Raw genomic sequence first — 57,671 nt, 5'->3', positions numbered from 1 at the left:
AGTCTGTAAGTAACATCGCTGTTCTGCTGGATCTCTATTAACTCCGAACCCGGACCTATCGCATGAACAATTCCTGCAGGCAATGCAAGAAGATCTCCACGCTTCAGAAGGATGTGATTAAGATCGTCTTCCCTTACGCTGTCAACGGGTTTGGTTTTATTCTTCATTCCAGCAAGAACCTGCCCTTCGTTTAAGAAATACCAGCATTCACTCTTTCCCCAGGGCTCTCCTTCATAGAGACGGGCAAACTTGTCATCAGGATGAACTTGAACTGAGAGCCATTCGCTGGCGCAGATGTGTTTCACCATGATTGGGAATCTAGGCAAAGATCTTCCCGATAACTTGTCTATAACTTCGTTTGGTGATAGTCTTGTTGATCCCGATTCAAGCCATGTTCTCATTCCTTCAATATCTGAAAGAAGCCATACTTCTCCAATTGGCTCCTCCGAATCAACTCCGTATATTCTATTTAGCTTCCGGTCACCCCAGGGCCTCGGTGAAAAGACAGGGCAACTTCTAAGTATCATCAGATGATCACCTCCAGGAAACGTTGAATTCTTTCCTGAGCAACAACCACTTTTTTTCTATTCTTCTCTCTCCTGTTTTTCATTCTGATTTCCGGCAGTAAACCAAAATTCGCATATACTGGCTTCAAAGGACTCCGACCGGATACCGTAATGTGGTTTATCAATCCTCCAATCATAGTTCCCACTGGAGGAATCACAGTCTGTTTACCTCTAGCATATCGATCAGCATTGATCGCGGCGAGCCTTCCAGAGACTATCGCTTCAACATAACCTTCGAGACCACTTATTTGCCCAGCAAAGAACAATCCCTTGTGATTCCTGGATTGCAAATCGGGATTCAGAAGCCTTGGCGAGTCCAAAAAGGTGTTTCGGTGCATTACTCCGTACCTAATTATGTCAACATTTCTCAAAGCAGGAATTAGGGAGAGAATTCTCTTCTGTTCCCGCCATTTGAGTCTTGTCTGAAAGCCAACTATTCCCAACAGCGAACCCGACAAGTTCTCCTTTCTAAGCTGTACAACTGCGTACGGCTCCTTCCCGGTAATCGGGTCAATCAGTCCAACAGGCTTCATCGGTCCGAAGCGAAGGGCATCAATTCCACTACGAGCTATCTCTTCAAAAGGCTGGCACCGTTCAAATAGAAAGCGATCCGAGAAGTTCTCGACCTCTAACACTTCTGCATGCACCAGTTCATTCCAGAAAAGCTCGTACTCCTCCCTGGAAAGCGAGCAGTTCACGTAGTCGCCATCGTCGGAGTATCTGTCAGCTATAAATGCTCTTTCAAGATCAACTGAATCTGCAGCTACTATTGGTGCAACTGCATCAAAGAAGAACAGGGCACCTCCGAAGAGTTCACCGAGAAAGGTTTCAAAACAGTTAGAAGTCAACGGACCGGTACACACAACATTCACCGCTCCATCGAAATCAATTGAGCACACCTCTTCTCTTCTGATATTTATCAGTGGATGCGTCTCCAACTTCATTGAAACCTCTTCAGAAAACGCCTTACGGTCAACGGCAAGGGCTTTACCGGCTGGCACTCTGTTATGATAGGCGATTTCAAGGAGCCTGGATCCTAGTCTCAAACCCTCTTCTTTCAGCAAACCGGAAGCGTTATCCAGTGACTCAGACTTAAAGGAATTGCTGCAAACGAGTTCTGCAAAGTCACCACTTTGATGGACATCGGTTTTCACATTTGGTCTCATCTCAAAAAGGTTAACTTCCTGCCCAAAATCGGCGAGACTGAGTGCGGCTTCAGATCCGGCAAGTCCTCCACCAATAATGTTGATGATCAATTCAGATTTCTCCCCAACTTGTGAGTTCTGTAATATCTAAACAGTGCTTCCTGATAGTATCCACCGTAAGGAAAAAAAGAGTTCATTCCAAACTGCATGATCTTCTTTGTCGAGCCTTCAATACCATATATGTCCTTCATGACTCTGCTGATCCAAATATCAACGGGGAATGCGTTAAGTTCGCCGTAAGCAAATAAGACAACGCAACTTCCCACTTTGTAGCCTATACCATCATGCCTTGTAAGCTCTTCCAGCTTTTCTTCAACAGTCAGTGGTATGAGCTGCGAAAAATAAGACTCCTGATCAATTCTTGAGAAAAGTTTCATTAGCCATGGCACTCTGAATCCAATTTTGAGATTAGTCAGCAATTCTTCCGAAATGAGCTTTGCTTGACCTAGAGTAGGGAACTTGTAAAACGTCTCTCCACAGAAGTCGACCCTGTTCTCGGGGAACGCGGCAGACAGGCTATCACTCATCCAGCGAATCATCGGGATGCTATTTCTAGTTGAAAGAATGTATTCTACTACCATTTCGAATGGGTCCTGTCTGAGTATGCGAAGACCATTGGCCTCAGATATTGCCTTCTCCGAAATGAATCTAGCTTCCTCATCGAATTTACTAAGCCTTCTCCTGAGAGTCGAATGAATTTCGTCAAGATCGTCTTCAAGACCAAGATAGTGTATTATACCCGTAGAAATCTCCCTTCCAAGAAGAGAATTGGAAGATGACTTTACCGTGATCTCGCCCAGACTTTTCTTTATGAAGAGGACAGTATCTCGGACTACACCCTTCCACCATTCCCCATCTTTAACCCATCTAAATGTTTGGCCGCAATCCAGTGTTGAATCCAGATCTATGGGCTTTTCAGGTCTGAAAGAGAATTCAATCATAGTTCTACCTCATAAGACTCTACAATCGTTTTCAAGAGCCTGTAAGAATTGTCTTCAAGAAACTCTCCGACTACTATTAAGTAGCACTTTTCTTTGAGATTATCCATATGCAAAGCAGTAATCTGAACCCCTTCAACCACTGTAGAGCTTCTTGAACCGGTCGCTCTTGATAGTGCAAGAATCAATGAAGGAATTTCAAAGTCAATATCCCCATCATAAGGGATCCCATTTTCGTCCACCAAACGAAAGGTCATTCCACACTCTTCGCCCAGTTCTTTTATTCTTTTAGCTAAGGCAATCATTGATCCTTCTCCTTAAGTATCCTGCAATTGTAGGTACCTGTCTTCAGCCATCTCTTGTTCTTCAGCTCGGCGTCTTCTAAATCGTCAAATAGAGTTGCTGGCTTTATGATTTCAATCAGTTTTTTCAGCTCGGAAATATCGTTTACAGGAATTTCGCTTCGAAGAACAACCTCTCCTCTGAATCTCCAAAGGTTGACCAAATCGCCAAAGTCTCGCTCGAGCCTCTCTCTGTCCCTAGTGTCTCTTATCTCTCTCTCTTTCTTCTTCTCGCTCAGACTGGCTTTACAACCGCAGTAGTCTTGTCTGTAAATGCCCCTGATCAAGGTATTCAGTTTCCCTCTGTCCACTCTGAAATTCCCAGAGATGAACTCAATACTTAGATCATTCGCAATCTTATCCCCGATAAGGGTTATGAGCTTAACAGACTTCCTGGGGCTCGCTAAAAGAGTAGTGCTAAAACTCTCAGCGCCAATTGACTTGGCCATTTCCGCAGTTTTCTTAAGCCTCAGCTCGATGCACTTAGAGCACCTAATTCCACCTTCCTTCTCATCAACATAAGAATCGAGAATTTTCGAAAAGTCTTCTGGGTAGTAACTTGGCTCGGGACACACAACTGACAAACTCTCACAGACCTCTTTAAAAGCTTTATATCTTCTGAAAAACTCCTCTTCGGGAAATATGTTCGGATTGTAAAAGAAAAGCTTTGAGTCTCTGAGCTCTTCCATCTTAAAAACTGTGCTTACCAGATCCGGCGCACAACAGACATGTAGCACATTCAAAACTCTATCAGCTCCTTCAGGTTCGCGACGGTTTTTTCCCCAATCCCGCTTACTCTCTCCAAATCCTCATATGAACGAAAGGGGCCGAATCGAGCTCGGAATTCGACTATTCTTTTGGCAATAACCGGTCCTACGCCTGGAAGCCCACAAAGAGCCTCCTCATCAGCAGTATTGACGTTCACCTTCAAGGAACCTGATTGCTTCTCGCTTCCAGCAAGAGGAACAATGCTAGCGAGAATCTCTGAGAGAATTGAGGGGCCGATACCCGGTACTTTCAGAAGGTCGTCCGAGGTCCTGAACGATCCGTTTTTTTCTCTAAACTCGACTATTGCCTTTGCTTTCGCCTCCCCAATACCCGGAATATCTTGCAGTGACAATACGTCTGCCTTGTTTATGTCGATTAGGGTGTTTACATCTGCAGGAGTGGTTGCGGAACCCGCAACAGTCACCATTTTCCTGAAACTGCTTAACGTCTTCTCTCCGATACCCCTAACCTGGAGAATATCTTCGACAGAGCCGAACTGACCCACCGAGGTTCTGTAATCGATAATAGCTCTTGCTTTTGCCGGACCAATTCCTGGGAGTAGCTCAAGCTCCCTCTCTGTACACGAATTCAAGTCGATCGGAAAACTAACAGACTCCGTATGATCGAAATTCTGTTCGGTGCTTTCCGTCCCGGTGTACCCAATGACTGCAACAAAACCCATCAAGACAAGAATTACAACCGAACCAATTATCTGAAGCTCTTTGACAGTTAACTTCCTCATCTAAGTTGCCTCGGAAATCTGTCTGTGATATTCCATCCCGTTATCCTCTGTAAAGACTGGACATCAACTTCTGAGGAATAATTCCGAGCCGCATTGGCATCCGGAAATACTCCCAGTATAGCTGCGTAGAAGGTTCTTCCATCAGTTGTTATTGATTTGTATACAAAGGCAGGATAACCGGCACTTCTGAGATCCATGACCTGAGGCGCTATGCCGTCAGATACTGTATGAGAAACAAGCTGAATTCCATAAGCGGTTTTTGAGTCATAAAGACCGGTAAGTGGGTTTTCACCAAGAAACATAACACCAAATTGATCATCCACACGGGTAATAAAATACTTACCTAAACCCTTTTCTACACAAAGTTTGAAGGCCGTTCCTTCTTCTACAACCACATAACCGAACTCAGAGCCTTCAGCCAAGAAATCGAAGGAATTTGTTATTAACCTTCGGTAATCGAAAGTCTCAAGGAAGAAGTTTTGAGTCTCGGGAACTGAGATCGCTTCCCTAATTATCTGTGTACCTGTCGGAATTTCAACGGAATTTTCTGATACTTCTGGTTGATCGGTTGAAGGGGTAAAAACCGAGCTTCGAATCTCTTCTATTACGAGCTTCGCTCTACGGTTTTCCTCTCGAAGCAGAATTGCATAGCCTCCTAAGATAAAAACAATGGCAGATAGTCCGAGAACAACTACAATCAATGTCTTCAAGACATAGTCATGTGATTCTTCGCTCATGCAAAACTCTCCAATCCTCTCCACGTTTTCTCTCTAATGAACCTTTCAAATGAAGAATACCCGACAAAATAAGTTCCGTCTAGACTACCGTCGGGCGTACTGATTTTTAGACCACCCTTTTGTTCAATCAGATCGACCAAGGACGATAAATCAATTCTCGAGGGCCAGTTTCTGTTCCACAGCTGCCTCACTAAACCGAAAAAAACCTCCGAGCTTTTAACGTCATTGTTACTGAATTCCCTGGCGAGCCGCAGTTCTACCATTGCGCCGAGAATCACCGCTGCCCTATTTCCGGTTCTGAGTCTCGAAGCAGTTTCAATGAGTCCTCCAGTTTCCGCTCCAACAAATGGTTTCTTGAGCTCTATTCCCTTCAAATAGGCTTTTACAGAAGAGAAAACAATATCATCCCATTGCTCTTCAGTAATCTCTTTTCCAGAAGCCACAAGGTTTGAAATGTATCTGAATAATCTCATATCGAAAGAAAGGGCAACTAGTAAAGGAAAGAGTAGATCACTTCTCGATGAGTCAAGATATTCTTTATAGCTTATCGAAGAATCAATAAACACTCTGTCAGGAATGCCATTTGCGCAGAGAAGATCCTTGACAAACTCGAAATTCAACTTGAATCCGTTAATAGCGGGCATAATCTGACCAACGGTGGTCGTTGGAAAAAGGAAGAGTTTTTCCACTTCTGTATGGCCCGCACACGCGTATCCTACCAGATCTATAATTGAACCTCCACCAATTGCAGTAACGGCTTTACATCTTGACACTCTAACCAGCTGATAAATCTCGAACACCCTGTCGATAGACTTAATATGCTCTCCGCCAGGCATTAAGTATTCAGGCTTCAAATTTCCCGCAAATGACTTCTTGAACCCTGAGTCTACTACTCTAATTGACTCAGGGAGCTTCTCAATCATATTCTTACCAAAGATGAGCTGACATCTTTCGGTCGATTCGCTCGTAAATGTAATTCTCTTCATTCCACTCCTTCTTCTGCAAGACCTTTAAGAAGACGAACCGCATTCAAGACATCGTCATAGTCGACCATTTCGTGAGGAGAGTGCACATATCTACATGGAATCGAGACGGTCCCCGATGCTATTCCTCTCCCAGTTGTCTGATAACCTCTTGCATCAGTACCTCCAAAAATCAGTACCTCATACTGGGTTGGAATTTCCTTCTTTTCAGCAACCTCTTTCAGTCTTGAGACAACCCTTGCAGAACTTACGCTTCCTCGATCCTTGATTTTTATCGTTGGACCTCCTCCAAGTTTGAAGCCCATTCTCTTAAAGGATTTGGGAGTGTCAGGGCCAGCTGTAACATCTATCGCAACAGCCATATCGGGCATAATATCGAATGCAGCGACACTGGCACCAACAATTCCGACTTCCTCCTGTACGGCAAAGACAAAATATACGTCATCTTTTGGTTTATCGAGCTCTTTCAATACCTGAATCATTATTGCGCATGCAATTCTATCGTCCATCGATTTGGAGACAATTCTCTTTCCAAGATCGACAAAGGTTGAATCATAGGTTCCGAAAGTACCAATCGGTGCCTTATTCTCTGCGTCCTTCTTGTCAATTGCACCAATATCTACAAAAACATGATCGTAGTCCAGGTTCTTTATAGTCTCTCCTAGTTCCTTTGCCGTCTCACCTTCAACATCCACTACTCCCGAAGCTCCTGTCTCAAAGATCAATCTCGAACCGAGAAGCATGTACGGAGACAGTCCTCCAACTGAATCGACTCTCAAGAACCCGCTTGAATCAATGTGAGTGACCACAACCCCAATCTCATCCATGTGCCCGTCAAACAGAAGCTTTTTTCCACTACTTCCTCTTTTCACTGCAATAAGATTTCCTAAAGGATCTATCTTCATCTCGTCAACATAAGGCTTTATCTCTTCGACAATCACTTCTCTGATGGCAGACTCTCTGCCACTTGGAGAACTAACAGTGACAAGCTTTTCGATAAGTTTCTTCATCTAGACAGCACCTTCCCTTCCTTAACCAGTATAGTTGCAAGTTCTACTACTTTAAGAAAATCGTTGACATTTATTACCGAAGTTGGTGAATGAATGTATCTTGAAGGCGTGGAAATGACTCCAGATGGCACACCGGCCATTACTTTCGCAAGCCTTGCTGCGTCAGTTCCTCCCGCTATTCTGCTCTTATATTGGAACTCTATCGAATTGCTTTTTGCTGTTTCGACAATCGTGTCAAGGATCTTCTTGTCAAGAACCAAACCGCTATGAGCAAAAGTCAGTACGGGACCTTTTCCGAGACTTGTGGCCCATCTGTACTCGGGCAGCTCTGGATTGTCACCGGCTGTCGTATTCTCAAAGACTAGCGCAACATCGGGCTTGATTTGCTTCGCGGCAACACCGCTACCTCTTAGACCCACCTCTTCTTGAACGACCCATGCGAAATAAACATCGAAATCAACCGTTTTTTCGTCAAGGCTTTCAAGAACCCTTATCAAAACTTCACAACCGGTTCTGTCGTCGAAAGCCTTTGCGACTGCATAGTCTCCTATCTCTTCGTACCGAGTATCGAAAGAAACTGGATCCCCTATTCTATGTTTTTTTGAAGCCTCTTCCTTCTTTGAATAGCCTAAGTAGATTTTCAGCTTGTTCATGCTAGGAGTTTTCAAAACAGAAGAAGGGTCTTGGGTATGAATTGCCTCGAATCCAATAACACCAGGTGTCAAATCTTCACCAACCAAAACCTTTTTTCCAATCAGCACTCGAGGATCGACTCCTCCAATGTTAGTGAAAGAGAGCGTACCATCTTCATTAATCTTTTTGACCATAAGGCCAACTTCATCTGTGTGGGCAAGGAGCATAAGTCTCTTTGAACTTTTTCCATTTCCTTTCCTGATAGCAATTAGATTTCCAACCGTATCTGTCCAGATAGAGTCCACCTTTGATTTGACAACTTCCATAATGTATGAAGACACTCTTTCCTCAAAACCGGAGATTCCCGGGAGTTCGCACAGTTCTTTCAACCGTTTGAGCTTCATATGTCCTCATCTCCTTTCAGCGAGACGAAGAAACCGGCAAGTAATCTTGCCGTACTTGCAATGTCACTAATCTGAACAACCTCAACTGGGGTATGCATATGCATTTCAGGAAGTGAAAGCAGAAGAGTCGGAATGCCGGTACCGGCTATCTGCACATTGTCAGCATCCGTCCCAGTTCGCCCAGACCCAAACTCATACTGAACCTTTATTTCGTTGTCCTTCGCGTAGTTGTTCAGTAACTCAAAATACTTCTTGTGGATGTTCGGACCTCCAACCGTCAAGGCCGGCCCCTTGCCAAGCTCTACATCATTCTCTTTATTATGATGAGTTACATCCATAGCAACTCCAAGATCTAATTCCAGAGCTTCTGCAGCTCCCTTTGCTCCAATAGCACCTACCTCTTCCCTCGTGGTAAAAACGAAGTAAACCGTGGGCGTTAAACTATACTTTGAAAGTTCTCTAGCAGTCTCTATACTTATAGCGGCACAAGCTCTATCATCCAACGCTTTGCCTGAAACCTTGCCATTCATCTCAAATGCAGAAAAATCTACTACCGCAAGATCTCCGACATCAATCTTCTCAAAATCTGGATTAATCGAAGCATCAATAAACAACTCGTCAAAAGAAGGGACCTCTCCTCTTGTCTCTTTGTTCTGAAGATGTGGAGCCAGCATGCCAATCACCCCGGCCCTTTCTTCTCCGTCTCTGCATTTAATCTTGACCTTCTGAGATATAAGAACTTTCGGATCTATTCCCCCCAGTTCTTCAAATCTCGCGAACCCTCTTTCGTCGATCTTTGAAATGACCAAAGACACCTCATCGACATGAGTGAATACTCCAATCCGCTTCTTGTCACCTTTCTTAACTGCGATTAGATTTCCAATCTCGTCAGTGTAGATTTCATCTACAAAGGGATCTATCGCCTCTTTAATTACTGAATGCACTTCACTTTCGTAGCCGACAGGTCCGAACGCATTGGAGAGATCTACTAACAATCTGGCTAGATTCAATTCGCCTCCCCCTTTACTTCAAACTTTACATTGTCTGCCTCTTCCACTATGATTCTTCCCGTTCTAACATGGGCAACGGCTGGACCATCAAAATGATCATATTCTTGAGTGATGAAGTTGCCTATTTGGATGAGCGACGGTTGTAAATCGATAGCCGCAATTACTCCAGTCTCGCCCTGGGAATAACCGGCTCTCAGAACTCCTTTCGCACTTCCGAATATCACTACGCTCCCTCCAGCTATTATTTCGGCGCCCGGATGAACGTTGCCAATAACAACTACATCAAAATTATGCACAACGATTTGACCAGATCTCAAATTTCGCCTAATAATCTGAGCTCCCCGAACTTCTGTGATCTTCTCTCTTACGAGATCATACTTCTGACCGACTTTGACGTCCTTTTGCTCCATGCTACCAACCAGGATGTCTTTAACATGAACGCCGAGATCACTGAGCAATGAGACGATTTTTACTATATCGTCGGGCTTACTTGTCTCTTGAGTAAGCATCAAAGAGATCTCATCTCCTTCAGAAAAAAAATCCTTTGCATCGGCGAACTTCTTCATGATGTCTTGCCTGAGTTCGTCAACGCTTCTGTAAGAATCAATTAGAAGTATCAGGCCCTTCTTAGTCATTCTGAAATCAATCGGCACAGTGATCACCCCTTTCTTCAAGATTCTATCACGAAAAAACTCTGTCCAAGGCGCACTGGAATTGAAAAAGTGGGCTGGATGAACTGTCAGAAATGCACATCGGCCTCTTGACCGCCGACGGTTTATAGTGTAATATAAAATACGTGCTTCGGCCCTCATCGTCTAGTGGCCTAGGACACTGGCCTTTCACGCCGGCGACCGGGGTTCAAATCCCCGTGAGGGCGCCAGTGGTGGAAGCGTAGCTCAGAGGAAGAGCGTCTGCCTTACAAGCAGAAGGCCACAGGTTCGATCCCTGTCGCTTCCACCAGATTGATGGCGAGGTAGCTCAGCAGGTAGAGCAGCGGACTGAAAATCCGTGTGTCGACGGTTCGATTCCGTCCCTTGCCACCAGGTAGTTTTATTCTTACGGATGTTTTTATGCTTGATATGTCCTCCGGGGCATATTTTTTTGAAGGTGTTTACTGTAAAGTAGCTGCTATAATGTAATTGTTTCCGGGGGTGAGAATGATAGAGAAGGTCGAGAGGCACAAATACATTATGAATCTACTTGAAGGTTCTTCTGTCCCTGTTAAGGGACAGTTTCTCGCCGACGAAACTGGTGTCAGCAGACAGATGATCGTGAAGGACATAGACGAACTGAGAAAAAATGGGTCGAGTATTGTCGCGACAACAAGGGGATACCTTCTCAGCAAAAGAAGGACCTTTAGAATGGTTGTATCGGTGAAACATGATGAAGAAGATATCTATGATGAACTCTCAGAAATCATTTCCGCCGGCGGCCATGTAGTTGATGTTAGCGTAATCCATGCAGTTTACGGAGAGCTAAAGGGCAAACTAGACCTTTCAACGATAGACGACCTTAACAGGTTCATAGCTGCTCTAAAAGCATCAAATGCAGTTCCTCTTCTCAGTCTTTCCAAAGATGGAGTTCATCTCCATACAATCGAGGCTGACTCTCAAGAGTCTTTAGAAAGAATTAGAAGCATTCTAAAAAGAAAGGGTTACTTGCTTACCTGAAGGAGGCTCTGATGAACATTGATGAAGTGATCCAAAAGTATATAACTAAGGGCAGGAGAACGCGCATGCTTCTACTGACTTCACTGGAGTGGATGTTGGTGGCCGGAGGAGTTATGATTACCTCTTTGACACTTCCTTCGATCGTGGAAGATCTTGCCGGTACTACAGGCAGTCAGAATATGATGGCAAGTTCGGTATTCGTGGGAATGCTGCTCGGTGCGTTGTTTTCCGGAATGATCTCCGATAGGTTCGGTAGGAAGTGGACAAATCTCATCTTGTTGCTAATTGCAGGTCTTTCAACCGGATTTACCGGCGCATCGGTTTCAATGAGAGCTTTTTCCATTGGAAGATTCGTAGCCGGAATCGGCTATGGTGGTCTGCTTCCTGTAGTCAACGCATATCTTACTGAATTCTCATCTATAAAGATCCGTGGTTTGTATCTCGCTCTTCTTGAATCAAGCTGGGCCATTGGAAGTATAATCACTGGTGGATTTACCATGTTGACTTTAAACAGCCTTGGATGGCGGTGGTCCTTCTACTTTCTTGCATTATTCAGTGTACCACTCTTGCTAATTTCCTTCTTTCTTCCTGAAAGCCCCAAGTATCAGTTCATGAAAAAGGGCAAAGTCGCACTAGAGAAAATACTGGGAAAAGAGATTGATGAAGAGATAGAGATGCACAAACAGTCTAAGCAACCAATTCTTGGACTGTTCAGAAATGATCTGGCAAGAAGGACAATAATGATCTGGATCAGCTGGTTTTCCGTAAGTTTTGTCTATTATGGAATCTACACGTGGGCGCCAAAGATCTTTATGTCTAAAGGTCTGACGCCCGTCTCTTCTCTCTGGTATACCTTTTTCATGTTGATCATGCAACTGCCTGGCTATCTGACCGCAGTGATCCTCATTGAAAGAATTGGGAGAAAACCATCACTAACGTTCTTTTTTGGAGGAATGGCGGTTTCGTCAATCGTCATGGCACTGGTGAATAGTTCAGCTCTTCTTCTCGTTGCGAGCGTTTTGATTTCGCTCTTTGTGCTTGGAGCATGGGGAATGGTATACGCATATACACCCGAATTATATCCAACTGAAATGCGTGCGCTTGGAAACGGTGCATCTGGAGTGATGGCAAGAGCAGCTGGAATTGTCGCTCCCTTCTTCACGAATTTGGTTATGGGAGGTACAGGCAGCGTGTTTGTAGTGATGATATTCATGGCTGCCCTGAGTTTGTTTGCTGCGATAATCGTATCCAAAATGGGCGTTGAAACAAAACAGGCGATCATCGAGTGATAAGCAAGGAGCTAATCGACAGGATCATCATTGTTGGGGAGTGAACCAATAGTTGTCTTCTCGAGAAGAAGAATCTGTCTCAAATAGTCAGGATTACTGCTATTTATGATTTCTGAGCACTCGCGGCAGTTCTCTCTACTCCGAAGCAACCTGCCCATCTTTCGACATCGAAAACTTGTAATGAAGTAAATAAGGATGGACAAGATTCATCCAATTACTGAAATCTGTATCCACTCTAGTTATTGTCGAGTTGAATTTATAGCATCAATAATTGATTTCATCAAACCACTGAGATTGGTCATGTTGGCTTGTCACTTCGTTTACTGCTTTTATTCTTTTCATTATCGCAGTTTATGATCTGTTGGAGGGGTTCCAAATGAAGAAACGACTCGACAAATGTCCAAGCTGCGGTACAGACTTGCAGATAACTGAGTATGCCTATCAGAACTGCAAGGCAAAGATAATCGGATCATTTTCGCAGGGAGAACTTTCATCTTTGCCAGAAGAGCTTCTTGCGTTTTTGAAGGCCTTCATCAAGAACAGAAGGAATCTCTCAGAGTTTCGAAAAGAGTTAAATATTCCGTACTCTACAGCTAGAAGCAAAACTGGAATAACTGGTAACCGGTCCCGGATCCGGAGTTGCCAACCGTCAAGTTCGCAAAGCATCCAAAATAATCAAGAAGCTCGAAGAGTTGAACTAACAATGAAGAGGTCGCTCAGCTTCTGAACAACATGAAAAAGGGAAGATAATAGCAGATGGATTCATGCCAACAGAATTTGTTGTCAAGATGCTTCACATAGCACCGGCAGATGATAATTCTTCTCAAATTTTAGACCATAAGAGAGTTTGAAGATCATTATGCGAAAAATGGTATATTATTGTTGCTCGACAACTTCTGTAAAGGGGTGTCGCGAATGAAAATAGTTAGGACGCTCTTTCTGGTTCTGCTTATTGTCATTGCGGTTGCAGTTGTCAACGGAATTTTCAGTGTGACAATGGCGAGGATTTTTTTGAACAGGATTGAAAGAGAAGGTAGGTACTTGAAGGTCGGTGAGGAAGAGCTTTTTCTGAAGGTTCTCGGCGAAGGAAAACCGATGCTTATGATTCACGGATTTCCCGGATCGCATCTTGATTTTTCAGAACTGGCCAAGCTTCTCTCTTCAAATAGAAAAGTCTACCTAGTAGACCTCCCTGGATCAGGCTTATCTGAAGCGTCAAGCAAAGGAGACTACTCAAGAAAAGGATACGCAGAGCTTCTTGTAGATTTGATGAATCTTCTGAACATTGAAAAAGCAGATATAATAGGGCACTCCCTCGGAGGAGAGATCGCGCTCAACATCGGCTACTACTATTCAGAAAGAGTAGAGAATCTCATCCTTATAGATTCTTATGCATTCACCGAACAGAAACTCGTGCCTGATTTCATTTCTAGTAGCAAAGTGTTGACATGGATTGCAATGCGATTCTATTATCAGACCTATCCTGTTCAGAGGTATCTCTATACTAAAAGACTGGGAGACAAAAGTTACTTCGTCCATGAGGAGTTCGGAAAGTATTTTGCTCTCGTAGATCGTATGTCTATACAATTCCTTAGTGAGTTCATTAAGGACAGCGATGGCGGTTCTCTTTCAGGAATGCTTGGAGAAATCGATCTGAATGTATTAATAATCTGGGGAGAAAGGGATGAAATACTTCCTTTAGATTATGCAAAAAAGATTTCTGAAGAGATTCCTGGAAGTACTCTCAAGATAATTGAGGGAAGAGGACACGCTCCCTTCATCGACAAACCCGAAAGGGTGGCTGAAGAAATTCTCTCTTTCCTCGAATAAAGAGGAGGACACGACTTTGATACACTCTAGACCGCAAGTCGTGGTCAGTAGATGTCTCGGATTCGATACCTGCAGATACAACGGCCAGATGATTCCAAGCAAATTCGTCAAAAGGCTGAAGAAATACGTCCAGTACTTTACCGTGTGTCCCGAATTCGATATCGGACTTGGGGCACCGCGAGCCCCTGTAAGAATGGTAAGAAAGTCAGATGGAATAAGGTTAATTCAACCTTTGACAGGTAACGATGTTACAGAGCGTCTTACAGATTACTCTCACAGGTTTCTCGATGGTTTGAGCGGAGTTGACGGTTTTATTCTCAAATCTGCATCGCCAACCTGTGGCATAAAAGATGTGAAAGTGTATCCCGGGGCAGGTAAGATAATGTCATCCGGTAGAGACTCTGGTTTTTTTGGAGGAATTGTTATTGAGAGGTTCAACTTCCTCCCAGTTGAAGACGATGGAAGGCTATCAAACTTCATAATAAGAGAACACTTCTTGACCAAACTTTTTACGGTCTCCCGATTCAGAGAACTCTCAAATAATCTTACCAGGAAAGGGCTGGTGGATTTTCAATCTGACAACAAGCTGTTATTCATGTCGTACAATCAAAAAGAAATGAGGATTATGGGTGCGATTGTGGGGAAGATGGATTCCAGAGATATTAGAGAAGTCTATGACGAGTATTCCTCTCATTTCTACAAAACGATGTCAACCCCACCAAGACACACCTCTCATATCAATGTCTTGATGCATGGACTGGGTTACTTTTCAAAGTACATATCGTCTTCGGAAAAGAGATTCTTTCTCGATACACTCGAAAGATATAGGGAGGGAAAGATTCCGCTGAGCGTCCCTCTATATATTTTACGTTCTTACGTCGTTGCATTTGAAAGCGAATATCTCGCGCGGCAGACTTTCTTCGAGCCTTATCCAGAAGACCTCGTCGAAATAACGGATTCTGGAAAGGGCAGATCAGGAAAATGAGAGCAGATAGGGCCCACAAGTTGAATAAGAGCAATGATCGACGCGGGAATTTTGTTTTATACTGGATGCAAGCTTCACAGAGAACTGAAGAGAATCATGCTCTTGAACTTGCTAAACAAGAAGCGAAAGAACTTGATGTTCCACTTGCTGTGCTTTTCGTTCTGAACGCTAATTACCCCTCAGGAAACCTGCGGAGTTTTTCCTTCATGTTCGACGGTTTGAGAGATGTGAAATCGGAGCTCGAAGAACAGGGAATCCGCTTCGTGATTTTTAAGGGAGATCCGGTCGATATAGTCCCCAAAGTATCTAAACGTTGTGCTCTGGTGGTAACAGACGTAGGTTATCTACGACACCAGATAGACTGGAGGAAGAGGATCGCTGAAAAACTAGAATGTCCGTTTCTTTCTGTTGAAAGTAACGTGGTAGTTCCTGTAAGAACGGCAAGCTGCAAAGAAGAATACAGCGCAGCGACTTTCAGGAAGAAGGTTATGAAGCATTTTGCTGAATTCGTAAATGATTTCGAAGCTGTGGAACTAAGATCCAGAGCTTCGCTTGCTGAATTTGAAGGCGCTACGGGTATTGAAGACGTTGATCTTTCCGACCTTGACCAGAGCGTTTCCGTTGTCTCCGATTTCCATGGGGGGCAGAAAGAAGCCAAGAGAAGACTTGAAGTATTTCTCTCGAAGAATTTAGACCGGTTTGAAGAAGAGAGAAATGATCCGAATTCCGGTTGCCTGTCAGAAATGAGCCCCTTTCTTCACTTTGGACACATTTCACCTTCTTACATCGCACGAAGAGTAATTGATTCCTGTTCAAAGGGAAAAAATGCATATATCGAAGAACTGGTGGTCAGGAGAGAACTGGGCGTTAACTTCGTCTTCTATAATTCCAAATACGATTCCTTTGAAGCACTGCCTCAGTGGGCTCAGAAGACTCTCAATGAACACCGGAAGGACAAGAGAGTTCGATCCTTCTCACTTTCCGAACTTGAAAGCGGTAAGACCGATGATCCTTACTGGAATGCAGCTCAAAAGGAAATGTCTCTTACCGGGAAAATGCATGGTTATATGAGAATGTACTGGGGAAAGAAGCTCCTTGAATGGAGCTCCGATCCCGAAAGCGCTATTTGCTCGGCAATATACCTTAACGACAAGTATGAACTGGACGGACGGGACCCAAACGGATACGCCGGTATCCTTTGGTGCTTTGGAAAACACGACAGAGCGTGGTCTGAACGCGAGATCTACGGTAAGGTCAGATATATGAACTCAAACGGTCTCAAAAGGAAATTCGATATCGATTCCTACGTCAAAAGAATCGATAATCTGTCATTCGACAGAAAGTGACGAACTGAAAACTTCAGTATCAGTTACTCTTTCATCTTTCATTACTTCCAGTTCAACTATTAAGTCATAAGTGCCTGGGACAAGGCCAAGAATCTTGATCGCCTTTCTTGGGTATGTGAAGGCCTGAGTAACAAATTCCCCGCTACCCGGTGAGTGGAGCGTGGCGTATACTTTTATGGTTCTAGTCTCAATAAGGAGAACGCTTGTCACTTCTATCTCATATCCTCCTGTAGGTTTTTCTCCAGCTTGTATTACCAGGACCGGTTCGCCTGATATTACTGAGGTTTCTCTGAACCCTTTTTCTTCCACAACACCAATCAAAATTCCTGCTTCAATGCTCCTCTCTATCTCCACTGCAAGGCATTCATACTCAAGCTTCTTCACCGCATCCTCCAAAACCGATTCATAGTCAAGTACTAATTCCATTACGGACAACGAATACCCTCTTTCAAATGATAACAAAAACGGCTTCATTACAAAATAAAGCCCCTGTCTAGCCAAGGAAACTATCTTCTCATAGCATTCACCATTTACTTTCAGCTGAATTGATGCCTCCCGTTCCTGCTCTTCGCTTTCAGGATCGAAGAGCCAACCTGAAGCAATAATCACAACTTTATTGGAATCACTTGCAGAAAGAACGGAGAAATCAACGCTCTTTGTTCTACTTCCTGTGCTTTCATCGAGTACGAGCGGCTCGTAACTTGAAAGCTCCGTGTAGTCTACCTGAAAAGCGACCAGAAAAGGGGAAAGAAGAACAATGGCAATGAACACAATAATCAACTTCTTCATATTTCACCTCCTTCTTGTAAGACATGCAATTTCGCAGATTTGTTTGCACAGGTTAATTCTGAGCCGCTATAATTCAAAGAATCGTCTTCAACGCCTCAAATAAGCCATGAGTATCCTTCTGTATTTACCTTCAGAGATGTATCTTTTTAATAGGAGCAATCGCTCCAATTAAATGGGGAGGTGTTTAGATGAACAGGCGTTTAGTTTTTGTTCTTTTAATGGTCCTTCTTTCCCTTTCGATTCTTGTTGCCAACACGATTGAATTGGAGTTCTGGACTCACGAAGACCCAAACAGAACTCCGCTTGAGGAACGTTTCATTGAGGAATTCCAGAAAATGTACCCAAACGTAGTTATCAAAAGGGTTACACAGTCTTCCTCCAAGATACAAGAGCTCATACTGACGGCTTTCGCCGCTAATCAGGGTCCAGATATCTTCAACATGTCAATTGAAGACGAATTTGCATACATTGCTAATGGAAGAGTCGCTCCCGTTGATTATGAAGCCGCAGGTTACAAAGACATGGAGGATTTACTGGCATCATTCCTTCCCGGAACTCTAGATCCTGTGAAGTATGAAGGCGAGATTTATGGGCTTCCTCTCGAAATTACCAACTGGTGCATCTTGCTTAATAAGAAAGTATTCAGAGATGCCGGTCTAGATCCGGAAATCGACTACCCAAAAACATGGGAAGAGATGATGGAAGTATCTGAAAAGCTCACAATAAGAGAGGGTGAGATAATTACCCGTAGGGGCTTTGATTTCAGGTACCCGTACTATCTCGTAGCATTCATGCCATTGGTCGAGCAAATGGGCGGAAAACTCGTAAGTGACGACGGAAAGACCGCGATTATAAATGACGAAGCTTGGCTAAACTTCCTTGACTATATGGCAGAATGGGGACCGAATGGAAGAAATCTCGGTTCTCCAACTTACAAGAATGCCCGCAGTTTGTTCAATATGGACAACAACGACATTGGTATGTGCACAACCGGTCTATATCAACTCGCGAGAATAAAGGCCGACAATCCGGAATTTTATGACAGTGGAGAATTCATGGTCGTTCCCTTCCCTCAGTTCGAAGATGCTGTAAATTACGTGCCAGCCCATTATTATGGACACTACTACATGGTGAACTCCCAGAAACCAAAGGAGAATCAGGAAATGGCCTGGAAGTTCATCTCTTACATGCTGAGTCATGCAGAGGAGTATCTTGAAAAGGTTGCAATCATAATACCGACAAACGAACTACTGGAGTCAGAGACGTTCAAGAATTATCCATATTCAGACGTCTTTATCTCCGATCTTGAAAAATCGACGGTTGTGTATTTCTCTGAAAGCTCAGCAAAGATTCAGTCTCTAATAAAGGAAGCTGTAGAATCTGTTATGCTTAGCGGAACAAGCTCTCGTGATGCACTCGATACACTGAGAAGAAAGGTTCAAGAGGTTTTGGACGATCAGTATTGATTAATTTGCCCGCCACGCGGCGGGCAAATTCCTTTCAGAAAGGAGTGAGCCTTACCTTTGAGACGTGTTTTTAACAGGGGCATAGAACACAAAAAAGCAAGGTGGGGCTGGTTATTTGTGATCCCATCGCTTGCCTTTTTTGCCGTCTTTTCTTTCTATCCAATAATTAATGCTTTTTACACCAGCCTTTTCAGAAAAAGACTCCTAGATCTGCGGCCCCCAAAGTTTATAGGCTTTGCAAACTATGAGTATCTTCTCAAATCGCCCGATTTCTGGAATTCAGTCAAGGCAACCTCTATCTTCACACTGGGAACGTTCATTCCAATTGTGGTATTCAGCCTTCTGCTCGCGGTCTTTATCATGTCAAGGCGAAGGTTCCAAAAGTTCTTCCAGATAGTGTACTACTCACCGGCCGTCCTTTCTTCAGTAGTTGCTGCAGCCATCTGGTTGTTGATATTCGATCCGCGAGGTCTGGCGAATACCACCATGAACACTTTGCTCGGAACCGTCGGCAAAGATTATAAGTGGTTGGCAACGGCGGGAATGGTAAGGTTGTCGACAATCCTGGTATATTTCTGGAAGTACATAGGTTACTTCACGATTATTTATATTACGGGATTGGCATCCATACCTCAGAGCCTACACGAAGCGGCACAAATCGATGGTGCAAACGGCTGGAAGGACTTTTGGCACATCACCCTCCCTTTGCTGAAACCGACAACCGTTCTGGTGTCGATCATGTCTATGCTTCAGTGTCTGAAAACATTCAGCACCCAGTATCTCTTCACGCAATCGGGAGCTCCCACCCAGCCAATAAACGTAATAACCCTTAACATATACAACACGGCGATCAGAGACCATGACATTGGCAGAGCAAGCGCCATGAGTATTATCCTCTTCGGCATAATGCTCTTCTTTACCTGGCTTCAATTCAGAGTAAGCAAATCAGGTGGAGAAGTCGACTATTAGGAGGTGTCTTGTGAAGACAATTCGAAAACAATCCGTGGTTGTTGATGTCTTGATATGGGCCTTCCTTATAGTGACAGCCATCGTGATTCTTGCACCCATAGTCTTTATGTTCACGGCCTCGCTTATGCCCTCGAAAGATATCCTGAAGATGCCGTATTCCTGGATCCCGAAGGATCTCTACATAGATAATTACTGGCAGGCAATAAGGGGGAATGATGGCAGTTTCATCTACCCCAGGAACATACTCAACTCATTCATAGTTGCGGGAGCTGTTTCACTTTCTACCGTATTCCTTTCCGCGTTAACGGGATATGGTCTGGCTAAGTTTCCCTTTAAAGGGAGAAATCTGGTGTTCCTTTTGATCATGGCTACCATGATGATCCCCTTCGAAGCCATTATGATTCCTCTGTATCTCGTTGCAACATCACTCAAGATCCAGGACTCATATGTCGGACTGATACTCCCCTTTATGGTTAATGCTTTTGGAATATTCCTGATGAGGCAGTATTTGATAACGTTTCCCGATGAAATAATTGATGCCGCCAGAATAGATGGTTCAGGCGAGTTTAGCATCTTCTGGAAGATAATACTGCCAAATAGTGCTCCGGCAGTTGCTACACTTGCTATCCTTACATTTCGAAGTCAGTGGGACAACCTGCTTTGGCCTCTCTTGATTTCACAGAGTGAAGAAATGAAGACAATCCCACTGTACATTGTGAAGTTTGCCATGGAGAAACACACTAACGAGGGAGCGATGATGGCGGCTGCAGCAATAGCGAGCATTCCCATGCTGATTCTCTTTCTTGCGCTCTCTAAGTATTTCGTCAGTGGAGCGTCTCTTCATTCATCGAGAAAGGGGTGACCTAGGAAGTACCTAGCCTCAACAAGTCCAAAAAAGCTGCCTTTAAGGGAAAAAATCTCCTGAGAGGTGTTTCTGTCAATTACGGCGACCGAATCATCAAGCCGACATACGAGGAGCTTATTGTGGTTTTGCCAGTCAACTATCGGCACTGCCTCTCTTAATTTGTCGTTTACGATGTGTCTTTCTTTAAGAGATAAGTCGTCTGTGTCAAAAACCAGTATTTCATCAACCCTCGAGTCGACCACAAACAAATCCCCATCACTAACTGAAACATCCATTGCGTAGCCAACCTTAATTTCGGCTTTCTTGACGAGCGCAGAGTCACCAATTTCAAAAGTCATTACTCCTCTTTCTCCTGCTGCAACATAAAACGAGTCTTCCCAGGCTGCAATGGCGTTTACTATTACTCCCTCTTCCAGATCACTCACATACCTGGGATAAATGTGATCGATTAGCTCGAATCCCTTCTCCCCTCTCCGAATCACGAAAAGCCCATCAAGCTCGCTTCCAACCAACAAGTAGTCATCCAGGTACGCTAGGGAGTTTACCCAGCCTTTCAGTGGTATTGTCTGAATGTGTTTATAAAAGGACGATCCATAGAACTTAAAGACTTCTACCCCGTGTGTCCCGTCGGCTACAAAGACTTCCAGTCTCTCAATATTAACTTCGATTGCTTCGCAATGAAAAGTATCAACCACCCTATAACCCTCCGGTTGAAGAGCGGGAATCACCGCAAAGCCTTTGTCTCTAAGGACATTGAAGATCAGTTTACCGGCAACTATTCCTCCACTCGATAACGAGGTGACAGGTATGACTCTCATATTCCACTCCTGATTCCCGGCAATGACTTCGACTAGACCGATAAATCCAGATCCAATGTAGAACCCACTAGCGAGTGAAATAGAAAAGAAAAAGAAAACGATCCCTAAGAGAATCACTCTTCTCATTTTTTCACCCCCAAGATTATTCTAATGCACCATCAAATAAACAAGGCTCCTATCTAACGACACAAGACTGACTTTTTGGTGGTCTCAAGATTGGAAATTAGATTTTTCCCCAGAAGAAACAAGTAATATAATTGAATAGAGAGGTGATCTTATGAGTAAGAAGGAGTTCCTTAAAAGGATTCTTTCAGAAGGGCGAAGTGCAGACGAGATAGCCGATCTCTTTGGAATTACCGCCGAAAGGTTAGAGAATTATCTCGAAGACCCTTCACGGTCGAAGCTTGCCGTCGCAGAGATCAAGACTGAGCTAAGAAGGCTGGAAAGCTTGCCTCTGGAAACAAAGGAAGACATTCTTCTCTTCTCTTTCAGAGTTATACTGGAATCGATAAACTTTCTGTTCTCCGATATTGAAAGAGCTGCTTCAGATAAAAGAGAAGAGAGACTGCCGTGCCTGATAAGGAAGCTCATCGATGGAGCATACCTCCTTCTCGCGATTTCCAGACTCGAGAAGGTCGGTAAGAATCTCTCATCGATGAAGTTCGACGAGAGATTCTTGCGAGCATGCCAGAATAAGGCACTAGTAGTCGATAGACTAATGGATCTTGCCGAGCTGATAGATCGGGAAATTGAGCGTTAGCCTTTCCTTTTGCGATCCTCCAATCGGTTTCAACAAGTGTAGTATAATCTTCTTGGAAGTCACTTTAAGTGAGGGATATGTTTTGTCTGATTCTCGTCAACGGGAATTCATTTCATTTTTATCGGCCGAAGATGTTATCGAAAAAGCCAATGAGAGTCTTGAGGGTAAGAACTGGAAACCGCTAGCTGAGACCTCAAATGCTGCATTGATTTCTTTGAAGACTCCACTGGTCGCAAGTTTCTTCAAGAAGTTCTTTGAGACCAAGTACGCTTTCATTTACAGAAGTGTAGAGGATGAATTGATCTCCTCGAGTTCAGAGAAGCTCTCTGATCTTGTCGACACTCTGTTTCAAGCGGCAACTGAGCGACAGACTCTAGATGATAGTTTCTTCGTTTTTTTGGACTACTTCAAGGAGGCTCCTCAAATTCTAGAAAAGATCGTACTTCACTATTCCTCTTTGATCGCGGATAAATCCGACTCTCTCTTAACGAGTCTAAGAGAACTCAAGAATTTGCACGAAAGGGTGCGGAGAAGGGCCGATCAATTTGGACTGAATCTCGCTTTGAATGAAATTGTTTCGAGGTTGTTTAGCCTCGAATGCCCATTACTCCCTATGCTTGAATCAGATCTTGTTGATTTCCTTTCAAAATTCCCTCCCGATGAAGATGGGGCTTCTAAATTCCTGGACAATCAGATTGGGCTTGCTGTAGGTGAATACGATGAAAGTAGTGTGGAGGTTCAGCTTTCGAGATTGGAGACTATAATCAAAGAAATAAAGAGATATTCTTTAACCTTCATGAAATGGCTTACCGTTCCCGATAACCTCTTCGTTTCATATCTCGAAAAGGGTTTTAGAAGATACGGGACAATTGCAACATGGCTTGAAGGTATAAAGGAAGCGAGGACCGAGTATGGACTTGGTCAGAGTCATTGGGAACAAGCAAGAAGGTGGTATTTCGAAAAGATATCTAGCAGAATTCTACCCTCTTTTCAGAAGGCAATGGCTGGCTGGGCTTGCTGGACGATTATTGAAGAACGACAGATAAAGGACCCTTTAGCCCATGCGGGCGAAACTATGCGTTACTCTGCTAGAAGGAGCGAGTTTAGGATTATCAAATGTGAAGAAAGCAGCGGCGTTTTTGATCTATGTTCTGTCGACGAATTGATGATAACTTCGTCGGGTCTCAAGAAGGGTGAAAGAAGCTTTCCGTTCAACTCTATAAGAACTCAGCTAGAGGAGTTGAGGCTCTCTCGCGAAGCCTTTTTGGACAGCAAAGATGCAATTTTTGTCGGATATACTTGGAAGTACTTACTTCCCGGTGGGGGGCCAGACAAGGAGGCCAAAAACAACGAGCGAATAGAGTGCTTCAACTATTACTGTGTAACAGTTTCGGCAACGGGTTTCGGTGTCCCTTTGATAAAGCTGTTTTTTGCAAGAGAGGAAAGCGCAAGAACTTTCATTGAGTTCTTGAAAGAAGCGCGGATAATGTCTTCGTGGAAAGAGTATCCGCAGAATGGGCTCCCCGCTCCGCTAAAAGCAAAAACAAAGAATCGATCTGAGTCTGAAGACCAGATTAATCCTGGAGAGGCTAACCATAAAACAGTCGGGGAACTCATAATACGAAATATGGTCGAAGAGAGTGACGAATCGGAAATCGAAGAGACAACAGAGGTTTCAGCGGTCCCTATATCTGCAGAATTGCTTGAAAAGATCAACTCTCTTCATTACGAACTTGAATGGTCAACCAAAAGGATGAATGAGGTAGAGTGGACATATTTCTTTCCGGAGAGGGAAAAAGAGGAAGAAGAAATAAAAACTGAAAATCCTGTACAAGAAGAGATTACTGGATTCAGAGAGCTTGAAGTAAAAATAGAAGCCCTGTCGGGGAAAACAAAAAGAACTGTCTGTAAAATCCTTTCATGTGAACCCGAAAGAGAGTATTCGCTTCAAGAACTTGGGCTAACATTCTGGAGTGTCTTTGTAGTGGCACCTAAAGTGACAAGTGGCGGTAAACCCCTTATAGAAGTTATTAGTGGTGATGTACCCAGGCTTGTCTGGGGAAACAATTTCGATGAAGAAACTAGGGAACTGCTGAAAGCGAGGTTCGCATCAGATGATTGACACAAAGCTGAAAGGAGTTTTCCGTGGATTACCATCCGATGTTTGAGGCCATAAGAGCCGGAACTGCCGTCCCGGTTGATTTCGTCACCGAGATACTCACAGGCCGAGAAAAATACGTTCAAGAGATTGAGAACGATATCAACTACATTCTGACTGGGAGAAGCAAGGTGAGAGTCTTTCTGGGAGAATACGGACTGGGAAAGACAACTCTTGCCAGATACGCGGAATACGTGTCCAGGGAAAAAGGAATGATGATATCCTGCCTTTCCGAAAAGGATTACGACACACTACACAAACAGGACGAATTCTTTAGATCAATAATGAAGAACATGACAATGGTGGGAATAAACGGGAATCCTTTGAAGATATTCCTCAGGGCCTGGGCCGAAAAGACGCTCGGCGAGCTTGAGGAACTGAGAATTCCGTCTGACGATGTGAACTCAGTGAGAGAATACCTATCAACGAGAGACAATTATGACCCCGATGGCATGTTTTCTCATTTCTGCGCCGCATATGTGGCAAGCGCTGGACAGGGAGCCCCTGGTGAAGAGTTTTATGCGTATCTCGTTGGAGATAGTGTTGACAAAAGAACGATGAAAAAACACGGCATATACCATTTTCTCCAGGATGATGGTTGGAACTTCCTGAAGTCTTTCACTTCTTTGATGGATACTTTACAGGTCCCAGGGCTGGTAATAATAATGGATGAGCTCGAATCCACAATGAACAGAAGAAGAGATGTAAGGGATAGGACCTTCAATCAACTAAGGGAAATCATCGACAAGATGTCTGCGGGGTTCCTCCAAAAGACTTACTTTTTGTGGCTTGGAACAGATGTTTGGTTCGAAAACAAGCATAGAGGAATCGCATCCTACCATGCGCTTTACGACAGGATGAAAAACATCTCCGGGGATAATAGTGGAAAGACCATTATCCTGAATCTAGAACCGTTGGGAAAAGAAGATTTGAGACAGCTGATCAGGCGGTTAAAGACGCTTTACGCCAGCTGCTATTCATACACTGCAGACTCGTCCTTCGAAGAGACCACACTGCAGTCCCTGGTTAAGCAGTACACAGGAATTGATGGAAAACTCAGACCCTCCGTTAGAGAAGTTGCCAAGCTCACCGTAGAGTTCCTCGATTCTCTCAGGCAAGGCAAAGGACAAGAAGGAAATGGAGACGCAGATTCAGTTAAAGCTGCTGATCAACTTTGGTGATTGATCCCAGACTAAATCAGAAGCTTGTGGATCTCTTCTCTTATAGATATCGCTGGCAGAGCTTGAGAGAGATTCAGAGCAAAACTATTCCCCCTGTGCTGGATGGAAAGAACTTGTTGCTGATTGCGGGTACGGCCTCAGGAAAAACGGAAGCAGTAATGATACCCGTAGTTAATAGACTACTTGAGCTTTCGGCTGGTCTGAAATGCATTTACTTCGCTCCACTGAAATCTTTGATCAACGACGTGGCTTCTCGACTTGAACTCATTCTGAGACCTTTTGGTATGGTAGTGGGGAAGTGGCACGGTGATCTCACAAAATCAGAGAAGTTCTCTACTGCGAAGGAGGCCTCCATACTCGTAACGACACCTGAATCAGTTGAAGGTATCTTTTTGAGTGAGAATATAGATTTGCTTTCAAAGGTAGAATTCGTGATAATAGATGAGGTGCATGCTTTCATCGATTCTCCAAGAGGCGCTCAGCTTGCTTCTTTAATGGAGAGAATTAAGATTCTCTCTGGCATTGATCAACAGAGAATTGCAATGTCCGCAACTGTTGGAAACCCTGAACTCCTTATGGAATGGCTTAGTGGGAGCTCAAACAGAGAATCCGAAATAGTAACTGACGACAGTAAGAGCAAGAGAACCATTGAGGTTCTCACGGAAGGAGAGATCTCTCCAGCCGAATACCTCGCAAGGCTCCTTGAGGAGACTGACGACAAGATTCTACTCTTTTCTTACTCGCGAGCGAAAGCCGAGGATTTTGCAGCTTCTGCAAAAGCGTTAGGACTGGCTATCCCGGTTCACCACAGTTCCGTATCAAAGAGCTTAAGGGTAGAGATTGAGGAGGAGTTTAAGAGGGACAAGAAACTGAGGGCTATTGTAGCCACTTCGACGCTGGAAATGGGCATAGACATAGGCGATATAGATAGGGTGATCTTTCTTGAGATACCTCCATCAGCGGCTTCATTCCTTCAAAGAGCTGGCCGTGCCGGAAGAAAGAAGAACAAATCCACAATATCCGTTTTCATAGAGGATCCTCAAAGTCTCTATAATCTTCTGGGAATACTCGATATGCTAGAAGAAGGATCCGTTGAGCTACTCAAGCCTAGCAGTTTTCATCTTCCTTTGCTGGGCCATCAGTTGATCGGCCTAACCAAGACTGCCGGTTCTTTGTGCAAGGAAGATCTTACAGTGCTCAAGAGAGCCTTCCCTTTCCGACAAATCGGCAGCGCGGATTTCGAAATCGTTTTGGATCACCTCGTTAAGGAATCCTTCCTGGCAAGAAGAGGAAATGCGATAACTTCGGGGGCTGCTACCGCCGAGATGATCGGAAGCGGAAAGGAAAAGATGGACTTTGTTGTCCTCTTTCCCGGGGGATTTGATTACTCCGTTATTTTCAACGGACACGAAATTGGAAAGATTCACCCTGCAGTTCTTAGCACTTCCTCTGACGATGAAGTCAGTTTTCTTCTCGGGGGAAGATCATTCCTTGTAAAAGAAGTCAGTCCTGCCAGGAAGACAGTTCATGTTGTTTTAGGTGACAGCGGCAAACCGCCTTCTTGGTTTGGAAGCAGTTCGTTGATGACAAAGGAGTTCGCAAGGGCCATAAAGTCTTCTCTGGCAGAGATAAAGATTCCTGATGGAGTAGTTCTCTCACAGGACGCTTCACAAACGCTTCTTGACTTCATCGATAATCACAGGGCATCATCTATTTCAATTTCTCTTCGAAACTCAAGAAAAAGTGTAATAATCGAAACCTTCGCGGGCGATATGTCAAACATCTTTCTCTCTCTGTGCATAAAGGCAGTTTCCGGTATCAAGAAGATTAGCTCTAGCTGGCACAGCGTAATAGTTAAGGACGGAATCGATATCGATGAGCTACACGAAATGTTGCTCGCGATTTCAAGAATGGAAGAAAATGAAATCAAAGGGATTCTCTCAACCTATCTCAGAGAAAACCCAAATGAGCTAAAGAAACTGTACGAACTCTTAGGCGAAAAACTCGATAGATTCGTTCCTCAACAACTCCTTGTAAAGTATGTAATACACAGATTCTTCGACTCCCCCTTACTGAAGGAACTGTCTGAAGCCGTAATGGTAACAGATGCTGACTCCTAAACCCCCTACAAGCAAAACACCCATTATGTAAAAGAGAAAAGGGGGCAATTGAACCCCCCAAAAATGAATCTAATTCAGTCCTCCTCGAAATCCTCTTCCATCTCCACAACTGAATCGTTGAGCCTTTCAAGATCACCTTTCAGTTCGAGGATCGATGCTTGAAGCTCGGGTAGACGTGCAATGATCTCGTCAAGTCCATCAACCCAGTCTTCAATGCTTGATCTTAATTCCGTCACTTCATCCTGTTCCATATCCGGCAGAGCCTCGGTAAGCTCCTGGACATCAGCATTCTCAAGTTCATCGAAAAGCTCTTCAACTAGATCGATGATCTTCTCTATGTTCTGCACCTTTGCCACTCCTTTCGGGTTTGACTTCTATACTGACAGATGTTATCACAACTTAGTGGAGTTTTGTATAGTGAAAGGAGCATGCTTTCGATCCTGAAGACTCTAGAATTACGCCTTCGTGATCAACCGATTTTTCCGTCGCTCTTTAGTCTTGCTCAAAAGCAACGAAAGAAATACTGATGATTTGGGAGATCTGAAACACAAAAAAGAAGCGGCCGAAACGGCCGCCTCTGAATTCAGAGAAATACAACTATCTCTCTGGGAAACCATAACCGATTGCTTCGTTCCACCAATCGGGATATGGTGAGGATTTGAAATTGACATATCCGAGTGCGTAGTTTCCAAGAAGCCTGTCACCAAGAAGTTTCCATTCTTCGTGCCATGCAACCGCGTTCATGAAAGCATAGTTGGAGACGAAATCTATGGCAGCTTCTGGATCCGTCTCATACATATCAGTAGCTATCTTCTGAACTTCCGGTGTAACCTTGTAGAGAACTTCCAGTTTAGGATCCCTGTAGTTCCTGATATCCTGGATCGCAAGGTTATAGTGAAGTTCGGCCATCTGCTGCACATAAGAGTTGACCCACCAACCGGAGTCTCTTCTGAACTCTTCGAATCTACTACCGGTCTCGTAGAACTTGGGAAGCTCTCTCATTATCGGCCACAATGGAACTATGTAGCTTGTATCGGGTGCGCCGTAACCGAACCAACTGATTCCTTTAAATGGTTCTGCATAGGCAGAGTTTGTCTCGCCTATGTGGACATAGCAGGTTCTGTGCATATTGATACTTCTCTCCCAAGAACCCGTCTTACCAGTATTGGCATATCTTAGAGGATCTCCCCAGGGGCCCGCAGCCAGTCCAGCTGTCAGGTCGTAATCCGTTCCCTGATAGTAATCACCCTTGATCGCAAAGATATCATTTACGGTGAGAAGTCTGTCGGGCTTAACAGAAAGCGGGAATCTCAAGTCGTGTGGGCTGAGTCCCAGAGAAGGAGCTGCGAGGTCGAATGCTCTCCACTCTCTTCTTGTTGCGTAAAGGCTGTCGTTCGGAGCGTAAATCTCGGCTATGTTGAATGGCTTGCCTGAGTTAGGATCATACCATCCCTGTTCCACGGCAAAGGATACTATGTTCGGGGAAGCCATAACGTTTTCTGTGTCTTCGAGATCTACTTCCATGATTCTTGCTCTATTTGCTGCAACTGTGAAGTGGTCACTTGGAATCCTTACACCAGCCCAAATATCTCTTCCGTAGAACTCAACGATCCAGGTCTCTTCGCCGTCGGCAACGGTCATTGTCTCTCCGCCGCCACCAACCGTGCTCCATCCATACTGCTCGACGAGATCACCCATGATCCTTACAGCTTCTCTCGCGGTCGCGGCTCTCTCGAGAGCAATATCATGTGCCGTCCAGCAGTCAATGATTCCCTTAGAGTCCGTCCAGAGAACCTTTCTTACTTCCTTGCCATAATCGGTACTGGTGTCTATACCAAATGTTGATTCACTTACGGCAACTCCTTTCTCGTTCATGAAGGAGTATCTTGAGTGGAAGTACTGATAGGTGTGAGGAACCTGAGGAATCTGTCCTATGAGAGTCCCCTTCGAACCAATGTTCACTTCGGGATAGTTGCCGTAATCGATGTAGTTGTGAGAATCGAGCACGATATCTCTCATTGAACCTTCCGGCCAATCCATCGCAGGGATAATCCACAGACGGAAATCCGCACTGGTTGAATCATCGTTGTGTGTAATGATAGTTGAACCATTAACCATTGCATCCTTGCCAACCCCAAGGATAGTACATGCAACGGCTGCACTTGCGAAACTTATCAATGCCACAATCAGAATTATTAAAACTTTCTTCATAAGAGTACATCACCCCATCTAGATTAGATTTGTTGTTGCTTTTGAAACATTACTACTACGCTGTCTGACTGATCCCACCTCCCGTATAGATTCACTGAACAAGAAAGGGTTTTTGGATTCTAGTTGTTCAAAGAGTCCAGAAGTTCGCCCCATTCTTTTGGCAGACCTGTTCCAAAGTTAATCCTGTCTGCACAGTAGTTGCCCACCAAGTAATCTCCGAACTTAAGCTGCTGGCCTGCCATGCAACCGTCGTGTTGTACGCATAATCACTTATGATAGCAAGCGCGGCATCGTTATCGGTCTCGTATAGTTCTGTGGCGTATTCTTGAATCTTTGGCAACGTCTGATACACTGCCTGCATCTTTAGATCCCTGAAGTTTCTTAAATCGACGATTGCATCTTTGAATCTCAGCCCTGTCATTTCCTGAACATATGTACTTGTCCACCATCCAGAATCTCTTCTGAAGTCTTCATATCTCGAGCCAACCTGATAGAACTCTGGCAGCTCAGACATTGCCGGCCAAAGAGGAGTATGGTACTGTGCGCCGCCTCCACCATATCCAAACCATACTACTGATCCAATTTCAGGCGGCAACCAGTTCTTGATCTGACTGATCTGAACGTAACAACTCAAGTAGATACCTATGGGTCTCTGCCTTCCTCCGACTCTGTAGCTTGCAAATGGATCGCCAAAAGGCCCGGCACCAATTCCTTTAGTCAGGCCGAATTCCGTTCCTTCGTACCAATCTCCAGAAATTGTGAAAATGTCCCAAACGGAAAGTTTCTTATCGGGTTTTATCCAGAGAGGGTAGTGGACATCTAGGTACTCGTACCCCATGGATGGAGCCATCAAGCTGAATGCTCTCCATTCGCGAATGTTTCCGCTGCTCCTCTGGGCATAAACATCTGCCGGTCTGAAGGGTTCTCCGGAATTCGGATCGTACCATCCCTGTTCAATCGCATAAGAAATAAGATTCGGGGAGTACATCACATTTTCAGTGGCTTCAAAATCGAGATCTCGAATTCTCATCGTGTTTGCACCGACGAAAACACAGTCGTCCGGCATCCTCACTGCAACCCAGAGATCACGTCCGTAGAATTCGGCTATCCAGACCTCATCTCCATCAGTTACGTTCATTATCTCGCCTGAACCGTACCAGCCGTACTGCTCGACAAGATCCCCCATGATTCTGACCGCTTCTCTTGCCGTGGAGGCCCTCTCCAGGGCGATATCCTGAGCCGTCCAGCAGTCGATCCAACCTCTGACCTCTCTCAGTTCCCTTCTGCCTCCGGCAGTGGACTCACCCATTGCAACTCCCATTTCGTTGATAAACGAGTACCTGGAGTGGAAATACTGGTAGGTATGCTCCACCTGAGGAATCTGTCCCACAACTACTCCCTTGTCACCAACATCAACGAAGGGAAAGCCACCGTAATCAATGTAGTTGTGAGAATCGATCACGATATCTCTCATCGAACCTTCCGGCCAGTCTGTAGCCGGGATTATCCACAGCCTGAAGTCGGCCGAACTGGAATCGTCGTTGTGGGTAACAATTGTCGAACCATCCACCGATGCATCCTTGCCAACGGCAAGTATGGTACAGGTAAGCGCGGTACTACTCAAGAAGACCAGCAAAATCACAAGTACCAGGAACGCTTTCAGCTTCAATTTCACGTTTTGCCCCCTAGAAAAAGGATTGTGGTGCCTTCCTGTATCAGTTGATCTTCAGACTTTCAGTTCTGGAAGACTCTGGATGGGTCGGCTTTGCTTGGATCATGTAGATAGTACCCCGACCCATTACTCATAACATCGACGTAGTTTGGAAAAGTCACGCTAATTGCCTTGTCAGGGAAGAACTGATTCATCCAGTTCAAGGCCTCTAGCGTTCCTGATAGGTGCCTACCGACTCTGTAATCCATCGGTGTACCAATAATCATGTTTCCAAGAGCATCCGGAAAACCTTCATATATGTCGTAATCGCAGTAAACTAGACCCTTTTCTGCAGCTGTCTGAAGGAATTCATCTTTACCCTCTAGCATAAGTTCCTCTGACATGCGCCCAACGACTCTGTCGATAAAGGCTTCGGGCGTCTCCATCAATATTGCCAACGTATTGCTGAAGTCGCCCACTTCTCTGTGTGTCAGACCTCTCAAGTTTTTTGGCGAGGCCTCGCACTTCATCGGGAACTGAGTGGCGCTTAGCATCATTGCGGCCATCATGGCAATATCCATTGACCTGTCGTGTGCCACGTAAGTACTTACCACCGGGTACATCAGTGATGCCTCGTGAAAATCGAAGAAAATGTCAATGTCCTCATTCCGAATCAACTCCATAATCGCATAGGATATTCTCTCCGTAAGCGTTCCATCCGGTCTTCCAGGAAAAGTCCTGTTCAAATTCCTGATGTCCTGGTAAGCCAAATTCTGGGTTGATGGGTAGTGAACGTAGGTGAAAGGGTCTGGCCACTGATCTAGTGGATTAGTTCCTCGGTCACCGACTCTATACTTCTTCTGACCCCATGGAGTCTCTATATGGTAGTACTTTATGTATGCGTTGCCAAGCATTCCCAATGTAGAGGCACTCATATTTGCATGAGGAATTATATAGACTTTCCCCGATGTCACGTCGATGTTTTCCATCATAACGTAGGTTGCGAGTGTCGTCGCCGGCTCATATGGATGGGTTCCACCGAGAACAAGCATCGAGCCTCCCGGTACTCCGGAGTCATAGATATAAATAGGTGTATCTCCCCAAGTATTCTTGAGACTTGGAAGATACTGGCTAAGCATAATCTTTTCAGAGAAGTCTTCTGAAACGACGACCGTTTCTTTGTAATGCCGGAGTTCCCAGAACTCTATTCCAGCTAAAAGGCCGAGTACGCCCGAAAGAACCAGGAATAGGATTTTTAGATACAGTGGATTCTTCATCTCACACCTCACTTAATCCCGATTACTCTTAGTATGAAGACCATGATAACGTAGGAATAGACTATGTCATAGACAAGGCCTTTTCGCCTTTCTCTTTTGAAAAGATTCTTTAGCAGAAGGATAGCAAAGAACCCAGTCATTACAAAGTAAAAATAGTGAATAATCGTATCCATTAAGACCAACATGTCCTCACCTCCATCAATAGACTACAAGGAAATCTAACTGGTTGGGGAAAATAAGCATCAGCAGCCCGATAGCACCCATGAAAAGCCACGGTATAGCTATCGCTTTGAGGAAAGACATGTAGCTGCCTTCATATCCTACCGTCTCAACAGTAAGCCTTCCCACTATTCTCGATGGAGGCAGACAGTCGCCCAATGGGAAAAGGAGACTGAGAGCAGCAGCAGTAACTGTGACATTCAGTCCAACCGAATTGAATAGGAAGATTATCGGCGTACCGAGGATAATTGCACTTCCGTAGCTGAGCGCTCCTTGGGCGAAAGGTGCAAAAAGCAGCGCGGTAATGTAGATGAAAACCATCGGTAGAGTAATGAAAGTGATCGCAAGCAAGCCTCTGACACCAGTTGCCGTCATGATATTTACAAGGGCACCTACGCTTATAACCGTTGCTAGTAGCGGAAACACCTGATCCATAGTCTTTACCATCACATCGAACCATTTGCGAACATCCCACCTCTTCCTGTCCATCATGGCAGAGACAAAAGCACATATCACAAATGTAAGCGGAAGGCCAAGAACGGGAATAGAAAATGCCGCGAATTTAGATAGTAGAATCAACACAAGCAGAACAGCAAAAGGAGTTATGATCTTGAACCAATTCATCCCTTCAGGTGGAAGTGGAAGTTCGGAAAGGATGTGTTCTTTGCTCTTTCTCTCCGGCGTCTTGCTAGTGCCAGTATAGACTATTGTAAACAAGGCAATAATTACTATTGGTACAAGCAGTACCACATTGAAACCAACATATGGCATGTTAGCCTGAGCTGCCATCAACATTGCCCATAGGTTTATAGGAGGTGAAACGGCAGCAAGCATTGCAAACAAGTATATGAAGGCCGCCACACGCCTCTTCGAAAACCCCATGTAGCTCATGACTGAAGCTACTAGGCCTCCTACGACAAATATCGATACGCTCCCCGCTCCAGTCAAAGCACCAGGAATGATCATCAATATTCCCAGTAGCACTAACATTAGCCACTTTCTGTCGTAAAACTGCTTCACAATCCATCGAACCAGGGCATTCATAGCCCCTGTCTCAGAGTAAATATTGATAAAAATCGATGCGGTTAGAAAAATCATTCCAACATCAAAATATGTAAACATACCCTCCACTAGAAGCCTCGAGGGAAATCCAAACCCACCCACTAACGCACCAACAATGGCGGTAATTACCATGGATATCTCCGGCGATTTCAACTTCCAGCTTGCAAGAGCAAAAGTAGCAACCATAATTATTGCGATAATCGTTGTCTGAAGATACATTTTTACTCCTCCAAAGAAGCGGCGATCTGGCTAGAACGCCATCATTCGGCCGGGAACATCAATTTAATTACCTGCATGAAATCAATCGTGTTGTCGATGAGAGTGAGGGGGATATCTTTCTCTTCAGCTATCCTAGTGAATTTACCATCTAAGTTTCCCTCTTTCATCACAATTAGGTAGTCTGCATATGGTGCAATCGCATCAATTGACCGTTCGTCTGCACTTCCGGGATTTCCCCTTCTTGCCTTTCCTTCAATGTGAGCGGCAATAATAAACATGTTGAGTCTCTTGGCTTCTTCTATCATCTTGTTGAGTCTCACTATCTCTTCATCAATAGTTATACCCGATGCGCCAAGGCCCTTTGCAGAAGAACCGATGATAACGAAAAGCATCTTGTATTCTCTCGCAGTAAGATCGTTCGGATTTTCTTTAAGTGGTTCTGCATTGTAATCGAAATCCGTGTCTTCAATTGCTCCGCTCTGCCATATTAGAAGCCTTGCCATTTTGCCGCCGGGACCCTGCCCCGCGTTGGTGAGAAGAAACGGTAGTTGACCCTCAACTACTGGGTCTCCAGATACAACCGCAAATAGACCAGTTGTGAATAGAACCATGCTTAGTAAGACCAGAATCAATACCTTTCTCATGATATTGCCTCCCGAATTATGAAAGTGAAGATCATATACAATGAAAAGAAAATCACCTTCCAAAAGTGCCTTACGGTGAATATACATTCTAGGAGAATATACCACACTAACATCTCTTTAACGCTGCTTTCTGTAGCCGAATAGGAACCAAAGATAGGCAATTAATCTCGAAAATCGCTGCGAGACTCAGACTTTCGTGCGAAATCTACTTCGCAATACGAACAAACTAAAAGCGACAATGAACCGTAATCTTAGGAACTGTACTGCATTTCCTTCTGAGCGAACCGGGACCTTTTTAAGAAGACGCACCTACAGATTTGCTCTACTCTCTGCAGTACAGCCAGTGAATCGGTTGTTACTATTTCCTTCAAGGTCCACGAAATTCTTCATAGAAAAATCATTCGAACAAAACATCACTGTAGATCTAAGACAACGAATAGTAATGATACATCATTTCATCTTCAGAGAATGGGCATTTCTGGCCGCTCGAAACTCCAAAATTACCTCTAGACCATGTCCTTAAGATCCTCAGCGACAAATAGCCGAGCCTCTGTTAAAGATTGTACCTCGTCAACTGTCACCTCACTTGCCTTCTCTTTCAACATAAGCCCTCCGGCAAAGGGTTCGATTACCGCTAACTCTGTAACAATAAGGTCTACTCGTCTGTTTGAAGTTATGGGAAGAGTGCATTGTTTCACGATTTTCGGACTTCCCCTAGATGTATGTGTCATGGCGACAATAACACGTTTAGCTCCAGTAACAAGGTCCATTGCACCGCCCATACCTGGCACCATTTTGCCAGGGACCATCCAGTTAGCCAGAATCCCACGCTCATCGACCTGAAGACCTCCTAGGACAGTGACGTCGAGATGTCCACCTCTGATTATTGAAAAAGACATTGCACTGTCGAAAACTGCCGAACCCGGTAGAGCCGTTACATATTGACCCCCGGCATTTGTAAGATCTCTATTCTCCATTCCTTTTTCCGGTAAGGGTCCCATGCCGATGATGCCATTTTCTGATTGAAAAAACACCCTTATACCCGCTGGTATATAGTTTGAGACCAGGGTGGGAATTCCAATCCCCAGATTTACCAGATCTCCGTCACCCAGTTCCCGTCCAATTCTTCTCGCTATTCTCTCTTTTGGGTCCATCATTGCACTCTACCTCCGACAACAATGTAATGAACGAAAACTCCAGGAATATGAATTTCATCCGGCGACAGGGAACCAATTGGAACGATTTCTTCAACCTCTACAAGCACCGTATCACATGCTAGGACCATCAGAGGGTTGAAATTCCTTGCAGTCAAAGAGAATACCAGATTTCCGAAGTAATCGGCTTTCTTGGCCTTCACCAAAGCAAAATCGGCTCTTAGAGGAAGTTCCATCAGGTAATCTCTGCCATCCACTGTTAAAACCTTTTTTCCATCCTGAACCACAGTCCCGACACCTGTTGGCGTCAGAACGCCTCCTAAGCCTACACCACCGGCTCTAATTCTCTCGGCCAGAGTACCCTGCGGAACAAGCTCTACCTCCAGCTCTCCGTCAATCATCTGACGTTGTGTCTCAGGATTTGTTCCTATATGAGAGACAACAATCTTGGAAGCACACTTGTTGACAATGAGTTTTCCTATCCCCGTTTCTGGAAAGGCAGTATCGTTTGCTACAAGAGTCAAACCAGAGATTTCGTTCTTAACGATCTCATCGATAATTGAGTCTGGAGAACCACAACCTAGAAACCCTCCTATCATCACAGATGAACCTTTTTCAATCAGTGAGACGATCTTTTTCATTCCCACGACTTTCAAAGAAATACCTCCTTCGGAGTATTAGTAAGTCTTTCGAATTATGCCTGATAAGGCATATGATTATCTTACCAAAAGCTCCAATTAGGAACAAAGATATCGCCACTTCTGATAAAAAGAACCTTTGAGATTGTAAGCCCGTGCACATAGATTTTTTATGAATAACTTTCTTTTGTACAAGAGATCTCAGCCGGAACGCGCCTGTATTGAATCGGCCGTGCTTTCCCATTTCCCAGAGTAGAACCTGATAAACTTCAGTGTTGTCCTGAAGGCCATATCGGCCATCATTCCTATCCAAGCACCAAATAGACCGAGACCGAAATATCTTACAAGCACGTAGCCAATAGGAAGTCTCAAGAACCACATTGCCACAAGCGAGGTCTTCATTGGAAAAGAAGTGTCACCCATGCCTCTCAAAGCCCCGGTGACCACGTAATCGGTCCCCATCACTACCTGAAAGAGCCCGATAATTCTCACTGGCAGTCGTCCCTCTTCTATGAGCGACGGCTCATTTGTGAAAAGAGAGATGAAAAGGTCCGGAAACAACGTAATGGTTAATCCAATCGCAGAGGAGATTGCGAGGGCAATGAACCAACCCTGTCTAACTACACCAATCGACATTCTTCTTTGCCTGCCACCATTGTAGATTCCGACTAAGGCGGTTATAGCAACTCCCATACCCCAAGCAGGCATGAAGGAGAGAGATTCTACCTGAATACCGATTCTGTGGGCAGCATACGCCTGTGGACCGGAAATAAAGAGGATATTTGCGAAGACAAGAACTCCAAGAGAGAATCCAAAGTTTTCGATGGAAGCTGGAAGACCTAGAACAAAGATCTCTTTGAAAAGCCACTTAGAGAATCTCCGGGGCTTCCTTGACATCGAAATTCTTCGATTTCGAAACAGCAAAACAATAATTATCACTGAACCTACGACTCTCGACAAGACTGTTGCAAGTGCGGCCCCAAAGGCACCCATCTCGGGGAACCCAAACTTTCCAAAGATCATTGAGTAATCAAGAAAGACATTCAGTACATTTGCAACAGCGGCTACTATCAGCGGCGATTTCGTGTCTGCCGCTCCTCTCAAAGCCGCACCAAGAACAATCATTATGCTCATTGCAGGGAAACCTGCCATGATGATTTGGAGATATTTGCTTCCGTTCATCTGCATCAACGAGTCGCTAGAAGGAAAGAGAACTGACAACAAGCTATCAGAGAAAAAAGACCCAAAAGAAAGAATCAAACCAGCAGCAATGCTAAGATAGATCGCATGCCATGCAATCAAATCTACTCTTCTGTGATTGTTTGCACCATAACTGTTAGAAAGCAACACCATCGAACCTGTTGAAATCGCTACTAGGACTGCCTGAAATATGAAGACAACCTGATTTGCGGTACCGACAGCGGTCATAATTCTCCAGTCATAATGGCCGAGGAAAGCGGTATCTGAAATTCCAAGCAGCATCTGGAGTACGTTTTCTGCCATAGCAGGAATGGCCATCACAAGAAGGGAACCTCGAATCTCCTTTGCTTCTTCAACGTTTAGATAAGACTTGAATAGGCTGTAAGACATCAACGCCTCCACAGTAAGGAATCCGTACTATATAGTCTACCATGCAGTTCAATAGTTTAAAAGACCTGGCGAACATTGAGAACCAACTCTCTTTGAAAACCCGGAAAGCAAAGTAAAATTATACTTGTGAAATAACTCAATTACATATTGACTTTATTTGATTTCCATGCTATATTATTGAATGTTTATTTTGTAATTTGTGATTAAGAATGATATATAATTAATTTGAATCGCTGCTATTCAAATAGATAAACCCTTTGTTTAGAGATGTGGACGTTTAGTGGCGCAAAGCGCCACATTTTTTTGCTTATATTTCATTTTATGTTTGTTTTCTGGACGTGGTATAATTTCATCGAAACCCGATGCTATCAGTTCAATATTGTTGGAGGACACTTATGAAACCTGAAGATATCGAGAGTTTTCTGAATTCGGTTCTACATCCGGAAGAATTCGACGATTATTGCTTCAATGGAATTCAAATAGAAGGAAGCAAGGAGATAAACAAGGTGGTTACTGGTGTCTCTTTCAGCGATGCTTTGGTTGAAAAAGCGGTCACAGCCGGAGCGGACGCTATTCTTGTTCACCACGGAATCTTCGGGAAGGAATTCTTCAGACTTTCAGGGTATCTAAAGAAAAGGGTTGAGAGAGTATTGAGTTCGGGCATCACACTGTTCGGATATCACCTGCCGCTCGACGCCAATGAGCCATATGGCAACAACTATTCAATTGCTGAAGAGATAGGACTTGTCAACCTTGAGAGATATGATGTAGGCTTTATAGGAACTCATCCGGAAAACATTCTCGTGTCTGAGTTGAGGAATTCCTTATGTAGGATTTTCCCACGTCAAGAGGTTGGCCTATTCAAGAACTCCGATTTCGCTGGAAGAGTATGCATAATATCCGGCGGTTCTTCATCAAATCTGAGGGAGCTTGAAGGCACAGCAGACACCTTCATTTCAGGGGAAGTTGGTGAACCGACTCGGGAGATTGCAAGAGAGACAGGTATCAACTTCTTCTGGGTAGGGCACTACGCAAGCGAAAGATTCGGTGTGATTAATCTCGGAGAGCTGCTTAGAGAGAGATTCTCGCTTGAAGTGGAATTCGTCGAGATTTACAACGAAGTTTGATCGTTTCTTCCAAACTCGTCCTTCAAAATACCCATAATGATCTCGTCATGGAATGATCCATCCCGGAAAATTTCCTGTCTCAAGGTTCCTTCGATTCTGAATCCACATTTTTGATATGACCTGATCGCTCTCCTGTTGAATGAATAGACATTTAATTTTGCTTTATTGATGTTCATCTGTTCAAAGACGAATCTTAGAAGGATTCTCATTGCATCGGTTCCATAACCTTCGTTCCAGAACTTCTTTGCGATGAATATTCCAAGCGTTACTACACTATTCTTCCAGTCGACTTCGTTGATGCCACACCCTCCGATATATTCATTGTCTTCTATCTTTGCAATGGCAAAGCTATAAGTGTCTTTAGAAGAGCTTTGAGAATCGTACCACTTTTCCTCCTCTTCCAGTCTCAACGGAAAAGGAATCCCTGGCACCAGCATTCTTTTGACTTCATAGTCGTTTATATATTCATGAGCCAGTACAATGTCCTCCTTCCGGTATTCTCTAAGATAGACCTTTCGCCCCTTCAACACTTTCATCACCCCCATTTGGGATAGTATAACAAAAAGGGCGGCGCCTAGTAGCAGGCACCCCCCTGCAAATTGCCGCTCTTTTTATTCCTCAGGAGCCTTTGTCATTACGAAAATGCCGTTAAGAAGTAGTCCGACTAGAGCAGCCAGACCTATGCCTTCGAACCTTACAGGGCCTATTCCAATGGCCGCGCCTCCAATTCCCACAACTAGCATCACGGAGATAATTATTAGATTCTTGCCATCTACCTTAACTCTGTTCTCAATAAGCGTTTTCATTCCTATTGCAGCAATCATACCGAACAAGAGTATTTCGATTCCACCCATCACTGCCGTAGGAATCGACTGTATAAGAGCGCCGACTTTGGGAACAAATGACAGAATGATTGCGAATACAGCAGCAATCCTCATCACTATGGGATTGAAAACTTTGGTGATAGCAAGGACTCCCGTGTTTTCACTATAGGTTGTATTCGCCGGACCTCCGAAAAAACCCGCGACTGCCGTCGCAATTCCATCCCCGGCAAGTGTTCTGTGAATGCCTGGATCTTCATAGTACTTCTTCCCGACAACAGCTGATACTGCGAAAATATCCCCGAAGTGTTCAATCGTGGGTGCTAGAGCAACAGGGACAAGCACTGTCAAAGAGTAGAATGAGAACTTCGGAAGAACAAACTGAGGCAGGCCGACCCAGCTCGCCTGACTGACTGCATCGAGTGTTACATTGCCTGTTATTGCAGCCACGACGTACCCCACCACAATGCCACACATAACAGGGATTAATCTCGTAAAACCCTTTGCATAAAGCCTGACAAGAACAGCCGTTCCCAGAGATACGATTGCAATCCACCAGTTCGAACTTGCCATGCTTATCGCAGTCGGAGCGAGATTTAGACCGATGACTGCAATGATCGTTCCCGCAACGGCAGGTGGAAAGATCTTTTCAAACATGCTAACTCCAAGTCTCTTGATGAGCATCGCAATTGCTACCTGAACAAGGCCAGCAATCAGTATTCCACCTGTGGCATACGCTATCATGTCCGGAGTTATGGAGAATCCGGCTGCAATAGCTTCAGGAACAGATTCATAGATTTCCGGTGCATTTGCATGATAGAGAATTACTGCATTGATTGGCGCAATGTAGGCAAAGCTTGAACCTAGAAAGACCGGCACCTTCCACTTCGTAAGCAGATGGAAAAGAAGTGTGCCTATACCTGCCGTGAATAAGGCAACATTCACAGGAACGCCTGTCAGATAAGGAACAAGAACAGTTGCTCCGAACATTGTGAATGCGTGTTGCAGGCCGAGTACTAAAAGGCCTCCTCTACCCAGATTCTTGCTTCTGTCTTCCTGTTCCCTTACCTCCTGGTAAGCTGAATTCTCACTACTCACAAAATCCCTCCTCAAGATATAAATTTGTCCACATAGCAAAAAAAAACCTCACGATATCTCGTGAGGTCTAACTGCAGAATCTATGTCTTTTGTGATTTTGATCATCACCCTTTGAACTGTACGGAAAGAAGACAAAGGGCTTTTACGGGGGGAAAAAAGAGCTCTGTGTCGATTAAAAAGAGAGATCTTCCACTCTTCATACAAAGCCAGGCACATATAGCTCACTCTCCCAAGAATTTATCCAAAGATCATTTTATCACAAAGAACACAGATTTCTCCTCAGATGCCCAATTGTTTCATTCAGTAAATCTTTTCGTATAGATTACTCAGCAAATCGCTGAGCGGAAAAACGGAGAAAAAACATAGCACGACTATAAAATCAACGGAAATCCCCTTATGAAGGACAGATAATCGAAATTAAGCAATATCCCTGACGACCACCCGAATCTTGAAACATCCCATTAGTTATATAGAACCATACAACTTCACTAGATCATGAAGATGTCTTCGTTCCTCCTCGATAATATCCTTCAGTTCCTTGCAGTCAGGTATGAAAGAAGAAAGATCTGAATAGAATATTATACTGTCTTTTTCTACTTCCACTGCACTGCTAATTGCTTTGTTAATGTTGTCTGGAACATCAATCGATTCAATTCGTGGAAATATAGATATCTCTGCATAGGACTTCAAATAACCAACATTATCTTCCCAATCTTTAGCTATTAGAGAGTTGTCGGCGTCTTTCAACATCTCCCTGAATACTGCTGCATGCTCTCTTTCCTGCGTGGCAAGTTTTACAAACAACGATTTCACTTCGCCCGAAGTTTTCTCGCTGAGTTTCTGATAATAACTATAACCGACACTCTCAATTCTCAGAGCTATGTCTAACATGTCACCTACTGTGATCACATGCAACCTCCTTGTCAAAGCTGATTTCGATTATTCGAGACTCTCAAAATGAAAAAGGAAGAGATCAATGACCTCCCCCCACTTTCAGAGATTACCGAACCCCAATTATTTGATTTCGTCTTTCTCCGAAACAATCTTAATGGTAATTCCCGTTCTCATCTCTTCTCCAATCTGAATCTCCACAAATCCAGGGACCATGTACACTTTCGTACCCTGTTCTCTGAGGAATCTAGAAGCGATGGCAACTGCTTTCACAGCCTGATTCACAGCACCAGCGCCAATGGCCTGAAGCTCTACTTGCTCGTTCTTTGAGATAACTCCGGCTATGGCACCTGCTACCTTGTTCGGATTCGATTTCGAACTGACCTTCAGGATTTCCATTGAGATTTCCTCCTTTTGCAGGTAATTTCGCTGTAATTCTACCACAGAGGCCGCTTAATTAGCAAAAGTTTTAACACATCGTTTGCAAAAAGAAGGAAGGATCGTTACTGATTGAGGTTCTACAGATCCATTATTTCAGACTTGACTTTTGATATTGCATCAAGAACTTCTTGTGGAGTAATCAACTCGCCACTGACCTTGCTCACATGCTCGATCTTTGCGCCTCGTTTGTTCAGTCTAGAAACTTCATAGAGAATTTGCCCAAGATTCATCTCAGCAACAATCACGGCGCTCACCTTTTTTAGCAGCTGTCTTAGCCTCGTACTGGGAAACGGCCAAATCGTAACCGGCTTGAAAAGACCCACATTGATCTTATCCTCTCTTGCCATTTTCACAGCCTTAATGGCGCTCCTGGCAACGGAACCATATGCGAGGACCAGTATCTCTGCATCTTCAGTCATATATTCATCATATATTACTATCTCGTCGCTGTGCAATCTTATCTTGTTGTCAAGTCTTCTCAAAAGCCTTTCCGAATCGGAAGGAGAACCAACCGGGAAACCCGATTCATCGTGGACCAGACCCGAGACATGAAACCTCGACTTACCCATCCTAACAAGTGGAGTTGCCATCATCTGATCGTCACCTTCAAATGGATGGAAGATATCTTCTTCTGCAATTTCGGCCTCACCGACTCTTTGTACTTCCATTATCTCCGAATCGTACGGGAGGTAAACACTCTCGCGCATATGGCCAAGGATCTCGTCCATTAGAAATATCACTGGTGTTCTATACAGTTCAGCATAATTGAACGCAGTTATAATGTACTTATAGACTTCTTCAACATTTGAGGGGTAGATTGCGATGATCTGGTGATCTCCATGGGTTCCCCATCTTGCCTGCATAATATCCCCCTGCGCCGGTTTTGTGGGCATACCGGTGGAGGGGCCTCCTCGTTGAACATTCACTATTACTGTTGGAGCCTCAGTCATCGCCGCATAGCCAATCGCTTCCTGCATTAGCGAAAAACCAGGTCCACTCGTTGCAGTCATCGATTTTTCGCCTGCAAGAGAGGCACCGATTATTGCAGCAGCACTTCCAATCTCATCCTCCATCTGAATAAAGGTTCCACCAACTTTTGGGAGCTCCCTCGCCATGGTTTCGGCAATCTCAGTAGCCGGAGTAATTGGATAACCTGCGAAGAACCTGCACCCGGCCTTGATTGCTCCAAGCGCACATGCCTCGTCACCCTGAAGAAGAACGAACTCACGCATCCTCTTTCACCGCCTCCACTTCCCGCACATCAATCGCAAAGTCAGGGCATGCGTTCTCGCACATCAGACAACCTATGCATGTCTTGTGATCAACCACTTTTGGCCTGCCAAGCTCCCCTTTAGTAATCGTTTTCGTCGGGCAGATCCAGTAGCATATTCCACAACTCTTGCACAGAGCCAAATTGATATTTACTTTGTACTGCTTTCTTACAGCCATTACACCCTCCCGTTCCAGGCTATCATATTATTGAAAGGAATACTCCGGCCGCAACTGCAGAACCAATTACACCTGCTATGTTCGGTCCCATTGCATGCATTAAGACAAAATTAGTCGGATCTTCCTCCGAGGCAATTTTCTGGGCAACTCTTGCGGCAGTAGGGACCGCCGAAACCCCGGCCGCACCTATTAACGGATTTACTTTGTTTGCGGAGAACAGATTCATCAACTTTGCAAATAGAATTCCCGAAGCTGTTGCAACAACAAAGGCGGCGCAGCCCAATGCCAAAACCATTATACTCTCAATCGTGAGAAATATCTTACCGTCCGCTTTTGCGCCAACGGAGACGCAGAGCAAAATAATCACGGTGTCCGAAATGTATTTTCCAGAAGCCTCGACGAGCCGCTTTGTCTTCCCATTCTCTCTCAAAAGATTGCCCAACATAAGCATTCCCACTAGTGGGAGCGCTTGAGGAACTATCAACGAGATCGCAATCGTCGCAACTACTGGAAAAACAATCCTTTCGAGCTTCGAGACTCTTCTCAGCTTCTTGCCCATTGTTATTGCTCTCTCCTTGTGAGTAGTTAGAAGCTTCATAATGGGAGGTTGAAGAACCGGAATCAGAGCAATATAGGAGTAAGAAGCTATAGCAATGATCGGTAGAAACTGAGACTTGAGAATACTTGCAACGTATATTGAAGTCGGTCCATCTGCTCCGCCAATTATCGATATGGCGGCTGCATCTGAAAGGGAGAACCCCATCAAATTAGCTGCGAGGAATGTTATAAAAATGCCAATTTGAGCAGCTGCCCCCAAAAAAAGCGTCTTGGGATTTGCAAGAACAAAAGAAAAATCCGTCACCGCTCCTATCCCCAGAAATATTAGAGGTGGATAAATTCCCAACATCAATCCCTGTTGTAAGATCCACATTATACCCGTACCAGGAGTGAAGACACCCGTAGCCTCGGGCGGAATATTGGCGATAACCATACCAAACGCTATGGGTACAAGAAGAAGTGGTTCAGCATCTTTTGCAACCGCTAGATAAACCAGGAGACCTGCAATTGCAAACATAACCCAGTTTTCCCAGCTTACCGTGGCTAATCCTGTCTGTGCCATATATCCCGAGATCAACGTTGACATGAAAGGCTTACCTCCAAAAGAATAAAGGCCGCACCAACAGGCGCGGCCCAAAATGAAGACTATCTATTCTTTACTACTGCTTGAGCTGCGGACAATCTCGCTACTGGAACCCTGTAGGGCGAACAACTGACATAGTTCAGACCCACGATGTGACAAAACTCAACTGACGAAGGTTCGCCGCCGTGTTCACCACATATTCCTACCTTCAGATCTGGCCTGCTGGAGCGACCCTTTTCAGTTCCCATCTTCACGAGCTGGCCAACACCCACTCTATCAAGCTTCTGGAATGGATCGTTTTCCAGAATACCTTTTTCCATATAGTGTCCAACGAACTTTCCATAGTCATCTCTACTGAAACCATAAGTCATCTGCGTAAGATCATTCGTTCCAAAGCTGAAGAATTCAGCTTCTTTTGCAATTTCATCGGCAGTAAGGGCAGCTCTTGGAACTTCTATCATCGTACCTACTTTGTAATCCAGCTTCAATCCAGATTTTGAAATGAGTTCGTCTGCCGCTTTTACTATCACCGATTTTACAAACTTAAGCTCTTCCAGCTCAACGATTAGCGGAATCATGATCTCTGGAACCACTGACTTTCCTTCCTCAACCAACTTTAGAGCAGCTCCAATTATCGCTTTCGTTTGCATCTCGGCAATTTCGGGGTATACAACTGCAAGTCTGCAACCCCTGAACCCCATCATGGGATTGAACTCATGAAGATCTTCAACTGTTGTCTTCAATTCCTCATAGGTCATTCCCATCTCCTCAGCCAGTTCTTTGACATCTTCGTCTTCTTTGGGAAGGAATTCATGAAGTGGAGGATCCAGGAGCCTAATGGTGACGGGCAGACCTTCCATAGCTTTGAATATTCCGTAGAAATCCTCTTCTTGCATTGGAAGAAGCTTATTGAGAGCTTTTTCTCTCTGCTCTCTGGTACTGGAAGTAATCATCTGACGAACAGCAAAAATCCTGTCTTCCTGGAAGAACATATGTTCCGTTCTGGTGAGACCAATTCCTTCAGCCCCGAACTCCCTGGCAATCTTGGCATCTCTAGGAGTATCGGCATTCGTTCTTATACCGAGCTTCCTGATTTCATCGGCCCAGCCAAGCAGTTTCGCAAGCGGTCCTTCGAGACCCTGAGGCTTAACTGAATCGAGTTTACCCATGAATACTTCGCCTGAAGTACCGTCAATGCTAATCCATTCGCCCTCATTTATGGTCTTTCCATTTACTCTCATTGTCCTTGTCTTCTGATCTACCTCTACAGCTTCGCAACCTACTATACAGGTTTTGCCCATACCTCTCGCAACCACCGCCGCATGTGAGGTCTTACCTCCCGTAGAAGTCAGAATTCCCTGAGCGGCTGCCATTCCGGCAATATCCTCAGGCGAAGTCTCAGGTCTGACAAGGATAACCGCCTTACCTTCTTCTCTAGCCATCTTTTCAGCCGTTTCTGGGTCAAAAGCAACTGCACCTGAAGCGGCTCCGGGAGAAGCAGCAATTCCCTTAGCTAGAAGCTCTGCACTCTCCATAGTTTCCTTCGTAAAGTACGGATGCAGCAGAGTTTCAATGTGTTCAGGCGTTACTCTCATAACCGCCTCTTCCTTTGAAATTTTCTCTTCTTCCGCAAGATCAACAGCGATCTTCACACTTGCATAAGGAGTCCTTTTCCCGTTTCTCGTCTGGAGAAGATACAGGGTTCCATGCTCAACAGTGAATTCAATATCCTGCATATCCCGGTAGTGGTTCTCGAGTTTCTCAAAAATCTCAAGAAGCTGTTTGTAGACGGCGGGGTTTATATCGTTAAGCTTTGTAAGAGGGAAGGGCGTTCTTGTCCCAGCAACAACGTCTTCGCCCTGGGCATTCGGCAGATATTCACCGTAGAACTGTTTTTCTCCCGTATTGGGGTCTCTTGTAAACGCAACTCCCGTTCCACTGTCATCGCCGGTGTTCCCAAAAACCATCGCAACGACATTGACAGCTGTACCAAGGAGTTCGCCCTCCTTTATTCCGTTCAGCGCTCGATACTTCTTTGCCCTTTCATTCATCCAGCTTCCGAAAACAGCGTTTGTTGCCATCCACAACTGCTCCCAAGGATCCTGTGGGAACTCTTTTCCAGCCTTGCTATAGACCTCAAGATATCTCTTCACCACTTCCTTCATATCATCTGCATCGAGTTCAGTATCAAGTTTGACGCCCTTCTCTTTCTTTATACTAGAAAGCGCACCTTCAAATTCTGAATGCTCGATCTTGAGAACGACATCCCCAAACATCTGAAGAAATCTTCTGTAGGCATCGTAACAGAACCTAGGATTACCTGATTCTTTGATCATTCCATCTACCGTCTCGTCATTGAGACCAAGATTTAGAATAGTATCCATCATGCCAGGCATCGAAATTGCTGCTCCTGACCTCACAGAAACGAGCAATGGTCTCTCATTAGAACCAAATCCCTTTCCGGTTTCTTCTTCCAAAAGTCTTACAGCCTCTTTCACTTCATTCTCAAGGCTTTCCGGATATTTATTACCATGCTCATAGTAGTACTTGCAGACTTCAGCAGAGATAGTGAACCCTGGGGGGACGGGAATTCCTATTTTAACCATTTCAGCTAGATTGGCTCCCTTTCCACCGAGAAGGTTTTTCATCTTCGCATCGCCTTCGGCCTTTTTCTTTCCAAAATAGTACACAAATTTCTCTGACACTTTCTTTCCTCCCTTCCTGAAAGCATATTCGACTGATTATATCATAGCTAAACATACGGGGTGTTTAGCTGTCTCTCTAATGGTGAACGTCTCTTGAACCATACCTTTCTCTTTCCATAGGGCAGAAAATCATGGATTTGATTCTTTCAGTACCCTCCTAAAGAACAGAGCCGCCTTATGGCGGCTCTTAATTCCTAACGAAAAACAACTCAATCTATAAGGCCCAATCCTTTTAGGAATCCTTCAGCAACTTCATCAGGCTCATAACCTGCAGCGTCAACCAGATAATTAAGCCTTGTCATTATTGGTTCAGTAAGATAGACAGAGATTGGCCTCAAGATCTCCTCAATTTCGGGATTGTTTTCTAATATTTCCTTCCGTACTGTAACAGCTAGGTTGTATGATGGGAAGAAACTCTTAGTATCTTCAAGCACTAGAAGATTGTACTTCTCCAATTTTCCATCAGTAGAAAAGACCATTGCAACATCGATTTGGTTCTTGTCTAGTGCCTCATATGTCAGTCCGATTTCCATTGTCTTGACTTGTCTCTTCTCCACGGCAAAACCATATGCCTCACTCATAGGCCAAAATCCATCGTCTCTTTCAAGGAACTCGTATACAATTCCAAAGAGAAGATCCGGATCTTCATGAGTCAGCTCAGCCAGATCTTCGAGTGTTGTGAGCCCATGCTCAGCAGCGAAATCTCTTCTAACGGCAAGGGCATAAGTGTTGTTGAAATTTGCCATGTCGAGCCATACAATACCATTTTCGAGATCTTCGGCCTTTACTGCCTCGTAAAGTTCATGAGGATCTCTAATCATCTTTTCGTGGCCCAAATATGTTGGCCAGGCCGTACCTGTGTAGTCAGCATAAAGGTCAATCTGCCCGGTTTCGAGTGCACTTCTTGCAACAAATGAGCTCATCCCAAAATTCTCGGTCACTCTGAACCCGGCATCTTCCAGAAGCTGCGAAATCATGCTACTGACAATGTACTGCTCTGTAAAGTTCTTTGCTCCAACATTCAGTCTTGTCTGACCGAATGACATAACCGTTGCCATCAATACTACCAACGTAATAAGAAATAGTCTTTTCAAAACTAAACACCTCCATGTTTCCTAAATTTTGAGGCCTTTCGAAGTCAGAGCCTTCTCCGAAAAACCTAGGATTATGTCTACTGCTATCGCCAAAATCGTTACAGGAATGGCTCCTGCAATTATCATTGGACCCCTTGTCATACGAAGGCCAGTAAAGATGATCTCTCCCAGACCACCCGCTCCAATTGATGCGGCAATCGCAGCAGTACCAATATTTATCGTCGCCGAACTCCTAATTCCAGATAACATTGTCGGAACCGTTACAGGCATTTCTACCTTCCACAATATCTGCCTGTTAGTCATTCCCATTCCCTTAGCCGCCTCTTTCATCATCATCGAGACATTCATCAAGCCGGATGCAGTATTGAAGACCACCGGTACAAGACTGTAAAGGAAGAGAGCAACTACGGCTGGAGCGGCTCCAATTCCCATGAACAGGAAAACAAGAGCGATCACTGCGATACTGGGAACGGCCTGAGTTGCTCCGGTGATCGACAGAACCAGTTTGCCCGCTTTTCTGTGCCCTGGCCTGGTAACAAAAATCGCAATTGCAACCCCTGCCACTACTGCCATGCTCCAGGAAGTAAGGAAGATGAAAATGTGCTCAAGAAGCCTTTCCATAATGTAGCCAGAATTCTCGAACATATATTCTAAGACTTCCATGATCTCACTCCTCATCAGACGACTCATAAGAGCCTACTAGGTTTACAAGATCCTTGAACCTCAAGATTCCAAGTAGCCTCTCCTTATCGTCGACGACCGGCAGTGAGGAAAGCCCGGTATTCATGATCAATGACATCGCCTCCATCAAATTCGAAAGAGGTTGTATGGTCTCGATAGATCTCAAGTACTTCTTTAGGGGCTCTTCATCAGACGCCTTGCTTAGCTGTTTCAACATAACATACCCCTTGAGTCTTTTGCTTCCATCAACAACGTAGGCGAATTTTTTTCCCTCGTTAACGAGAAAATCCTTTGCCTTTTTTACCTTGCAATCACCTGTGTCTTCGATCCACTTTCCGCCAGGAACGTAAGTCTCCCTTACTCGCACGAGTTCAAGACCCTTCAACGCCCTATCTGCGCCAAGAAGATCTTCAACAAACTCATTAGCCGGTTCCTGAACCACCGTCATTGTATCGGCATATTGCACCAGTTTTCCGTCGTCTAGAATCGCTATCTTGTCACCCAGCTTGATTGCTTCCCTGATATCGTGAGTTACGAAGATAATTGTCTTCTCTATCTTCGACTGAATTTCGAGAAACCCGTCCTGAAGCTTTTCACGGTTAATCGGATCTATTGCTCCGAAAGGTTCGTCCATAAGAACTATTTTTGGATCGGAAGCTAGACCTCTTGCTACTCCTACTCTTTGACGTTGTCCTCCCGAAAGTTGGGCTGGGTATTTCTCTGCATAGTCGGAAGGTTCGAGGTTTACAAGGTCCAGCAATTCAAAAACATGTTTCTTGATTCTTGATTCATCCCACTTCATCAATCTTGGAGTGACAGCAATATTATCGAAAACTGTCATGTGAGGAAAAAGACCAATCTCTTGGATTACGTATCCGATGCTTCTTCTCAGTCTAATCGGATCGATTTCATCAAGCGATGTCCCGTCAACGACAATTTCTCCATCGGTTTTCTCAATTAACCTATTTATCATCTTCAAAGTGGTTGTCTTCCCACAGCCGGAGGGACCTATTAGTATTGTCAACTTCTTGTCCTCAAAGGTAATACTGAGGTTGTCGACTGCTTTGAATCCTTCTTCGTATTCTTTAACGACATTTTTGAATTCTATAGACATCTATGTTCCACCTCACTTTTCCCTCTCGATTTTCAGTCCTCTGGGAGTGATGATCTCTTCTAGAGCGAGCAAACCATAGTTTGTTCCTATTCCCAGTATGGAAACTATCAGAGCTCCCAGAAGAACCATATTGAAATTTGACCTGCCTAGCCCTGAGAAGATGAAGTACCCAAGTCCTCTTGCGCCGATAAGGTACGCGATAGTGGCTACACTTACACCCATAACAGCAGCGTTTCTTACGCCTGCCATTATAATCGGTATAGTGAGCGGAAGTCTTACCCTGAAGAGGATCTGCCAGTTGGTCATCCCCATTCCTCTGGCTGCTTCAATCATTCTGGGATCCACTGAATTCACAGCGACAACCGTGTTCCTTATTACGGGAAGAAATGAGTAAATTACTAAAGCAATCACAGCTGGCGTAACACCTATTCCAGCCTTAAGTGGCGCTAAGAGGACTACCATATAACCGAACAGCGCAAGACTGGGAATTGTCATAAGAATTCCGGCTCCATATAGGGCAATAGAAGAAGCCCTTTTGCTCCTCGAAACCACAATCCCGATGGGAACACCAATCCCAATCGCGATCGGGATAGCTATAGCAATTATCTTTATGTGATTGAGTAACTCAATAAGAACCAAATCGTAATTCCGTCCCAGATACTCAAAGAAACCCATAAATCTCTCCTTCCATAATCGGCCAAAAAAATGGAGTACGGTTAAGACCCTTTCTTATGAACGAGTATTAAGTTTCTGACTAAAGATTTTTCTTTGCTCAAGTAGATAGAGATGGTTGTGTCAAGATCCTAACCAGAATTATTCAAACACAAGACTACCATAACTAGTATACTATACCACATACTGGAAAGCTATTTCTCACAACGCAAGGTTGGTTCGTGAAGATTGACTTAACTTAAGAACTTGATTTGAAGACAATTATAATTTGCGACAACCACTTATTGAAGTTCACTGCCGCTTAACATTATTCTTAAACAAGAAGGTCATTTGACTGATAATAATTACCGTTATCAAACCTATCGACATTAGACCTACGCTCTTCAAAGAGGGCCATAACTGGAGAAAATACCCTCCCAATAGCGGTCCGACACCGAAAATAATACCTACCATAGACTCGTGAATGCCTCCCTGCTTACCATGATCGTCTTCCTTCGAGGTAAGGCCGTAGAAGATTGCAAATATGTAGGGAACCGCATAGGTTGCACCTGAAAACAGAGTGGCAAGGAAGAACGTGACTGGACTCTCTGGAAGGAAAAATGTGGCAACGGCCGCTCCAAAGACAGTTATCATGGTAATGAAGGATAATTCAGGACTACCAACCCAAAAACGAAAGAGGCTCAGGAAGACAAAAGAAAGGAAGACCCCGACGTTTGCACCTACTGTCAAGAAACCCACATTCTGGAGCTGTATGCCTGTTGAAGATATTAGCTTAGGGAAAAGTGCCATTCCACTTGTATAGATTATACCTGCGAGCAAGAAAGTAAATCTGTAAACTTTTCTGTACTCCTCTAGCCTTGGGAGATCAATCTCACTGAATGACGAACTGAATGTTTCGGCAAAAGAACCGGGAAGGGATTCGCCGTGTCTTTTGAGATGTGATCTCACATGTATGCTACCGAGTCCACAGAGAGCAATTCCGTAAGAAAAGATAGCTGCCGGGAACCTCTGGATAAGAAATGGCCCAAAAGCCATTCCAACAATGTTACCTGCACTCCACGAGAGGACAAAACGAACAACGGTCGAAGCCGAATCAATTCCAATACTCTTTTCCGACTTCGAAAGCAACCCTTCTAGTGACGGGAAAAAGAATCCAAAAAAGAGATTCACCCCAATGGCTGCTATCACTATATCTACAGGTCGGCTCCAGAAGAAACCAAGAAAAAGAGCGATTGTCATGATAAACATGCCAATTGACAAACTTCGCTTAAAACCGGTTCTGTCTCCCATTCTTCCGAATACCAGGGCAGAGATTACGTAAAAAACACAGCCAATGAAGTTGATCAAACCAATTACCATATATGACAGACCCCATTCGGCCGCTTTAGTGTTGATCGATGAATTTAGTAAGTAAAGTAGTATTGAGAACGAAAACGCGTAGAAGTTGAATACATGAAAGTACTTTTTCATTTACTCCCGCCTCTCAAAGATGGTACCCCGGAAATTGAAAACATTCGAGACAATTCTACCTTAAGAGGGTAGAACTCCACATACAGCCGATGAAAATAATCTCCGAACCGAAATGAAATTCTGTCTGTTCTTGTTCATGAGTTCAAGAACTGATTATTCCAAACTAGATCCTGAACCTCTGCTTTCATTCTTCTGAATTCAACAAAAAAGGGAGGCCATAGGCCTCCCTACTCAATGCTTTGTTTATTGTTGCTCAGCAACTTTCAAGAGAATTTCCTGCTCTGCCCATGCCAGCCCTTCTTCCACGGTTCTCTTCTGGTTGATTACATCTCCTACCATTGTTCCAAGAATGTTTCTTACGTCATCCCAAAGAGCAACATTAGGATCGACCGAACCGTAAGGGATCTGACTAATAGGAACCATTACAGTCGGGTTCTGTTCCTCGTAGGCCTTCCATTGAGGGGTTGTCAAAGCAATTTCGGTAACAGGCATATATCCTGTCTTAACCGACCAATAAGCCTGTATTTCCGGGCTTATGAGATACTTCATGAATTTCCAAGCAGCAGCCTTCTGTTCAGGAGAAATCCCTTTGAACATCACTACATCTGTTCCGGCAAAAGGAGGAGCCTGGACTTTCCACATTGGAACGGGAGCCCATGCCCAGCCGTGCTTTCCTCTGGAACCTGAATCAACGTAAGAAGCCGACGCAATAGTCTCTACAAACATTGCTATCTGGCCGTCCCCGAATGGTGCGTCCAGGTAACCACCCTGGAAAAGGGCGACGTTGTAGGTATGAGCCATATCGTACATCAACTGAAGAGCCTCTTTTGCTTCAGGAGAATTGATAGTTACTTCAACCGAGCCATCGGGCTTTATATCGATTGCTTCTCCACCATTGGCTCTCAGGAATATCATGAAATGATCGATCGTGGTTCTGAAACCAAAGCCATATTGATCAATCTGACCGTCGTTGTTCTTGTCCTCAGTAAGCATCATCGCTGCAAACAGAAGATCGTCCATTGTCTTAGGAACCTCAAGCCCATATTGCTCAAAGAGGTCAGTGTTGTAATAAAGGACGTAAGTACTTTTGTTGAAAGGAAGGGCATATACTGTATCACCCCAGGTGACCATTTTCTTGAAAGGATTCCAAATGGCATCCCATTCCTCATCCGTCAAGCCAACTTCGGGATCGGAAATCAAGGAATTCAGTTCTTGAACAGCATCTCGAGGTATAAGTCTGGCAGTCCAGTTCCCGTAAGCCTGAGAAAGAGCAGGTAATGTCTTGCTTTCCGCACTTACCAGGAGTTTCTGCTGCAAAGCACTGTAGTTACCAACATAGATTGCCTTCACCAAGATATCAGGGTTGGCCTCGTTGAAGGATGCTACAATTTCATTGACTGTTGTTCCCTGCGCGCCGCCCATCGCGTGCCAGAATTCGATCTCCGTCACAGCAAAGGTAAAAACAGCAAAAGATACAATCAACAAAGCGAGAATCAGTCTCTTGCGCATTTCCCTACCTCCTTATAAAGGATTTCTAAGTAACCAAATTATACCACTATGCCCCACTCAAAAAGAATCGATCTCAGTTTCTCGAAAGTCTCTTCACTACTGCCTAATGTAGTAACTACAGCATCTACAGACTCTTTTATCGAATCGAGGTATTGCTGTGAGGCCAGAATCGATTCTGCACGTGATTTGCTCATTCCTCTCTTCATAAGTCTCTCGATCGCTATCTCGTTCGGGCATTCAAACCATATGATTTTGTCGCAATACTCAGCGAGTCCAATTTCATGGATAAGAGCTCCGTCAAAGATATAGTGATCTGAAAAATCCCTACCGACGATCTCCAGGGCTTTTCGCTTTATCACAGGATGGACTATCTTATTCAGCTTTGTAAGAAGATCGGAGTTTTCGAAGACTATTCTGGACAGCTTCTTTCTATCAACGTTACCGCACGTCAAAATGCCTCTCCCAAAGGAGTTGACCAGGCTTTCTTGTTCTTCTCTCAGCGCGTCGTGTCCGAGCTTATCGAGAGAGATTAACTCCATTTTTGATTTGGCCAGACGCTCTGCAGCCGTTGACTTGCCACTCCCCGCTTTTCCCACAAGACCAACAATCATTACAGAAGCTTTTCTCCCGACTCGATAACATTCAGCACGACTCTTGACAACTCACTGCTTGCATTCTTCAGCTCTTTCTTCTCTTCAGGGCTTATCACAATGATGTCTGCCTCGATTTCCTCCATTTCTCCAATCTTCTTCAAAAGATCCTCAGATTCCATCGAAACTATCACAAAGGTAGGTATTGGTTCTCCCGAAGTGTAGAAGACTTCCTCAACTGAAAAACCCTCAAGAACTCTTAATAGCTCTGACTTCATAGTTCAAACCTCCATGAGGTTTTCTCCTCATATCTATCCCTTATTTCCTCGTAACCCTTTCTTCCCATAAGAGCGTATGTAAGTTTCTTTCCCAGTTCCACTCCTGGCTGGTCATATGGATTTACTTTCAGCAAAAACCCCATGATAGCCGTCTGTATCTCATAAGATATAATAAACTCGCCTACATGAACTTCGTCTATCTGAGGGAAGATAATCGTCATGTTCGGCACACCGTTTGCAACGAGAGCAATAGAAGTTGCCCTGAGTTCTGCATTTAAAAGCTCCCCAACCCCGATTCCATTAAGATACGATAGAGCTTCGATATCGGAATGGATGAAAGGTATTGTAAGTTGATTCACGAAGTCTTCAACCTTCACCAGTGTAACAACCTTATCTTTTGGCCCCTCATTATAAAGCTGAACTTGAGAGTGCTGGTCGATCGCACCCAAAGATTTCACAGGGGTTTGACCAGTATGGACAATTCTTCCGGAAAGATCGAATTTCTTTCCCAAAGATTCTGCCCACAATTGCCTGTACCAATCAGCGAGAGTGTATAACCTATTTGAATAAGGCATCATTACTGAGATATTGTGCCCCTTTTTCAAGTACGCGTAATGAATAAGAGCACAGACAGCGGCTGGGTTTGATTTCAAATCATCCCTCAGATACCTTTCCTTGCCAAACCGTGCACCCTCGTAGATTTGCTCAATATCTATTCCCTCAGCGACTGCAGAAAGCAATCCAACGGGGGTAAGAACGCTGAAACGCCCACCTACATCATCTGGAATCGTCAGAGATCTTATCCCTTCATTGTCTGCGATTTGTCTTAAAACACCATTATCCTTGTCTGTCGTAAATATGAAATGCTCTTTGACAGGAAGGTCTAGTTTTTCAAGTAAACCCCTGACAACCAGATAGTTGGCCATACTTTCGGCAGTTGTTCCCGACTTTGATATTACGTTGAACACCGTGTGAGCAAGATCAAGTTCTCCAAGAACAGAGGCTATCAGGTCTGGATCTACGTTGTCCAGAAGGAAAATCCGAGCCTTTCCTCCCCTTTTTTCATTACTAAGAGAGTTCCAGTTGATTGGTTTGAGCGAGGAATGAAGGGCTTGATTTCCCAAGGCCGATCCTCCTATTCCTATGACGACAAAGTTCTCGAACCTCTGAAGCCAAGACTTGAGAGCCCCAACTTCTTCAAGGATCTCGTCATCGTCAAGAATCCTAAGAAAACCAGGAAGTGGCTGAAAAACCTTTTCAAAGTTGGCAGATAAAGCTTTCCCAATATCAAATATCTCATCAAAGGACAACCCGCTCTCAAGAGTTTCCTTAAACGCAAATGAGAAGTCATATTTAAGCATTCTTCAAACCTCCACTAGTAAGTAATAAGAGTCTCCACACTGTACCTGGATAGCCTCTTTCTAGGTTCAAGAAATCCAAGTTCTGCCAGGCAAAGAATTTCAACGACTTCTCCTCCGCTTTCTTCGATCATTTCAGCAATCGCCTGCATGGTTCCACCTGTGGCCAGGATATCGTCTACAATAAGAACTCTGTCTCCTCTGTTGATTGCATCTACGTGCATTTGAAGAGTGGCTCTACCATACTCTAATTCATACTCGATTTCCTTTGTTTTATATGGAAGCTTCCCCGGTTTTCTAACCGGTACAAGGGCCTTTCCTATCTCAAAAGCAAGAGGAGCCGCAAAAATGAAACCTCTTGCTTCCGGAGCCACCATTATATTGAAATCAACTTTCATCGCTTTTTCCGACAACCTCAATATACACTCTCTAAAAGCCAACGGATCCTTTAACAATGGAGTGACGTCTTTGAAAACTACACCTTCCTTAGGAAAGTTTGGAACATCACGGACAAAGGATTCTAGATCCATCTAATCTCCTCCTCATAAGGCTCCTTGAACATGGGTTATTTTAACACAGGAATCAGCCCATTTCTCTAGGTGCATGTTATAATGCATGTGTGAAATAAATAACATTCTTTCCTCAAAGGAGGTGCATGGTTTGTCTCTTGTTAATTGCCCGGAATGCCAGCAGCTCTATAAAGAGCTTGACGAGTACATAGACTCGGTGAAAGGCAACACGGGGGTATTAATTAATGTACTCCACAAAGCACAGGAGATCTTCGGGTACTTGTCCGAAGAACTCCAGCAACACGTGTCAGAGAAACTAGATATTCCTTTGAGTCAGGTATATGGAGTCGTTACTTTTTATAACTTCTTCAGCATGAAACCAAAGGGGAAAAATCAAATAAAAGTCTGCCTGGGAACTGCCTGCTATGTTAAGGGTGCAGATAAAATTCTCGAAAGACTTCAAGACGAACTGAAT

At 44.3% G+C, this 57,671-nt stretch carries 56 protein-coding genes and 3 tRNA genes (2 of these 59 only partly in view); 17 read left to right on the top strand and 42 right to left on the bottom strand.

The genetic code is table 11. From position 1 onward, the window contains the following. The 12 genes in view from Y696_RS02885 to minC are tightly spaced (at most 2 nt apart) and all read right to left on the bottom strand, a layout consistent with a single transcriptional unit that may run on beyond the window. On the bottom strand, positions 1-527 hold the 5' portion of the coding sequence (locus tag Y696_RS02885; RefSeq protein WP_006492150.1) for a type I phosphomannose isomerase catalytic subunit. 268 nt of this gene lie to the left of the window's left edge; 527 of the gene's 795 nt are visible here — the first part of the coding sequence; its start codon is at positions 525-527; the stop codon falls past the left edge of the window. Then, positions 527-1,822 (bottom strand): methylenetetrahydrofolate--tRNA-(uracil(54)-C(5))-methyltransferase (FADH(2)-oxidizing) TrmFO, encoded by a 1,296-nt coding sequence (gene trmFO / locus Y696_RS02880; RefSeq protein ID WP_006492149.1) that lies wholly within the window; start codon positions 1,820-1,822, stop codon positions 527-529. Before trmFO ends, Y696_RS02885 begins: the two co-directional genes overlap by 1 nt. Further along, the gene (locus Y696_RS02875) at positions 1,819-2,712 is read right to left on the bottom strand and encodes a DNA-3-methyladenine glycosylase (protein ID WP_006492148.1); all 894 of its coding nucleotides are present in this window, start codon (positions 2,710-2,712) and stop codon (positions 1,819-1,821) included. Before Y696_RS02875 ends, trmFO begins: the two co-directional genes overlap by 4 nt. Then, the gene (locus tag Y696_RS02870; protein WP_006492147.1) at positions 2,709-3,014 is read right to left on the bottom strand and encodes a hypothetical protein; all 306 of its coding nucleotides are present in this window, start codon (positions 3,012-3,014) and stop codon (positions 2,709-2,711) included. The genes Y696_RS02875 and Y696_RS02870 overlap by 4 nt, the downstream gene beginning before the upstream one ends. After that, positions 3,011-3,787, bottom strand: coding sequence for an epoxyqueuosine reductase QueH (locus Y696_RS02865; protein WP_259459756.1), 777 nt, complete (start codon positions 3,785-3,787; stop codon positions 3,011-3,013). Before Y696_RS02865 ends, Y696_RS02870 begins: the two co-directional genes overlap by 4 nt. Before the next feature lie 2 nt (positions 3,788-3,789). After that, positions 3,790-4,560 carry a ComEA family DNA-binding protein gene (locus tag Y696_RS02860; protein ID WP_006492145.1) on the bottom strand — a complete coding sequence of 257 codons (771 nt, stop codon included), beginning with the start codon at positions 4,558-4,560 and terminating at the stop codon, positions 3,790-3,792. Further along, positions 4,557-5,297: an SPOR domain-containing protein gene (locus Y696_RS02855; protein WP_121509752.1), complete on the bottom strand. Its 741-nt coding sequence runs from the start codon at positions 5,295-5,297 to the stop codon at positions 4,557-4,559. The genes Y696_RS02860 and Y696_RS02855 overlap by 4 nt, the downstream gene beginning before the upstream one ends. Beyond that, positions 5,294-6,283, bottom strand: coding sequence for a 3-dehydroquinate synthase (locus Y696_RS02850; RefSeq protein WP_121509751.1), 990 nt, complete (start codon positions 6,281-6,283; stop codon positions 5,294-5,296). Before Y696_RS02850 ends, Y696_RS02855 begins: the two co-directional genes overlap by 4 nt. Continuing rightward, positions 6,280-7,290, bottom strand: coding sequence for a M42 family metallopeptidase (locus Y696_RS02845; RefSeq protein ID WP_006492141.1), 1,011 nt, complete (start codon positions 7,288-7,290; stop codon positions 6,280-6,282). Before Y696_RS02845 ends, Y696_RS02850 begins: the two co-directional genes overlap by 4 nt. Next, a complete protein-coding gene (locus tag Y696_RS02840) occupies positions 7,287-8,327 on the bottom strand; it encodes a M42 family metallopeptidase (protein WP_006492140.1) in 1,041 nt (346 codons plus the stop codon). Before Y696_RS02840 ends, Y696_RS02845 begins: the two co-directional genes overlap by 4 nt. Next, positions 8,324-9,337, bottom strand: a complete 1,014-nt coding sequence (locus Y696_RS02835; RefSeq protein ID WP_099771929.1) for a M20/M25/M40 family metallo-hydrolase — start codon at positions 9,335-9,337, stop codon at positions 8,324-8,326. Before Y696_RS02835 ends, Y696_RS02840 begins: the two co-directional genes overlap by 4 nt. Then, a complete protein-coding gene (gene minC / locus Y696_RS02830) occupies positions 9,334-9,990 on the bottom strand; it encodes a septum site-determining protein MinC (RefSeq protein WP_014730343.1) in 657 nt (218 codons plus the stop codon). The genes Y696_RS02835 and minC overlap by 4 nt, the downstream gene beginning before the upstream one ends. Positions 9,991-10,141: 151 nt before the next feature. Between minC and Y696_RS02825 the strand changes: the two genes are divergently transcribed. The 8 genes from Y696_RS02825 (at position 10,142) to Y696_RS02785 (ending at position 16,457) form a co-directional block, all read left to right on the top strand. Further along, positions 10,142-10,217: transfer RNA gene (locus Y696_RS02825), tRNA-Glu, on the top strand. Between the two features lie 5 nt (positions 10,218-10,222). Beyond that, positions 10,223-10,297, top strand: a tRNA-Val gene (locus tag Y696_RS02820). A gap of 7 nt (positions 10,298-10,304) precedes the next feature. Next, a tRNA-Phe gene (locus Y696_RS02815) sits at positions 10,305-10,380 on the top strand. A 114-nt stretch (positions 10,381-10,494) separates the two neighbouring features. After that, a complete protein-coding gene (locus tag Y696_RS02810; RefSeq protein ID WP_099771927.1) occupies positions 10,495-11,007 on the top strand; it encodes a transcription repressor NadR in 513 nt (170 codons plus the stop codon). 11 nt (positions 11,008-11,018) lie between these two features. After that, on the top strand, positions 11,019-12,296 hold the full coding sequence (locus Y696_RS02805) for an MFS transporter (RefSeq protein WP_121509750.1): 1,278 nt from the start codon (positions 11,019-11,021) through the stop codon (positions 12,294-12,296). Positions 12,297-13,211: 915 nt separating this feature from the next. After that, entirely contained in the window at positions 13,212-14,126 is a 915-nt protein-coding gene (locus Y696_RS02795) for an alpha/beta fold hydrolase (RefSeq protein ID WP_014730339.1), read from the top strand. A gap of 16 nt (positions 14,127-14,142) precedes the next feature. Beyond that, the gene (locus Y696_RS02790) at positions 14,143-15,111 is read left to right on the top strand and encodes a DUF1722 domain-containing protein (protein WP_099771925.1); all 969 of its coding nucleotides are present in this window, start codon (positions 14,143-14,145) and stop codon (positions 15,109-15,111) included. Further along, complete coding sequence (locus Y696_RS02785) at positions 15,108-16,457, top strand: deoxyribodipyrimidine photo-lyase (protein WP_014730337.1); 1,350 nt, start codon at positions 15,108-15,110, stop codon at positions 16,455-16,457. The genes Y696_RS02790 and Y696_RS02785 overlap by 4 nt, the downstream gene beginning before the upstream one ends. Here Y696_RS02785 and Y696_RS02780 read toward each other — a convergent pair. Further along, positions 16,440-17,246: a protease complex subunit PrcB family protein gene (locus tag Y696_RS02780; RefSeq protein WP_099771924.1), complete on the bottom strand. Its 807-nt coding sequence runs from the start codon at positions 17,244-17,246 to the stop codon at positions 16,440-16,442. The genes Y696_RS02785 and Y696_RS02780 overlap by 18 nt on opposite strands. 188 nt (positions 17,247-17,434) lie before the next feature. Between Y696_RS02780 and Y696_RS02775 the strand changes: the two genes are divergently transcribed. The 3 genes from Y696_RS02775 to Y696_RS02765 are packed head-to-tail and all read left to right on the top strand — an operon-like array spanning position 17,435 to position 20,543. Continuing rightward, positions 17,435-18,712: an extracellular solute-binding protein gene (locus Y696_RS02775; RefSeq protein WP_014730335.1), complete on the top strand. Its 1,278-nt coding sequence runs from the start codon at positions 17,435-17,437 to the stop codon at positions 18,710-18,712. A 57-nt stretch (positions 18,713-18,769) separates the two neighbouring features. Then, positions 18,770-19,681: a carbohydrate ABC transporter permease gene (locus Y696_RS02770; protein WP_099771923.1), complete on the top strand. Its 912-nt coding sequence runs from the start codon at positions 18,770-18,772 to the stop codon at positions 19,679-19,681. A gap of 10 nt (positions 19,682-19,691) precedes the next feature. Beyond that, positions 19,692-20,543, top strand: a complete 852-nt coding sequence (locus tag Y696_RS02765; protein WP_014730333.1) for a carbohydrate ABC transporter permease — start codon at positions 19,692-19,694, stop codon at positions 20,541-20,543. On the opposite strand, the gene Y696_RS02760 is transcribed toward Y696_RS02765, so the two are convergent. Further along, positions 20,522-21,490: a hypothetical protein gene (locus Y696_RS02760; protein ID WP_099771922.1), complete on the bottom strand. Its 969-nt coding sequence runs from the start codon at positions 21,488-21,490 to the stop codon at positions 20,522-20,524. The genes Y696_RS02765 and Y696_RS02760 overlap by 22 nt on opposite strands. 151 nt (positions 21,491-21,641) lie before the next feature. Here Y696_RS02760 and Y696_RS02755 point away from each other — a divergent pair, with 151 nt between their 5' ends. The 4 genes from Y696_RS02755 (at position 21,642) to Y696_RS02740 (ending at position 27,583) form a co-directional block, all read left to right on the top strand. Further along, positions 21,642-22,124 (top strand): hypothetical protein, encoded by a 483-nt coding sequence (locus Y696_RS02755; protein ID WP_014730331.1) that lies wholly within the window; start codon positions 21,642-21,644, stop codon positions 22,122-22,124. Between the two features lie 82 nt (positions 22,125-22,206). After that, positions 22,207-24,246 (top strand): hypothetical protein, encoded by a 2,040-nt coding sequence (locus Y696_RS02750; RefSeq protein WP_099771921.1) that lies wholly within the window; start codon positions 22,207-22,209, stop codon positions 24,244-24,246. A gap of 23 nt (positions 24,247-24,269) precedes the next feature. Beyond that, positions 24,270-25,463, top strand: coding sequence for a BREX system ATP-binding domain-containing protein (locus Y696_RS02745; protein WP_014730329.1), 1,194 nt, complete (start codon positions 24,270-24,272; stop codon positions 25,461-25,463). Beyond that, positions 25,460-27,583 carry a DEAD/DEAH box helicase gene (locus tag Y696_RS02740; protein ID WP_099772283.1) on the top strand — a complete coding sequence of 708 codons (2,124 nt, stop codon included), beginning with the start codon at positions 25,460-25,462 and terminating at the stop codon, positions 27,581-27,583. The genes Y696_RS02745 and Y696_RS02740 overlap by 4 nt, the downstream gene beginning before the upstream one ends. A gap of 74 nt (positions 27,584-27,657) precedes the next feature. Here Y696_RS02740 and Y696_RS02735 read toward each other — a convergent pair whose 3' ends face one another. The 10 genes from Y696_RS02735 to Y696_RS02695 form a co-directional block, all read right to left on the bottom strand. Continuing rightward, a complete protein-coding gene (locus Y696_RS02735; RefSeq protein WP_006492119.1) occupies positions 27,658-27,930 on the bottom strand; it encodes a hypothetical protein in 273 nt (90 codons plus the stop codon). A 250-nt stretch (positions 27,931-28,180) separates the two neighbouring features. Beyond that, complete coding sequence (locus Y696_RS02730) at positions 28,181-29,794, bottom strand: dipeptidase (RefSeq protein ID WP_099771920.1); 1,614 nt, start codon at positions 29,792-29,794, stop codon at positions 28,181-28,183. A gap of 127 nt (positions 29,795-29,921) precedes the next feature. Next, a complete protein-coding gene (locus Y696_RS02725) occupies positions 29,922-31,469 on the bottom strand; it encodes a dipeptidase (RefSeq protein ID WP_257211953.1) in 1,548 nt (515 codons plus the stop codon). Between the two features lie 59 nt (positions 31,470-31,528). Further along, positions 31,529-32,722, bottom strand: coding sequence for a succinylglutamate desuccinylase/aspartoacylase family protein (locus tag Y696_RS02720; protein WP_014730325.1), 1,194 nt, complete (start codon positions 32,720-32,722; stop codon positions 31,529-31,531). 8 nt (positions 32,723-32,730) lie between these two features. Then, positions 32,731-32,907, bottom strand: a complete 177-nt coding sequence (locus tag Y696_RS14000; RefSeq protein ID WP_006492111.1) for a hypothetical protein — start codon at positions 32,905-32,907, stop codon at positions 32,731-32,733. 13 nt (positions 32,908-32,920) lie between these two features. Further along, a complete protein-coding gene (locus tag Y696_RS02715; protein ID WP_099771919.1) occupies positions 32,921-34,222 on the bottom strand; it encodes a citrate transporter in 1,302 nt (433 codons plus the stop codon). Between the two features lie 41 nt (positions 34,223-34,263). Beyond that, complete coding sequence (locus Y696_RS02710; protein ID WP_099772282.1) at positions 34,264-34,866, bottom strand: DUF6305 family protein; 603 nt, start codon at positions 34,864-34,866, stop codon at positions 34,264-34,266. A 506-nt stretch (positions 34,867-35,372) separates the two neighbouring features. Beyond that, positions 35,373-36,023 (bottom strand): 3-oxoacid CoA-transferase subunit B, encoded by a 651-nt coding sequence (locus Y696_RS02705; RefSeq protein ID WP_099771918.1) that lies wholly within the window; start codon positions 36,021-36,023, stop codon positions 35,373-35,375. After that, a complete protein-coding gene (locus Y696_RS02700; protein ID WP_006492104.1) occupies positions 36,020-36,676 on the bottom strand; it encodes a CoA transferase subunit A in 657 nt (218 codons plus the stop codon). Before Y696_RS02700 ends, Y696_RS02705 begins: the two co-directional genes overlap by 4 nt. A 183-nt stretch (positions 36,677-36,859) precedes the next feature. After that, positions 36,860-38,248 (bottom strand): MATE family efflux transporter, encoded by a 1,389-nt coding sequence (locus tag Y696_RS02695; RefSeq protein WP_099771917.1) that lies wholly within the window; start codon positions 38,246-38,248, stop codon positions 36,860-36,862. A gap of 395 nt (positions 38,249-38,643) precedes the next feature. Between Y696_RS02695 and Y696_RS02690 the strand changes: the two genes are divergently transcribed. Continuing rightward, positions 38,644-39,375 carry a Nif3-like dinuclear metal center hexameric protein gene (locus Y696_RS02690; RefSeq protein ID WP_099771916.1) on the top strand — a complete coding sequence of 244 codons (732 nt, stop codon included), beginning with the start codon at positions 38,644-38,646 and terminating at the stop codon, positions 39,373-39,375. Here Y696_RS02690 and Y696_RS02685 read toward each other — a convergent pair. From Y696_RS02685 to Y696_RS02600, 18 genes are all read right to left on the bottom strand, one after another. Further along, a complete protein-coding gene (locus tag Y696_RS02685) occupies positions 39,360-39,905 on the bottom strand; it encodes a GNAT family N-acetyltransferase (RefSeq protein WP_099771915.1) in 546 nt (181 codons plus the stop codon). The two genes, Y696_RS02690 and Y696_RS02685, sit on opposite strands and share 16 nt — an antisense overlap. 81 nt (positions 39,906-39,986) lie before the next feature. After that, a complete protein-coding gene (locus Y696_RS02680) occupies positions 39,987-41,294 on the bottom strand; it encodes a uracil-xanthine permease family protein (RefSeq protein WP_099771914.1) in 1,308 nt (435 codons plus the stop codon). Positions 41,295-41,759: 465 nt separating this feature from the next. Beyond that, entirely contained in the window at positions 41,760-42,203 is a 444-nt protein-coding gene (locus Y696_RS02675; protein WP_099771913.1) for a ferritin family protein, read from the bottom strand. A gap of 105 nt (positions 42,204-42,308) precedes the next feature. Then, positions 42,309-42,584: a stage V sporulation protein S gene (locus Y696_RS02670; protein ID WP_006492095.1), complete on the bottom strand. Its 276-nt coding sequence runs from the start codon at positions 42,582-42,584 to the stop codon at positions 42,309-42,311. 119 nt (positions 42,585-42,703) lie between these two features. Next, entirely contained in the window at positions 42,704-43,858 is a 1,155-nt protein-coding gene (locus Y696_RS02665) for a 2-oxoacid:acceptor oxidoreductase subunit alpha (protein WP_014730318.1), read from the bottom strand. Further along, complete coding sequence (locus Y696_RS02660; RefSeq protein WP_014730317.1) at positions 43,851-44,075, bottom strand: ferredoxin family protein; 225 nt, start codon at positions 44,073-44,075, stop codon at positions 43,851-43,853. Before Y696_RS02660 ends, Y696_RS02665 begins: the two co-directional genes overlap by 8 nt. A 22-nt stretch (positions 44,076-44,097) precedes the next feature. After that, on the bottom strand, positions 44,098-45,219 hold the full coding sequence (locus tag Y696_RS02655) for a sodium ion-translocating decarboxylase subunit beta (protein WP_014730316.1): 1,122 nt from the start codon (positions 45,217-45,219) through the stop codon (positions 44,098-44,100). A gap of 59 nt (positions 45,220-45,278) precedes the next feature. After that, positions 45,279-47,921 carry a pyruvate, phosphate dikinase gene (ppdK, locus tag Y696_RS02650; protein WP_099771912.1) on the bottom strand — a complete coding sequence of 881 codons (2,643 nt, stop codon included), beginning with the start codon at positions 47,919-47,921 and terminating at the stop codon, positions 45,279-45,281. 209 nt (positions 47,922-48,130) lie between these two features. Continuing rightward, a complete protein-coding gene (locus Y696_RS02645) occupies positions 48,131-49,015 on the bottom strand; it encodes a glycine betaine ABC transporter substrate-binding protein (protein WP_014730314.1) in 885 nt (294 codons plus the stop codon). Positions 49,016-49,036: 21 nt separating this feature from the next. Continuing rightward, a complete protein-coding gene (locus tag Y696_RS02640) occupies positions 49,037-49,678 on the bottom strand; it encodes an ABC transporter permease (protein ID WP_014730313.1) in 642 nt (213 codons plus the stop codon). Between the two features lie 4 nt (positions 49,679-49,682). Further along, positions 49,683-50,810, bottom strand: coding sequence for a betaine/proline/choline family ABC transporter ATP-binding protein (locus tag Y696_RS02635; protein WP_099771911.1), 1,128 nt, complete (start codon positions 50,808-50,810; stop codon positions 49,683-49,685). Between the two features lie 12 nt (positions 50,811-50,822). Then, positions 50,823-51,485 carry an ABC transporter permease gene (locus tag Y696_RS02630; RefSeq protein WP_014730311.1) on the bottom strand — a complete coding sequence of 221 codons (663 nt, stop codon included), beginning with the start codon at positions 51,483-51,485 and terminating at the stop codon, positions 50,823-50,825. A 288-nt stretch (positions 51,486-51,773) separates the two neighbouring features. Then, the gene (locus tag Y696_RS02625; protein WP_014730310.1) at positions 51,774-52,952 is read right to left on the bottom strand and encodes an MFS transporter; all 1,179 of its coding nucleotides are present in this window, start codon (positions 52,950-52,952) and stop codon (positions 51,774-51,776) included. Between the two features lie 243 nt (positions 52,953-53,195). Further along, positions 53,196-54,461 (bottom strand): ABC transporter substrate-binding protein, encoded by a 1,266-nt coding sequence (locus Y696_RS02620; protein WP_014730309.1) that lies wholly within the window; start codon positions 54,459-54,461, stop codon positions 53,196-53,198. A gap of 38 nt (positions 54,462-54,499) precedes the next feature. Further along, positions 54,500-55,072, bottom strand: coding sequence for a dephospho-CoA kinase (coaE, locus tag Y696_RS02615; RefSeq protein ID WP_099771910.1), 573 nt, complete (start codon positions 55,070-55,072; stop codon positions 54,500-54,502). Beyond that, positions 55,072-55,329 carry a hypothetical protein gene (locus Y696_RS02610; protein WP_006492079.1) on the bottom strand — a complete coding sequence of 86 codons (258 nt, stop codon included), beginning with the start codon at positions 55,327-55,329 and terminating at the stop codon, positions 55,072-55,074. The genes coaE and Y696_RS02610 overlap by 1 nt, the downstream gene beginning before the upstream one ends. Further along, complete coding sequence (locus tag Y696_RS02605; RefSeq protein ID WP_099771909.1) at positions 55,326-56,690, bottom strand: glucose-6-phosphate isomerase; 1,365 nt, start codon at positions 56,688-56,690, stop codon at positions 55,326-55,328. Before Y696_RS02605 ends, Y696_RS02610 begins: the two co-directional genes overlap by 4 nt. A gap of 14 nt (positions 56,691-56,704) precedes the next feature. Then, positions 56,705-57,217: an adenine phosphoribosyltransferase gene (locus Y696_RS02600; protein ID WP_014730306.1), complete on the bottom strand. Its 513-nt coding sequence runs from the start codon at positions 57,215-57,217 to the stop codon at positions 56,705-56,707. 130 nt (positions 57,218-57,347) lie between these two features. Here Y696_RS02600 and Y696_RS02595 point away from each other — a divergent pair, with 130 nt between their 5' ends. Continuing rightward, a protein-coding gene (locus Y696_RS02595; RefSeq protein WP_014730305.1) for an NAD(P)H-dependent oxidoreductase subunit E crosses the window boundary here: on the top strand, positions 57,348-57,671 show its 5' portion. Its footprint extends 171 nt past the window's final position; 324 of the gene's 495 nt are visible here — the first part of the coding sequence; the start codon lies at positions 57,348-57,350; the stop codon falls past the right edge of the window.

Origin of the sequence: Mesotoga sp. H07pep.5.4, from assembly GCF_003664935.1 — a bacterium.
Taxonomy (GTDB): Bacteria; Thermotogota; Thermotogae; order Petrotogales; family Kosmotogaceae; genus Mesotoga; species Mesotoga prima.
Note: the sequence above shows the minus strand (reverse complement) of the source record. Positions and strands in the feature narration are given on the sequence as shown.

What these genes read in the sequence shown, in the direction of transcription:
- Y696_RS02875 (WP_006492148.1), bottom strand. Translation starts at nt 2,712, where the DNA reads ATGATTGAATTCTCTTTCAGACCTGAAAAGCCCATAGATCTGGATTCA.
- Y696_RS02870 (WP_006492147.1), bottom strand. Translation starts at nt 3,014, where the DNA reads ATGATTGCCTTAGCTAAAAGAATAAAAGAACTGGGCGAAGAGTGTGGA.
- Y696_RS02860 (WP_006492145.1), bottom strand. Translation starts at nt 4,560, where the DNA reads ATGAGGAAGTTAACTGTCAAAGAGCTTCAGATAATTGGTTCGGTTGTA.
- Y696_RS02855 (WP_121509752.1), bottom strand. Translation starts at nt 5,297, where the DNA reads ATGAGCGAAGAATCACATGACTATGTCTTGAAGACATTGATTGTAGTT.
- Y696_RS02850 (WP_121509751.1), bottom strand. Translation starts at nt 6,283, where the DNA reads ATGAAGAGAATTACATTTACGAGCGAATCGACCGAAAGATGTCAGCTC.
- Y696_RS02845 (WP_006492141.1), bottom strand. Translation starts at nt 7,290, where the DNA reads ATGAAGAAACTTATCGAAAAGCTTGTCACTGTTAGTTCTCCAAGTGGC.
- Y696_RS02840 (WP_006492140.1), bottom strand. Translation starts at nt 8,327, where the DNA reads ATGAAGCTCAAACGGTTGAAAGAACTGTGCGAACTCCCGGGAATCTCC.
- Y696_RS02810 (WP_099771927.1), top strand. Translation starts at nt 10,495, where the DNA reads ATGATAGAGAAGGTCGAGAGGCACAAATACATTATGAATCTACTTGAA.
- Y696_RS02805 (WP_121509750.1), top strand. Translation starts at nt 11,019, where the DNA reads ATGAACATTGATGAAGTGATCCAAAAGTATATAACTAAGGGCAGGAGA.
- Y696_RS02795 (WP_014730339.1), top strand. Translation starts at nt 13,212, where the DNA reads ATGAAAATAGTTAGGACGCTCTTTCTGGTTCTGCTTATTGTCATTGCG.
- Y696_RS02785 (WP_014730337.1), top strand. Translation starts at nt 15,108, where the DNA reads ATGAGAGCAGATAGGGCCCACAAGTTGAATAAGAGCAATGATCGACGC.
- Y696_RS02780 (WP_099771924.1), bottom strand. Translation starts at nt 17,246, where the DNA reads ATGAAGAAGTTGATTATTGTGTTCATTGCCATTGTTCTTCTTTCCCCT.
- Y696_RS02775 (WP_014730335.1), top strand. Translation starts at nt 17,435, where the DNA reads ATGAACAGGCGTTTAGTTTTTGTTCTTTTAATGGTCCTTCTTTCCCTT.
- Y696_RS02760 (WP_099771922.1), bottom strand. Translation starts at nt 21,490, where the DNA reads ATGAGAAGAGTGATTCTCTTAGGGATCGTTTTCTTTTTCTTTTCTATT.
- Y696_RS02755 (WP_014730331.1), top strand. Translation starts at nt 21,642, where the DNA reads ATGAGTAAGAAGGAGTTCCTTAAAAGGATTCTTTCAGAAGGGCGAAGT.
- Y696_RS02730 (WP_099771920.1), bottom strand. Translation starts at nt 29,794, where the DNA reads ATGAAGAAAGTTTTAATAATTCTGATTGTGGCATTGATAAGTTTCGCA.
- Y696_RS02720 (WP_014730325.1), bottom strand. Translation starts at nt 32,722, where the DNA reads ATGAAGAATCCACTGTATCTAAAAATCCTATTCCTGGTTCTTTCGGGC.
- Y696_RS14000 (WP_006492111.1), bottom strand. Translation starts at nt 32,907, where the DNA reads ATGTTGGTCTTAATGGATACGATTATTCACTATTTTTACTTTGTAATG.
- Y696_RS02715 (WP_099771919.1), bottom strand. Translation starts at nt 34,222, where the DNA reads ATGTATCTTCAGACAACGATTATCGCAATAATTATGGTTGCTACTTTT.
- Y696_RS02710 (WP_099772282.1), bottom strand. Translation starts at nt 34,866, where the DNA reads ATGAGAAAGGTATTGATTCTGGTCTTACTAAGCATGGTTCTATTCACA.
- Y696_RS02705 (WP_099771918.1), bottom strand. Translation starts at nt 36,023, where the DNA reads ATGATGGACCCAAAAGAGAGAATAGCGAGAAGAATTGGACGGGAACTG.
- Y696_RS02695 (WP_099771917.1), bottom strand. Translation starts at nt 38,248, where the DNA reads ATGTCTTACAGCCTATTCAAGTCTTATCTAAACGTTGAAGAAGCAAAG.
- Y696_RS02690 (WP_099771916.1), top strand. Translation starts at nt 38,644, where the DNA reads ATGAAACCTGAAGATATCGAGAGTTTTCTGAATTCGGTTCTACATCCG.
- Y696_RS02670 (WP_006492095.1), bottom strand. Translation starts at nt 42,584, where the DNA reads ATGGAAATCCTGAAGGTCAGTTCGAAATCGAATCCGAACAAGGTAGCA.
- Y696_RS02665 (WP_014730318.1), bottom strand. Translation starts at nt 43,858, where the DNA reads ATGCGTGAGTTCGTTCTTCTTCAGGGTGACGAGGCATGTGCGCTTGGA.
- Y696_RS02660 (WP_014730317.1), bottom strand. Translation starts at nt 44,075, where the DNA reads ATGGCTGTAAGAAAGCAGTACAAAGTAAATATCAATTTGGCTCTGTGC.
- Y696_RS02655 (WP_014730316.1), bottom strand. Translation starts at nt 45,219, where the DNA reads ATGTCAACGTTGATCTCGGGATATATGGCACAGACAGGATTAGCCACG.
- Y696_RS02640 (WP_014730313.1), bottom strand. Translation starts at nt 49,678, where the DNA reads ATGGAAGTCTTAGAATATATGTTCGAGAATTCTGGCTACATTATGGAA.
- Y696_RS02635 (WP_099771911.1), bottom strand. Translation starts at nt 50,810, where the DNA reads ATGTCTATAGAATTCAAAAATGTCGTTAAAGAATACGAAGAAGGATTC.
- Y696_RS02630 (WP_014730311.1), bottom strand. Translation starts at nt 51,485, where the DNA reads ATGGGTTTCTTTGAGTATCTGGGACGGAATTACGATTTGGTTCTTATT.
- Y696_RS02625 (WP_014730310.1), bottom strand. Translation starts at nt 52,952, where the DNA reads ATGAAAAAGTACTTTCATGTATTCAACTTCTACGCGTTTTCGTTCTCA.
- Y696_RS02620 (WP_014730309.1), bottom strand. Translation starts at nt 54,461, where the DNA reads ATGCGCAAGAGACTGATTCTCGCTTTGTTGATTGTATCTTTTGCTGTT.
- coaE (WP_099771910.1), bottom strand. Translation starts at nt 55,072, where the DNA reads ATGATTGTTGGTCTTGTGGGAAAAGCGGGGAGTGGCAAGTCAACGGCT.
- Y696_RS02610 (WP_006492079.1), bottom strand. Translation starts at nt 55,329, where the DNA reads ATGAAGTCAGAGCTATTAAGAGTTCTTGAGGGTTTTTCAGTTGAGGAA.
- Y696_RS02605 (WP_099771909.1), bottom strand. Translation starts at nt 56,690, where the DNA reads ATGCTTAAATATGACTTCTCATTTGCGTTTAAGGAAACTCTTGAGAGC.
- Y696_RS02600 (WP_014730306.1), bottom strand. Translation starts at nt 57,217, where the DNA reads ATGGATCTAGAATCCTTTGTCCGTGATGTTCCAAACTTTCCTAAGGAA.